This window comes from Candidatus Enterococcus willemsii, from assembly GCF_009933335.1.
GTDB classification, from domain to species: domain Bacteria; phylum Bacillota; class Bacilli; order Lactobacillales; family Enterococcaceae; genus Enterococcus_F; species Enterococcus_F willemsii.
The window spans coordinates 57,672-115,342 of the sequence record NZ_MAEL01000035.1 but is presented as its reverse complement, the minus strand read 5'-3'; the positions used below and the strand labels follow the sequence as shown (position 1 = coordinate 115,342).

General features: G+C 38.7%; 58 protein-coding genes and 1 other annotated feature (2 of these 59 cut by a window edge). Of the genes, 11 read left to right on the top strand and 47 right to left on the bottom strand.

The genetic code is table 11. From position 1 onward, the window contains the following. The 9 genes from glmU to treP all read right to left on the bottom strand — a co-directional run. A protein-coding gene (gene glmU, locus BAU17_RS06205; RefSeq protein WP_161901963.1) for a bifunctional UDP-N-acetylglucosamine diphosphorylase/glucosamine-1-phosphate N-acetyltransferase GlmU crosses the window boundary here: on the bottom strand, window positions 1-1,262 show its 5' portion. 112 nt of this gene lie to the left of the window's left edge; only the first 1,262 of its 1,374 coding nucleotides appear in the window; the start codon lies at window positions 1,260-1,262; the stop codon falls past the left edge of the window. A 144-nt stretch (window positions 1,263-1,406) separates the two neighbouring features. Beyond that, a complete protein-coding gene (gene ndk, locus BAU17_RS06200; protein WP_161901962.1) occupies window positions 1,407-1,808 on the bottom strand; it encodes a nucleoside-diphosphate kinase in 402 nt (133 codons plus the stop codon). A 167-nt stretch (window positions 1,809-1,975) separates the two neighbouring features. Then, window positions 1,976-2,797, bottom strand: coding sequence for a pur operon repressor (purR, locus tag BAU17_RS06195; RefSeq protein WP_161901961.1), 822 nt, complete (start codon window positions 2,795-2,797; stop codon window positions 1,976-1,978). A 152-nt stretch (window positions 2,798-2,949) separates the two neighbouring features. Beyond that, window positions 2,950-3,780 (bottom strand): metal ABC transporter permease, encoded by an 831-nt coding sequence (locus BAU17_RS06190; protein WP_161901960.1) that lies wholly within the window; start codon window positions 3,778-3,780, stop codon window positions 2,950-2,952. Next, window positions 3,753-4,433, bottom strand: coding sequence for a metal ABC transporter ATP-binding protein (locus BAU17_RS06185; protein ID WP_161901959.1), 681 nt, complete (start codon window positions 4,431-4,433; stop codon window positions 3,753-3,755). The genes BAU17_RS06190 and BAU17_RS06185 overlap by 28 nt, the downstream gene beginning before the upstream one ends. A 12-nt stretch (window positions 4,434-4,445) precedes the next feature. Next, a complete protein-coding gene (locus tag BAU17_RS06180; RefSeq protein WP_161901958.1) occupies window positions 4,446-5,378 on the bottom strand; it encodes a metal ABC transporter substrate-binding protein in 933 nt (310 codons plus the stop codon). Window positions 5,379-5,525: 147 nt separating this feature from the next. Continuing rightward, on the bottom strand, window positions 5,526-6,377 hold the full coding sequence (ispE, locus tag BAU17_RS06175; RefSeq protein ID WP_161901957.1) for a 4-(cytidine 5'-diphospho)-2-C-methyl-D-erythritol kinase: 852 nt from the start codon (window positions 6,375-6,377) through the stop codon (window positions 5,526-5,528). A gap of 170 nt (window positions 6,378-6,547) precedes the next feature. After that, on the bottom strand, window positions 6,548-7,351 hold the full coding sequence (locus BAU17_RS06170) for a Cof-type HAD-IIB family hydrolase (RefSeq protein ID WP_161901956.1): 804 nt from the start codon (window positions 7,349-7,351) through the stop codon (window positions 6,548-6,550). A gap of 118 nt (window positions 7,352-7,469) precedes the next feature. Continuing rightward, a complete protein-coding gene (gene treP, locus BAU17_RS06165) occupies window positions 7,470-9,497 on the bottom strand; it encodes a PTS system trehalose-specific EIIBC component (protein ID WP_161901955.1) in 2,028 nt (675 codons plus the stop codon). A gap of 266 nt (window positions 9,498-9,763) precedes the next feature. On the opposite strand from treP, the gene BAU17_RS06160 reads away from it, so the two are divergent. From BAU17_RS06160 to treR, 3 genes are read left to right on the top strand one after another with little or no spacing between them, the layout of a single operon-like run. Beyond that, on the top strand, window positions 9,764-12,382 hold the full coding sequence (locus BAU17_RS06160; protein ID WP_161901954.1) for a glycoside hydrolase family 65 protein: 2,619 nt from the start codon (window positions 9,764-9,766) through the stop codon (window positions 12,380-12,382). A gap of 15 nt (window positions 12,383-12,397) precedes the next feature. Then, the gene (gene pgmB, locus BAU17_RS06155) at window positions 12,398-13,048 is read left to right on the top strand and encodes a beta-phosphoglucomutase (RefSeq protein ID WP_161901953.1); all 651 of its coding nucleotides are present in this window, start codon (window positions 12,398-12,400) and stop codon (window positions 13,046-13,048) included. Window positions 13,049-13,101: 53 nt separating this feature from the next. Beyond that, complete coding sequence (treR, locus tag BAU17_RS06150) at window positions 13,102-13,818, top strand: trehalose operon repressor (RefSeq protein ID WP_161901952.1); 717 nt, start codon at window positions 13,102-13,104, stop codon at window positions 13,816-13,818. A gap of 43 nt (window positions 13,819-13,861) precedes the next feature. Here treR and BAU17_RS06145 read toward each other — a convergent pair whose 3' ends face one another. The 9 genes from BAU17_RS06145 to yfmF all read right to left on the bottom strand — a co-directional run bounded on the left by BAU17_RS06145 (window position 13,862) and on the right by yfmF (window position 24,137). Further along, window positions 13,862-14,203 carry a P-II family nitrogen regulator gene (locus BAU17_RS06145; RefSeq protein ID WP_161901951.1) on the bottom strand — a complete coding sequence of 114 codons (342 nt, stop codon included), beginning with the start codon at window positions 14,201-14,203 and terminating at the stop codon, window positions 13,862-13,864. A gap of 17 nt (window positions 14,204-14,220) precedes the next feature. Beyond that, window positions 14,221-15,438, bottom strand: a complete 1,218-nt coding sequence (locus tag BAU17_RS06140) for an ammonium transporter (RefSeq protein ID WP_161901950.1) — start codon at window positions 15,436-15,438, stop codon at window positions 14,221-14,223. A 184-nt stretch (window positions 15,439-15,622) separates the two neighbouring features. Then, entirely contained in the window at window positions 15,623-17,179 is a 1,557-nt protein-coding gene (rny, locus tag BAU17_RS06135) for a ribonuclease Y (protein ID WP_161901949.1), read from the bottom strand. A gap of 276 nt (window positions 17,180-17,455) precedes the next feature. Further along, window positions 17,456-18,499 carry a recombinase RecA gene (gene recA / locus BAU17_RS06130; RefSeq protein ID WP_161901948.1) on the bottom strand — a complete coding sequence of 348 codons (1,044 nt, stop codon included), beginning with the start codon at window positions 18,497-18,499 and terminating at the stop codon, window positions 17,456-17,458. Window positions 18,500-18,608: 109 nt separating this feature from the next. Beyond that, complete coding sequence (locus BAU17_RS06125; RefSeq protein ID WP_161901947.1) at window positions 18,609-19,850, bottom strand: competence/damage-inducible protein A; 1,242 nt, start codon at window positions 19,848-19,850, stop codon at window positions 18,609-18,611. A gap of 135 nt (window positions 19,851-19,985) precedes the next feature. Next, window positions 19,986-20,564 carry a CDP-diacylglycerol--glycerol-3-phosphate 3-phosphatidyltransferase gene (pgsA, locus tag BAU17_RS06120; RefSeq protein WP_161901946.1) on the bottom strand — a complete coding sequence of 193 codons (579 nt, stop codon included), beginning with the start codon at window positions 20,562-20,564 and terminating at the stop codon, window positions 19,986-19,988. Window positions 20,565-20,607: 43 nt separating this feature from the next. Further along, window positions 20,608-21,477, bottom strand: coding sequence for a helix-turn-helix domain-containing protein (locus BAU17_RS06115; protein ID WP_161901945.1), 870 nt, complete (start codon window positions 21,475-21,477; stop codon window positions 20,608-20,610). A gap of 103 nt (window positions 21,478-21,580) precedes the next feature. Continuing rightward, the gene (gene yfmH, locus BAU17_RS06110; RefSeq protein ID WP_161901944.1) at window positions 21,581-22,876 is read right to left on the bottom strand and encodes an EF-P 5-aminopentanol modification-associated protein YfmH; all 1,296 of its coding nucleotides are present in this window, start codon (window positions 22,874-22,876) and stop codon (window positions 21,581-21,583) included. A 1-nt stretch (window position 22,877) separates the two neighbouring features. Next, a complete protein-coding gene (yfmF, locus tag BAU17_RS06105; RefSeq protein WP_161901943.1) occupies window positions 22,878-24,137 on the bottom strand; it encodes an EF-P 5-aminopentanol modification-associated protein YfmF in 1,260 nt (419 codons plus the stop codon). Window positions 24,138-24,287: 150 nt separating this feature from the next. Between yfmF and mscL the strand changes: the two genes are divergently transcribed. Then, window positions 24,288-24,737, top strand: coding sequence for a large conductance mechanosensitive channel protein MscL (gene mscL / locus BAU17_RS06100; protein WP_202622287.1), 450 nt, complete (start codon window positions 24,288-24,290; stop codon window positions 24,735-24,737). A gap of 26 nt (window positions 24,738-24,763) precedes the next feature. On the opposite strand, the gene BAU17_RS06095 is transcribed toward mscL, so the two are convergent. The 13 genes from BAU17_RS06095 to BAU17_RS06035 form a co-directional block, all read right to left on the bottom strand. After that, entirely contained in the window at window positions 24,764-25,207 is a 444-nt protein-coding gene (locus BAU17_RS06095; RefSeq protein ID WP_161901941.1) for a GNAT family N-acetyltransferase, read from the bottom strand. A gap of 55 nt (window positions 25,208-25,262) precedes the next feature. Then, window positions 25,263-25,508, bottom strand: a complete 246-nt coding sequence (locus tag BAU17_RS06090) for a Veg family protein (RefSeq protein ID WP_161901940.1) — start codon at window positions 25,506-25,508, stop codon at window positions 25,263-25,265. A 181-nt stretch (window positions 25,509-25,689) separates the two neighbouring features. Continuing rightward, complete coding sequence (locus BAU17_RS06085) at window positions 25,690-26,235, bottom strand: sigma-70 family RNA polymerase sigma factor (RefSeq protein ID WP_161901939.1); 546 nt, start codon at window positions 26,233-26,235, stop codon at window positions 25,690-25,692. Window positions 26,236-26,388: 153 nt separating this feature from the next. Further along, window positions 26,389-26,919, bottom strand: coding sequence for an NYN domain-containing protein (locus BAU17_RS06080; RefSeq protein WP_161901938.1), 531 nt, complete (start codon window positions 26,917-26,919; stop codon window positions 26,389-26,391). Further along, window positions 26,916-27,767: a 23S rRNA (guanosine(2251)-2'-O)-methyltransferase RlmB gene (gene rlmB / locus BAU17_RS06075; protein ID WP_161901937.1), complete on the bottom strand. Its 852-nt coding sequence runs from the start codon at window positions 27,765-27,767 to the stop codon at window positions 26,916-26,918. Before rlmB ends, BAU17_RS06080 begins: the two co-directional genes overlap by 4 nt. Window positions 27,768-27,841: 74 nt before the next feature. Further along, window positions 27,842-28,237 (bottom strand): Mini-ribonuclease 3, encoded by a 396-nt coding sequence (locus BAU17_RS06070; protein ID WP_161901936.1) that lies wholly within the window; start codon window positions 28,235-28,237, stop codon window positions 27,842-27,844. Next, the gene (gene cysS / locus BAU17_RS06065) at window positions 28,234-29,643 is read right to left on the bottom strand and encodes a cysteine--tRNA ligase (protein ID WP_161901935.1); all 1,410 of its coding nucleotides are present in this window, start codon (window positions 29,641-29,643) and stop codon (window positions 28,234-28,236) included. The genes BAU17_RS06070 and cysS overlap by 4 nt, the downstream gene beginning before the upstream one ends. Beyond that, window positions 29,627-30,169, bottom strand: coding sequence for a serine O-acetyltransferase EpsC (gene epsC / locus BAU17_RS06060; RefSeq protein ID WP_161901934.1), 543 nt, complete (start codon window positions 30,167-30,169; stop codon window positions 29,627-29,629). Before epsC ends, cysS begins: the two co-directional genes overlap by 17 nt. A 267-nt stretch (window positions 30,170-30,436) precedes the next feature. Continuing rightward, window positions 30,437-30,637 (bottom strand) — a binding site (T-box leader). After that, the gene (gltX, locus tag BAU17_RS06055) at window positions 30,637-32,094 is read right to left on the bottom strand and encodes a glutamate--tRNA ligase (RefSeq protein WP_237579087.1); all 1,458 of its coding nucleotides are present in this window, start codon (window positions 32,092-32,094) and stop codon (window positions 30,637-30,639) included. (Overlaps the previous feature by 1 nt.) Window positions 32,095-32,247: 153 nt before the next feature. Next, a complete protein-coding gene (locus BAU17_RS06050) occupies window positions 32,248-32,550 on the bottom strand; it encodes a hypothetical protein (RefSeq protein WP_161901932.1) in 303 nt (100 codons plus the stop codon). Between the two features lie 142 nt (window positions 32,551-32,692). Then, window positions 32,693-33,811, bottom strand: a complete 1,119-nt coding sequence (locus BAU17_RS06045) for a PIN/TRAM domain-containing protein (protein WP_161901931.1) — start codon at window positions 33,809-33,811, stop codon at window positions 32,693-32,695. Between the two features lie 80 nt (window positions 33,812-33,891). After that, window positions 33,892-35,262 carry a DNA repair protein RadA gene (radA, locus tag BAU17_RS06040; RefSeq protein ID WP_161901930.1) on the bottom strand — a complete coding sequence of 457 codons (1,371 nt, stop codon included), beginning with the start codon at window positions 35,260-35,262 and terminating at the stop codon, window positions 33,892-33,894. A gap of 19 nt (window positions 35,263-35,281) precedes the next feature. After that, window positions 35,282-35,785 carry a dCTP deaminase/dUTPase family protein gene (locus BAU17_RS06035; RefSeq protein WP_161901929.1) on the bottom strand — a complete coding sequence of 168 codons (504 nt, stop codon included), beginning with the start codon at window positions 35,783-35,785 and terminating at the stop codon, window positions 35,282-35,284. Window positions 35,786-35,985: 200 nt separating this feature from the next. Here BAU17_RS06035 and BAU17_RS06030 point away from each other — a divergent pair, with 200 nt between their 5' ends. Beyond that, entirely contained in the window at window positions 35,986-37,035 is a 1,050-nt protein-coding gene (locus tag BAU17_RS06030; RefSeq protein ID WP_161901928.1) for an endonuclease/exonuclease/phosphatase family protein, read from the top strand. 55 nt (window positions 37,036-37,090) lie between these two features. Here BAU17_RS06030 and BAU17_RS06025 read toward each other — a convergent pair whose 3' ends face one another. Genes BAU17_RS06025 through BAU17_RS05985 form a run of 9 tightly spaced genes read right to left on the bottom strand, consistent with a single transcriptional unit; the run spans window position 37,091 to window position 43,802 of the window. Next, window positions 37,091-38,386, bottom strand: coding sequence for an LLM class flavin-dependent oxidoreductase (locus BAU17_RS06025; protein WP_161901927.1), 1,296 nt, complete (start codon window positions 38,384-38,386; stop codon window positions 37,091-37,093). After that, window positions 38,379-38,666: a glutaredoxin family protein gene (locus BAU17_RS06020; protein ID WP_161901926.1), complete on the bottom strand. Its 288-nt coding sequence runs from the start codon at window positions 38,664-38,666 to the stop codon at window positions 38,379-38,381. Before BAU17_RS06020 ends, BAU17_RS06025 begins: the two co-directional genes overlap by 8 nt. 4 nt (window positions 38,667-38,670) lie before the next feature. Further along, window positions 38,671-39,657, bottom strand: a complete 987-nt coding sequence (locus BAU17_RS06015; RefSeq protein ID WP_161901925.1) for an MsnO8 family LLM class oxidoreductase — start codon at window positions 39,655-39,657, stop codon at window positions 38,671-38,673. A gap of 18 nt (window positions 39,658-39,675) precedes the next feature. Beyond that, the gene (locus tag BAU17_RS06010) at window positions 39,676-40,416 is read right to left on the bottom strand and encodes an amino acid ABC transporter ATP-binding protein (RefSeq protein WP_161901924.1); all 741 of its coding nucleotides are present in this window, start codon (window positions 40,414-40,416) and stop codon (window positions 39,676-39,678) included. Further along, window positions 40,413-41,126 (bottom strand): ABC transporter permease subunit, encoded by a 714-nt coding sequence (locus BAU17_RS06005; protein ID WP_161901923.1) that lies wholly within the window; start codon window positions 41,124-41,126, stop codon window positions 40,413-40,415. Before BAU17_RS06005 ends, BAU17_RS06010 begins: the two co-directional genes overlap by 4 nt. A 16-nt stretch (window positions 41,127-41,142) precedes the next feature. Continuing rightward, window positions 41,143-41,958 carry a transporter substrate-binding domain-containing protein gene (locus BAU17_RS06000; RefSeq protein WP_420022103.1) on the bottom strand — a complete coding sequence of 272 codons (816 nt, stop codon included), beginning with the start codon at window positions 41,956-41,958 and terminating at the stop codon, window positions 41,143-41,145. Beyond that, window positions 41,955-42,707 (bottom strand): amino acid ABC transporter permease, encoded by a 753-nt coding sequence (locus BAU17_RS05995; protein ID WP_161901921.1) that lies wholly within the window; start codon window positions 42,705-42,707, stop codon window positions 41,955-41,957. Before BAU17_RS05995 ends, BAU17_RS06000 begins: the two co-directional genes overlap by 4 nt. 13 nt (window positions 42,708-42,720) lie before the next feature. Next, a complete protein-coding gene (locus BAU17_RS05990; protein ID WP_161901920.1) occupies window positions 42,721-43,257 on the bottom strand; it encodes a GNAT family N-acetyltransferase in 537 nt (178 codons plus the stop codon). Continuing rightward, window positions 43,239-43,802 carry an NAD(P)H-dependent oxidoreductase gene (locus BAU17_RS05985; RefSeq protein WP_161901919.1) on the bottom strand — a complete coding sequence of 188 codons (564 nt, stop codon included), beginning with the start codon at window positions 43,800-43,802 and terminating at the stop codon, window positions 43,239-43,241. The genes BAU17_RS05990 and BAU17_RS05985 overlap by 19 nt, the downstream gene beginning before the upstream one ends. 312 nt (window positions 43,803-44,114) lie before the next feature. Here BAU17_RS05985 and BAU17_RS05980 point away from each other — a divergent pair, with 312 nt between their 5' ends. The 5 genes from BAU17_RS05980 to BAU17_RS05960 all read left to right on the top strand — a co-directional run bounded on the left by BAU17_RS05980 (window position 44,115) and on the right by BAU17_RS05960 (window position 48,075). Continuing rightward, window positions 44,115-45,044, top strand: coding sequence for a LysR family transcriptional regulator (locus tag BAU17_RS05980; protein WP_161901918.1), 930 nt, complete (start codon window positions 44,115-44,117; stop codon window positions 45,042-45,044). Window positions 45,045-45,172: 128 nt separating this feature from the next. Then, the gene (proB, locus tag BAU17_RS05975; RefSeq protein WP_161901917.1) at window positions 45,173-45,979 is read left to right on the top strand and encodes a glutamate 5-kinase; all 807 of its coding nucleotides are present in this window, start codon (window positions 45,173-45,175) and stop codon (window positions 45,977-45,979) included. Further along, a complete protein-coding gene (locus BAU17_RS05970; protein WP_161901916.1) occupies window positions 45,976-47,220 on the top strand; it encodes a glutamate-5-semialdehyde dehydrogenase in 1,245 nt (414 codons plus the stop codon). The genes proB and BAU17_RS05970 overlap by 4 nt, the downstream gene beginning before the upstream one ends. A gap of 78 nt (window positions 47,221-47,298) precedes the next feature. Beyond that, window positions 47,299-47,496 (top strand): hypothetical protein, encoded by a 198-nt coding sequence (locus BAU17_RS05965; protein WP_161901915.1) that lies wholly within the window; start codon window positions 47,299-47,301, stop codon window positions 47,494-47,496. 72 nt (window positions 47,497-47,568) lie between these two features. Beyond that, window positions 47,569-48,075 carry an FUSC family protein gene (locus tag BAU17_RS05960; protein WP_161901914.1) on the top strand — a complete coding sequence of 169 codons (507 nt, stop codon included), beginning with the start codon at window positions 47,569-47,571 and terminating at the stop codon, window positions 48,073-48,075. 270 nt (window positions 48,076-48,345) lie between these two features. Here BAU17_RS05960 and BAU17_RS05955 read toward each other — a convergent pair whose 3' ends face one another. Next, complete coding sequence (locus tag BAU17_RS05955) at window positions 48,346-49,164, bottom strand: ZIP family metal transporter (protein ID WP_161901913.1); 819 nt, start codon at window positions 49,162-49,164, stop codon at window positions 48,346-48,348. 175 nt (window positions 49,165-49,339) lie between these two features. On the opposite strand from BAU17_RS05955, the gene BAU17_RS05950 reads away from it, so the two are divergent. Next, a complete protein-coding gene (locus BAU17_RS05950) occupies window positions 49,340-50,962 on the top strand; it encodes an ABC-F family ATP-binding cassette domain-containing protein (RefSeq protein ID WP_161901912.1) in 1,623 nt (540 codons plus the stop codon). An 87-nt stretch (window positions 50,963-51,049) separates the two neighbouring features. Here BAU17_RS05950 and BAU17_RS05945 read toward each other — a convergent pair whose 3' ends face one another. From BAU17_RS05945 to BAU17_RS05920, 6 genes are all read right to left on the bottom strand, one after another. After that, window positions 51,050-51,697 carry a VTT domain-containing protein gene (locus BAU17_RS05945; protein WP_161901911.1) on the bottom strand — a complete coding sequence of 216 codons (648 nt, stop codon included), beginning with the start codon at window positions 51,695-51,697 and terminating at the stop codon, window positions 51,050-51,052. A gap of 122 nt (window positions 51,698-51,819) precedes the next feature. Next, window positions 51,820-52,686 carry a DegV family protein gene (locus tag BAU17_RS05940; protein WP_161901910.1) on the bottom strand — a complete coding sequence of 289 codons (867 nt, stop codon included), beginning with the start codon at window positions 52,684-52,686 and terminating at the stop codon, window positions 51,820-51,822. A gap of 121 nt (window positions 52,687-52,807) precedes the next feature. Continuing rightward, window positions 52,808-53,524 carry an MIP/aquaporin family protein gene (locus BAU17_RS05935; RefSeq protein WP_161901909.1) on the bottom strand — a complete coding sequence of 239 codons (717 nt, stop codon included), beginning with the start codon at window positions 53,522-53,524 and terminating at the stop codon, window positions 52,808-52,810. Beyond that, the gene (glpO, locus tag BAU17_RS05930; protein ID WP_161901908.1) at window positions 53,521-55,344 is read right to left on the bottom strand and encodes a type 1 glycerol-3-phosphate oxidase; all 1,824 of its coding nucleotides are present in this window, start codon (window positions 55,342-55,344) and stop codon (window positions 53,521-53,523) included. Before glpO ends, BAU17_RS05935 begins: the two co-directional genes overlap by 4 nt. Window positions 55,345-55,362: 18 nt before the next feature. Further along, the gene (glpK, locus tag BAU17_RS05925) at window positions 55,363-56,871 is read right to left on the bottom strand and encodes a glycerol kinase GlpK (protein ID WP_161901907.1); all 1,509 of its coding nucleotides are present in this window, start codon (window positions 56,869-56,871) and stop codon (window positions 55,363-55,365) included. A 133-nt stretch (window positions 56,872-57,004) separates the two neighbouring features. Then, on the bottom strand, window positions 57,005-57,671 hold the 3' end of the coding sequence (locus tag BAU17_RS05920) for an AcpB/EbpR/MafR family transcriptional regulator (protein WP_161901906.1). It continues 764 nt past the right edge of the window; 667 of the gene's 1,431 nt are visible here — the last part of the coding sequence; its start codon lies beyond the right edge, outside the window; it ends in the stop codon at window positions 57,005-57,007.

Sequence of the window (57,671 nt, the reverse complement as noted above, 5' to 3'; positions counted from 1 at the left end):
ACGCAACTATTGGCTTCAATTTCTACAGGTGCAATGATATTAACAGATGAACCGATGAAACTATGATCCCCTACAACCGTGCGATGTTTCTTTTTGCCATCATAATTGACAAAAACGACCCCACAACCAACATTAATGTCTTTTCCTAATGTCGCATCACCGACATAACTTAAATGACCGACTTTGGTTCCTTCGCCCACTACAGCATTTTTGACTTCAACAAAATTCCCAACATGGGCATTTTCATGAATTTCTGCTTTTGGACGCAAATGCGCATATGGTCCTACATCTGCCCCTGAACGCACGACACTTTCTTCTACAACCGATGTTTTAATCGTCACGTTGTCTTCAATCGTGCTATCAACGATTTGTGATTGGGCTGTAATCACACAGTTTTCCCCAATGACTGTTTTTCCTTTTAAATAAACACCTGGTTCGATAACCGTTTCGGCACCAATTATGACTCCTGCATCAATGTAAGTAGCAGCTGGGTCAATGAAAGATACACCGTTTAGCATGTGTTGATGATTAATACGTTCACGCATCAAACGGTTGGCTTCTGCCAATGCGACACGATCATTCACACCTAACGATTCATTGAAATCTTCTGTTTGATAAGCGGCGACATTTTTGCCGTCTGCTTTTAAAATTTCAATGATATCTGTTAAATAATACTCTCCTTGCGCATTATCGGTGTTTAGGTTTTCTAAAGCATCAAATAATAATTCATTATCAAAGCAATACGTCCCTGTATTGATTTCCTTGACTTGCGCTTCTTCTGGCGTTGCATCTTTTTGTTCAACAATTCGATCAACAATTCCGACATGGTCACGTAAAATTCGTCCGTAGCCTGTTGGATTTTCAGCATGGGCTGTTAGAATCGTTGCAGAAGCCCCTTTTCCTTGATGATACTCGAATAAATTATCTAATGTTTCAGAAGTTAATAACGGTGTATCGCCACTAATAACCAGCGTCGTCCCTTTTTTTCCCTTTAAAAATTCAGCCGCTTGCATGACCGCATGACCCGTTCCTAATTGTTCGGCTTGCAAGGCGTATTGGCTACGTTCACCTAATTGTGATTGAACTTTATCTGCACCGTGACCGACAATCGTCACGATTTCTGTTGGATTCGTTTCTTCTACTCGATTAATAATATGTTCTACCATGGGTTTCCCACAGACAGGATGCAACACTTTATATAATTTTGATTTCATACGTGTTCCTTTACCTGCGGCTAAAATAATTGCGTAACGTGCATTCACGCGCTTCACTCCATTCGATTTTTTGCTTTTTTAAGTGTAGCCCAATTTCTTGGGTTTTTCAACTATATCGCAAATTTTATAGGTAGACCAATTAATAATCCGTCGCTAAAAACTGGCAGGCTCCCCATTCTTTCCCTCTCTTTTTCAACCAAAAAAACGTTCAATTTCGATAGTAGCTGACTCTAAACTATCCGAGGCATGCACAACATTTCGTTGTTTACTCGTGCCAAAATCGGCACGAATTGTTCCTGGAGCTGCTTCTAACGGGTCAGTTGCACCAACTAGCTGACGAACTCTTGCTACGGCCCTTTCACCAGATAAAATCAGCAAAACAACCGGACATTCCATCATAAAGGCACATAAACCGGGGAAAAATGGTTGCTTGCTCACATGTTGATAGTGTTCTGTTAACACTTCTTTCGTAAGCGTCTTCATTTTCATCTTCTCTAATGTTAAATTCGCTTGCTCAAAGCGTTGTATAACCTTCCCAATTAATTGACGCTGTATGCCATCTGGTTTAATAATTACGAATGTTTTTTCCGTCATCATGGTCACTCCTCACTTTTTGTATGATGCCAGTGTACCTTATTCCAGTCGACTATACCACTAAAATGCTGATTGGTTAGATGGAAAACAACAAAAGCCCACTCTTTTATATCGAGGAGGCTTTTGTTATATGGTTATTCTACAATGCCAACAAATTTTATATCAGACTATTCTTCATCAAAATAATTTCCTGGTACCACAGAAATTGTTTTGGTTTGTGTATTAACATCTTCGACAAATAATAATGAGCTATAGTCGGTCACTGCACGTTCGCCACGGAATTTTGCTTCAGCAAAAACAGTTACCCCCACAAGTTCTGCTTCGAATTCTTCAATTAACCCTTGCATACCGTTAATTGTGCCGCCGCCTTTCATAAAGTCATCAACGACTAATACACGAGAACCGCGTTTTAAACTGCGTTTTGATAATTCCATTTTTTCGATTCGTTCGGAGGAACCTGATGCATAATTGACACTGACTGTCGGTCCTTCAGTAATTTTAGAGTCTCGACGTACAATAACAAACGGAGCGTTTAAGTAATAGGAAACGGCTTGAGCAATTGGCACACCTTTTGTTGCCACAGTCATCACCGCATCGATTTTTTGACCTAAATACTTCGAAGCGATGATTCGTCCAACTTGGCGAAGCAAATCAGGTTCCCCTAGTAAGTCAGTTAAATACACGTACCCACCTGGAAGTAAACGACTTTGTTCAGACAAACGATCAGAGAGTGCTAAAATATATTCTTTGGCTTCCTCTTTTGAAATTGTTGGCACAAAAATAACTCCGCCAGCTGCTCCGGGAATGGTCTCTAAAATACCAGTGCCTCTTTCTTTAAATGTTTTCTTTACAATGGCTAAATCTTCACTAATCGATGATTTCGCTGATTCATAACGTTTCGCAAAAAACGTTAAGGAAATCAATTTGTGTGGATGCTCTAACAAATAATGGGTCATATCAATTAATCGCTCACTACGACGAACTTTCACGAACTCCAACTCCTTCTCTTAAATTCTTTCTCCTCATTATAAAGGTTTTTACTGTCTTTTTCGAGTATTTTCTTCTTTTTTATTAAAATTGTTCGTAATTTATTCAATTATAACAAAAAGAAAACGAAAAACTTTCGTTTCTCGTTTTCTACTTATTTCATTTGTCTCTTTCTTTGCGTGAAGGTAATCCAACGTTTTACCAAATTAACCAGTAAAAACAGGATAATAAACACTAATGTAATGGTTGCGCCAGGTGGTGTCGATAAATAATAGGAACTTGTAAGACCACTAATCATGCCTATTAGACCAACAATAACACTAATCAGTATCACCATATTGAAACTTTTCCCTAAACGCATACTAATCGCTGCAGGCAAAACCATAATCGCTGAAATTAACAAAGCACCAGCGATTGGAATCATCACCGCAATCGCTACACCAGTTACTACATTAAATAACATTGACATCCAATGAACAGGTAAACCGTCCACATGTGCTGTATCTTCGTCAAACGTCAAGACATACATCGGCTTCTTAAATAATACGAACAAGACTGCAATAACTACGAATAAAATACCTAGGAAAATGACTTGATTAGGTGTAATTGTCAAAATAGAGCCAAATAAGTACGATTGAATACTCGTCGATGAACTACCGCCACTCAGATTCATTAAAACTAAGGCCAATGCCAATCCTCCGGACATCAACATCGCAATTGAAATTTCTGAATAACTACTATACAACGAACGCAAATATTCTAAAACTACCGCGGCTAAGATAACAACAATCATCGTGGTGAACGTAGGATTTAAATTTAAGAAAAATCCTAAAGCAACACCCGCTAAAGAAACGTGAGACAAGGTATCTGCCATTAATGATTGGCGACGAATGACTAGAAAAACACCTAGCATCGGGGCAATTCCCGCGATAAAAATCGCCGATAGGAACGCACGTCTCATGAATTCATATGAAAGCAACGCCATTGTGAATCCTCCTTTCGGACTAAACGAATTTGTCGATCCGCATATGCCTTAATATCTTCATGGTCATGCGTAATCATTAACACAGCTTTCCCATGTTGATGTGCGCTATGTCGCAACAAACGGTAAAAATTATTCCGAGATTCTTCATCCATTCCTGTTGTCGGTTCATCTAAAATGAATAAATCTGGGTCAGTCGCAAAAAGCCGAGCCAAACTAATACGTTGCTTTTGTCCACCTGATAATTCTCCGATTCGTTTGTGGCGCATGTCCCACATGCCCACTGATTCCAATGCTTTTTTGACATGCTCATGGTCACGTGCGGTCAATTTTTTGAACCAGCGATTTTTCGGATAACGCCCTGAACGAACTAATTCTAATACCGTACTTGGAAAACCGACATTGAACGAAGCGATTTGTTGCGGAATGTAACCAATACTTAATCGTTTGCCTTCTGTATTTACTTTTGCTACTGATACTTCTCCTTTGGCAGGTTTCAATAAGCCTAATGTCGCTCGAATTAAGGTTGATTTTGCCGCACCATTTTCACCAGTTAAAATGACAAATTCGCCTGGATCTACATGGTAATGAACGTTATCCAAAACAGGCTCATCGTCGTAATAAAAGGTTAAATCTTTCACTTCGATATAATGCACATTGGTCCCTCCTTATTTAATACTTAATTGTAATGCCTGTAAATTTTCTTTCATCACTGAAATGTAATTTTCGCCAGCGGTTAGTTGATCTTTTGTTAAACTTTCTAACGGATTCAAGACTTCTAAAGTCACACCGGTTTCGTTTGCTAGTGTTTCAGCAACTTTAGATGACGCATTGGCTTCAAAATAAATGACCTTCACTTGATGTTCATCAACAAAATCTTTCAATTCTGCTAAACGACTTGGCGTTGGTTCAATATCCGGAGATAAACCGGCAATCGCTTGTTGCGTTAAACCATACTGATGCGCCAAATAGGCAAAGGCATCATGTTGCGTCACAAACGTTTTATTTTTCGCCCCTTCAAAAGCTGCACGATATTCTGCATCTAATGCTTGCAACTCTTTGATGTAAGCCGCTGCGTTGGCTTCAAATGTCGCTTTTTTCTCTGGAAACTTCTCACTTAAGGCATCACGAATTGTCTCCACTTCCGTAATTGCCATCACTGGATCTACCCAAACATGTGGATCATGTTCATGGTGATGTTCTGCTTCCGCTCCCTCATGCTCGTGCTCGTGGTCATGTTCTTCACCAGCAGGCATTAAATCAATCGTGGAAGCTGCTTCAATCAAAGTCGTTTTTTCTGAGCTAATACTTTGTGATAAATCAGGAATCCATGTTTCTAATTCTTTGCTGTTGTATACCAAAGCATCTGCATCAGAAATTTTAGCAACATCTTTGGCACTTGGCTCGTAATCATGTGCTTCTGTTCCAGCTGGAATGAGTAACTCAACCTGGCCTTCGTCACCGACTACTTCTTTAGTAAATTCATACATTGGATAAAAAGTCGTCATGACTTGGATGTCATTTGATTGCTCTGATTGCCCACAAGCACCTAGCAGCAAGCTACCAAATAAAACGATACTTGTTAAAAGGATTTTTTTCATTGTTTGATCCTCATTTCTTTTCATTTAAACAAATCGTAAAGTTTACGATTTGATGCCAAAAAATAATGTATCAAAGGTTTGGCTTTTCGTCAAGAAAAAGAGAATCGTATCTATCAAAAATAGATAGGATTCTCTTCCATGTTTGCTTTACTGTAGTGTACGAACAAGATACACTTCATCACAAAAGCCTTTTAACCCGTTCACAATTCGTTGTGCACGAGAATATTTTTGACACAATGCAAAAACCGTTGGTCCACTCCCACTCATCAATGCCGCATCCGCACCATATTTCAGCATTCGCTCTTTAATTTGTTGAATAATAGGGTGTTTAGGAATCGTAATGTCCTCTAAGCTATTGCCCATATGCTGCAACATCCCTTGATAATCCCGAGCCAAAATGGCTGCTGATAATTTATTCATGTCTGGATGAGATAATTTATCCATTTCGACTTGCTGAAAAATTTTCCGCGTGGATACACTAATGCGTGGCTTAACCAAAACAACCCAGCATTGGGGCATCGGAACAAGCGGTTGGACAATTTCACCTTTCCCCGCAATAAATGCAGTCGTACCATATAAACAGTACGGGACATCCGTACCAACTTGGACCCCCATCGATACAAGTTCATCCATCGACAAATTTAATTCCCACAAACGATTCATGCCTCGTAGTGCAGCAGCACAATCCGTACTTCCACCACCCAAACCAGCAGCAACAGGAATATTCTTGGTAATAGAGATTTTAATTCCTTCTTCTATTCCATAGCGCTCTTTGAGAATAGATGCAGCTTGATAGACATTGTTCCGCTTATCGATTGGCAAAAAAGCCTTATTTGTTTCTACGATAATTTCATTCGTAGGAAGCGTCTCAAATGTCAAACGATCCGCCAAATCGACACTAGACATGACCATTTCAAGCTCATGATACCCATCTTCGCGTTTACGAAGAACATCTAATCCCAAATTAATCTTTGCGGGTGCTTTCTCTATAATTTCCATAATTCCACCTACTCGAAAATAGTCGTGTTGTATTCTATCATAGCAAATTTCACCTACATAGGCACTGAGAACATACTAAATTGTGGAAGAAAATTTATATAGATACTTATTTTAAATGAAAATAAGCCTTTTAAAAAGCTTTCAACCAAAAAGGGAAAGCTTTCTTTGTCTTATCTTAAATACTCTTCCAACACTTGCAACACACCACTTTCATCATTTGACGGTGCTGTTGCTTTAGCCGCTTCTTTTACCGCAGGAGCACCATTTGCCATCGCATAGCTGTGACCTACATAACGCAACATTTCTAAATCATTGTGTCCATCCCCAAATGCCATCATTTCACTCGGATGAATCTCCCATAAATCTGCTAGTACTTGTAACGCGTTGGCTTTATCTTTCCCTGCCAAAATAATATCGACACTGCCATGCCCACTAGAAACAGCCCGTGCTTCTTCAGGAAAAGCGTCAGAGATGGCTTGCGCAATTTCTTCCGTTCTTGCTTCGGGTACACCTAACGCAAACTTCACATATCGTTCATTTTCAAAATCTAATGCCAATAAATCATCGACTTTTTCTAACGCATGGCAATAAAAGGTCACAAATTGTTGAAACGCTTCTGGTTGTGTCCGTTCAATATAGGCACTCTTAATCCCATTTAGCACCATATTCACATCAGGATGCTCTTTGCGTAAAAATTGGATAATGCGTTGCACTGTTTGCGGATCAAAATGATTTTCATGAATTAGTTCCCCTTGATCAATAATCAATACTCCATTTTCAGCAACGAAGGTAATTTCGTCACGAATCTCTGGAAAAAAGGAAGTCAGTTGCGCATATTGGTTCCCACTGGCAACGACAAACTTAATGTCTCGTTGGTTTAACTCTGCAAAAATTTGTTCAAAACGCTTTTTATCATAAGTTTTTTGACTACTTAAAAAAGTTCCATCCATATCAACTGCTACTAACTTTACCATGCCATCCATCCTTTCCATTTCACTAAAACCATAGCATAGCGCAGATTCGTAAGCAAGGACAATCTTGCCACGATATTACAAAAAAGAGCTTTCAACCATCGTTGAAAGCTCTTTTTAATTATTTCATTTCAGCTTGACCGATTACTTTACCTGCTGTGGTTTCACCTAAGCCTGTAATTTCTAAGTTTGCTACTTTTTCGGCATTGGTTAAAACAGTCAGAATATCTGTTTGTTTGCCTGCTGCAGTGACAGCATCTAAATCCATTTCGGCAATTTCCGTTTCTGGCGTTACACTGTCCCCAGCTTTGACCTTGACATTGAATGGCGCACCTTTCAATTCAACTGTATCTAATCCCATGTGAACCAGTACCTCTGCGCCACCTGGTGTTAAAATACCAATGGCATGTTTTGTATCAAACACACTTGTTACGGTGCCATAGACAGGCGAATACACATGATTATCTGTTGGACGAACTGCATAGCCATCACCCATCATTTTTTGTGAAAAAACAGGGTCAGAAACTTCAGTAATTGCTACGACTGTTCCGTTAGCGGTTGCGAATAATTCTTCTGTCGTGCTTTCTGTAGGAAGTGTGTTTGCAGAACTAATTTCTGGTGCATCAACAACTGCTCCGTCAGGTGTAACGACTTGCGCTCCCACACGATCAATTTTATTAAAAATACCTTGTTGGCGGAAGAAAATGGTTAAGACAAATGGTACCACAATCGCAATAATCATCGCTATTGTAAAGGCAAACCAACCACCACCAATATTTCCGTTGATAGCTAAGATTCCTGGTAGACCACCGACACCGATAGCATTGGCACGAACTCCCATAATGTTACTAAACATGCCAGCAATTCCAGAACCAATCATTGCTGCCACAAATGGATAAACGTATTTCAAGTTAATCCCAAACATTGCGGGTTCGGTAACACCTAACCAAGAAGAAATACCTGATGGCAATGAAATTTCTTTTTCTTTTGTATCTTTACGGTGCAAGAATAAGACAGCAAAGACGGCTGCACCTTGCGCAATATTTGATAAAGCAATCATTGGCCATAAGTTGGTTGTCCCGAAGTCAGCAATCAGCTGTGAGTCGATTGCTAGTGTTGTATGGTGCAACCCTGTAATAACTAATGGTGCATAAACCGCACCAAAAATTGCACTAAACAACCATGAAATTGGTGACTCTAAACCAGCATTTACAATATAAGAAATACCTGTTCCGATTTTCCAACCAATTGGTCCTAAAATCGTATGTGCAAAGAAAATCGCTGGCAATAGCGAGAATAATGGAACAAAAATCATTGATACTGCTTCTGGAATTCTTGGTCTAAAGAATTTCTCTAGGTAAACTAAGGTAAAGGCTGCTAACATTGCAGGTATAACTTGTGCTTGATATCCAATCATATTCACTTGTGCGAAACCAAAATCCCAAAATGGAATGTCGGCTGCTGCTGTACCATTTACAGCATAGGCATTTAACAATTGAGGAGATACCAAAGTAATCCCTAGGACAATCCCTAGAATTTGAGTTGTTCCCATTTTACGTGTGATACTCCAAGTAATACCAACTGGTAAGAAGTGGAAAATTGCTTCCCCTGGTAACCATAAGAAATGATTCACTCCTGACCAAAATTGAGATACATCGACAATTGTTTGATAAATTGGTGTGCCATCAGCATTGGTCATCGCCACGCCATCGACAATTTTTTGTCCTAATGCCTCAATTTGTACGCCTTCTAATAAATTACGGAATCCTAAAATTAAACCACCGACAATAATAGCTGGTAATAATGGTGTAAAAATTTCGGCTAAGACTGCAATGACACGTTGTAGCATATTTTGGTTTTGTTTAGCCAATGCTTTTCCTTGTTCTTTTGAAACGCCTTCAATTCCTGAAACCGCTGTAAAATCATTGTAGAACGTTGAAACATCGTTGCCAATAATGACTTGAAACTGTCCTGCATTGGTAAACATTCCTTTAACAGATGAAATATCTTCAATTGATTTTTCATCAGCTTTCGATGGATCATTTAGCACAAAACGCATACGTGTCGCACAGTGTGTGACTGCGGCAATATTTTCTTTACCCCCAACCAACTCCAACAGTTTCTCTGCATCAGCTTGATACTTTCCCATAATACATCCTCCTAACATTAATTGTATATACATGTTTATTAACATGCTTATAATAACCTCTATTACCTCAGATTGCAAGCGTTTTATCTTTTTTATTTTAAAAAAGAATATAAATGTTGATATATCAGCATTCATTCTGATAAATTTCAGCTTATTTTCTATTTTTTTCTTTTCTTTTAAAAAAAAATACATTTACTATTTGTAATAGCTTTCATTTTCCGTTATACTTTACTCACATGTATAGACAAGAAAGAGGAGGAAAACAAATGACGAAGGTGCATTTACAATTGCAACCACAATGGCAAGCAACTTGGGCAGACGGGACACAAACTGTTTTTGAAGGAGAGCTAACGGACCGACTTGCGCAATTAGTAGCAGAAATTCCACAACATGAGGTAACTGGGGGAACAGTCGAAACAGAATCTGTTGTTAATTTAGATGGACGAACGATTGAATTATCACAATATTTAACAGAAACATTAAATATCCCTTTTGTAGTAGGCGATTTTGAAACACAAGCAGCAACAATCCCTTGGGAAGTTGTTTACCATGGATATACGCCAGGAAAAGATGAATACTCTGTAGAATCCTTATTAACAGTCGGAAATGGCTTTATGGGTTTGCGAGGCACAACGCCTGAAATGGAAATTGCTGAAGAAAACTACCCTGCACTTTATCTAGCTAGTCTTTACAATAGCGTGGCTTCACAAGTTGCGGATCGTACGATTTATAATGAAGATTTTGTCAATGCACCGAATTTACAAAAAATGTATTTAGTAGTTGACGGTGAACGTGTAGATATTGCGAATAATACCGTTCTTTCGATGAAACGCCGACTAGATTTAAAAACAGGTTTATTTGAAGCGTGGATTGTCTTGCGCTTAACAACTGGCAAAGAATTGGCCATTCATACGAAAAAAATAGCAAGTATGGCAAATGTTCATCAATTCAATATTTCCTATACATTCACACCACTTAATTTCTCTGGTGAAGTATTATTTGTCTCAGAAGCAGATGGCGATGTATACAACTATAATGTCGCCCGTTACCGTAGTTTGACCCATCATCATTTAGATGTAGTTGATAAACAAGTTGCTGAAACAAACATGGCGCTAACAGCAGTTACAACGACTTCTAAGATTACCGTTGTTCAACAAGCCAAATTACACGGTGAAAAAGAATTATTGTCTCATTTAACTACAGAACAATCAGCCAACATTCTTCGTCAACAAGTACCTGTTCAAGCAACCGAGCAAACAGCGTATACATTCGAAAAAACAGTCCACGTGCACCAATATCGTCAGGAAGAAAGTGTTCCTCCGATTGACTTTACACAAGAATTCCCAACGTTTGAGGAAAGCTATCAAGCTTCTGCACAAGCATGGGCTGATTTATGGGAGACAGCTGGCATTGAAATTACTGGCGATTTAATGTCTCAAAAAATGCTAAACTTGCATACCTTCCATTTACTTGCTTCGGCTTCACCAAATGGAAACCAAAACTTGGATGCTAGCGTGACTGCACGTGGCTTACATGGAGAAGCTTATCGTGGACATATTTTCTGGGATGAATTATTTATTTTACCGTTCTACACTATTCATTTTCCAGAAACTGCCAAAGAATTGCTGATGTATCGCTACCGTCGCTTGGATATGGCGAAAAAAGATGCCCAAAAAGCCGGTTATCAAGGCGCTATGTTTCCTTGGCAATCTGGTCTAGATGGTACAGAACAATCACAAGAATTACACTTAAATCCAATCAGCGGTGAATGGAAAGAAGATCACAGTCGCTTGCAACGTCATGTTTCCTTAGCGATTGCCTACAATGTTTGGCAATATTGGCACAATACTCAAGATACGGAATTTATGGCACAATACGGCTTAGAAATGTTGTTAGAAATTGCGCATTTCTGGCAAAGTGCCGCAACCTTTGATACGATGACCAATCGTTACTTCATTGATAAAGTGATGGGCCCAGATGAATTCCATGAAAATTATCCAAACTCTAAACAAGGTGGTCTAAAAAATAACGCCTATACAAATATGATGGTCGTTTGGTTATTTGAAGAGATCGCTCACTTACACCAAGAATTCCCTGCATCTCTTTTCCAAGAGATACAAGAAAAAACGGGTGTAGACAACCAAACACTAGAAAGTATGGCAGCCATCAAGCATCAATTAGGACTTGAAATCAATGAAGACGGTATTATTGCACAATTTGAAGGTTACTTTGACTTAGATGATTTGGATTGGGCACATTATCAAGAAAAATATGGCAATATTTATCGTATGGACCGCATTTTGAATGCCGAAGGAAAATCAGCCGATACGTATAAAGTTGCAAAACAAGCCGATAGTTTAATGATCTTCTACAATTTCTCTAAAGAACAAGTCCGTTTGATTTTAGAAGATTTAGATTATACGTTACCGGAAGATTATGTGGAACGTAACTTACATTATTATTTAGAACGTACGTCACACGGTTCAACGTTATCTCGTGTTGTTCATGCCCAATTAGCAGCTATGGTTGATGATCAAGAATTAGCTTGGAAACTCTACCAAGAAGCGTTGTATTCAGATTATCGTGACATCCAAGGCGGAACAACGGCCGAAGGAATTCACGCGGGTGTGATGGCAGCAACGCTATATATTCCATTGACTACCTTTGCCGGCTTAGATATTCGTACGCAGCGTGTGAGCTTTGCACCAAATCTACCTGCAGCTTGGGAGACTATCGACTTCCACTTAACGATTCGTCAAGTGAATTTCCAAGTCGCTGTGACTAAAGAAACACTAACATTAAACGTTGACCAAGATACTGAAGTAGATGTAAATGGTCAGACAATTAAATTGGTTGCTAATCAACCAACTACTATTAATTACTAAGGAGTGTACAACAACATGAAAAAAGGATTTGTTTTTGATTTAGATGGTGTTATTACAGATACTGCAAAATTCCATTATTTAGCATGGAAAGACTTAGCTGATGAATTAGGTATCAGTATTGACTTAAAATTCAATGAACAATTAAAAGGTATCAGCCGAATGGATTCATTGGAGCGGATTTTAGCTTATGGCAACCAAGCGGATAAATATACCGAAGCCGAAAAAGAAGAACTTGCGACGAAAAAAAATACCCACTATGTTGAACTCTTACAAGATTTAACACCGGATGATTTATTACCTGGTGTGAAGGCCTTTTTAGATGAAGCCAATGAAAAAAATATTCCATGTGCCATTGCTTCTGCTTCTAAAAATGCGCCGTTCATTCTAGAAAAATTAGCCGTCCGAGAGGCATTTGCAGCAATTGTTGATCCAGCTACCTTAACAAAAGGGAAACCTGACCCTGAAATTTTCATTCGTGCAGCAGAAGCAATCAATATCACGCCTGCTGAAGCGGTTGGTTTTGAAGATGCCCAAGCAGGCTTAGATGGTATCAAAGCAGCAGGTATGTATGCCGTTGGTGTTTATTCTGGTGAAGAACTCCATGGTGCAGATGTGATTGTTCATGAATTAACTGATTTATCAATTGACGAGCTTTTACAAAAATAGTTGGTTGCTTTCGACCTTGCCTGTCGTTATAATGACTGAGAGGAGGTTGCGCCATGAATAAATTCAAAGAGATTTTTTTAGATTTGGAACAGAAGATACTAGCGAAAGAATATCCGCCACATACTCTGTTGCCGAGTGAAAATCAATTAATTAAAATCTACAACGTCTCTCGCGAAACTGTTCGTAAAGCGTTGAACCTGTTACGAGATGCTGGATATATTCAAAAGAAACAAGGGAAAGGTTCGATTGTATTAGATTTGAACCGCTTTGACTTTCCAATTTCGGGATTGACGAGTTTCAAGGAATTACAAACTGCCCAACAAATTCCAAGTGAAACAAGCGTCGTTGAGATTCGCAAAATTGCAGTGTCCCCGTCACTTCATGATATTACAGAATGGCCGGTTGCTGCCGAAGCGTGGCGTTTAATTCGGCAACGTCGTATTGATGGTCAAGTCGTCATTCTAGACAAAGATTATTTAATTGCCGACATCGTCCCAGAATTACCGAAAAACAAAGCACAACAATCGATTTATGATTATTTTGAGAATGATTTAGGTTTAGATATTTCTTATGCACAAAAAGAAATTACGGTTGACCCTGTAAACAAAGAATTACGTGACTTAATGGACTTACATCCAGAAGACCAACATGTCGTAACCGTTCGTAGTTTGGTCTACTTGGAAGATACCCGTTGTTTTGAATATACTGAATCTATCCATCGCTTAGACAAGTTCCGCTTTGTCGATTTTGCGAGACGACGTAAAAATTAAAAAAAGCTCACACGTTGGAAATATCGTGTGAGCTTTTTTCTCTTTAAATCGCATCCAAACCACGTTCACCCGTACGAATACGAATCACATCAGCTACATCATAAATAAAAATTTTGCCATCGCCAACTTCTCCTGTGTAGCAAGTGTCCATAATTTTTTTGGCAATCACTTCGACCTGTTCATCAGTCACGACTAAACACAAGGCAACTTTTGGTAACAAGGTTGGAATAATTTTTTGACCACGAACAAATTCTGCTACTCCTTTTTGATTCCCATGCCCTAATACTTGCATGACCGTCATACCACTAATATGAAACGTGTCATCTAATACGGCTTTGACTTCCTCTAACTTTTCTTGACGGATAATTGCTTCTATTTTTTTCATAAAGTTTCCTCCTTTGACTATGAATCTAACCCCATAAAGGTTGGATAAGCTGTTTCATCATGTTCTGCTTGGTCCATACCTAACGCCTCTTCTTTATCCGTCACACGAATTGGCATCAAACGACTAATGACAAAAATAATCGCAAAACTAACAACCGCTACAAAGATAATCGTAAAAACAATACTCTCTAATTGAGCCATAAATAAACCTATTTCTCCATAAAGTAGTCCCGTCTTGCCACCGACAGCTGGATCAGCGAAAATTCCTGTTAAAATTCCTCCAACAATCCCACCAACACCATGACAACCAAATGCATCCAAGGCATCATCCAAACCAAGACGATGTTTGACTTTTGCAATAAAGTAATAACAAATAGGACTACCAATCGCACCAATGACTAGCGAAGACCATAGAGAGACAAAGCCAGCCCCCGGTGTGATACAAACCAAACCAACAATTGCACCGGTACATGCGCCAACAATTGTTGGTTTACCGATGACTAATTTTTCAACGAGCATCCATGAGAGCATGCCACTGGCAGCTGCTGTATTAGTCGTTAATAACGCATGAATTGCCAAGCCATCTGCCGCTAAAGCCGAACCTGCATTAAAACCAAACCAACCAAACCATAATAAACCTGCACCTAAAACAATAAATGGAATATTATGCGGACGATATTCTGTCTGGTGAAATTCGCGACGCTTGCCAACCATCAATGCTAAAACCACGCCTGAAATCCCTGAACTAATATGCACGACATTCCCGCCAGCAAAGTCAATCGAACCAATTTCTTCTAAAAATCCACCGCCCCATACCATATGAGCCATTGGAAAATAAACCAACACTAACCAAAAGGTTAAAAATAAAAAAATAGCTGAAAAACGCATCCGACCGGCTACTGATCCAGTGATAATTGCCGTTGAAATCAGTGCAAACATCATTTGAAATGCTGCAAACAACGCTTCTGGAATCGTCTCACCTTCTGTTAACGAGACATTTTGGAAAAAGAGATGATCAAAATTACCGATAAACAATCCCTCTCCTCCAAATGAAAGTGAATAACCAATCATAATCCATAACACCGAAGCCAATCCCATCGTACAAATAACCATCATCATTGTATTCAAAATGTTTTTACGACGTTCTAATCCCCCGTAAAAAAATGCGAGTGCTGGTGTCATTAAACTCACCATACCACTACAAATTAATATAAACGCAATATTCCCTGTATTCATATAATCAACTCCTTTGTTTGATGTTAGAAATCATACCATCAAACAAACCATCAATCTAGTGTTTTCATGAATAAAATGAAAAAATTCTGAAAATTCTAACTATCCATGTTAGAATATTTAACATAATGAAGTACAAAAGAACAATTAAAAACCACTTTCCATAAAAAAGGAAAGTGGTTCAATCTTATTTTGCGTAATCAGTTGCACGTGTTTCACGTATCACGATCACTTTGATATTTCCTGGATAATCCAGTTCATCTTCAATTTTCTTGCGAATGTCACGTACTAAACGTACAGCATCCAAATCTGAAATTTCATCTGGTTTAACCATGACACGTACTTCACGTCCTGCTTGGACTGCAAAACTGTAATCTACACCTTGGAAACTATTTGAAATATTTTCTAAGTTTTCCAAACGGCGGATATAGTTTTCTAACGATTCGCTACGAGCACCCGGACGAGCCGCTGATAAGGCATCGGCAGCTGCCACCAAAACAGAAATAATTGAAGTTGCTTCTGTGTCCCCATGGTGGGAGGCAATCGCGTTAATCACAGTTGGATTCTCTTTGTATTTTGCTGCTAATTCAGCACCAATTTGAACATGTGAACCTTCAATTTCATGATCCAAGGCTTTTCCGATATCATGTAAGAAACCGGCACGTTTCGCTAATTGGACGTCTTCACCAATTTCTGCAGCAAGTACACCTGTTAATTTCGCAACTTCAATCGAATGATTTAACACATTTTGACCGTAACTTGTTCTGAAACGCAAACGTCCCATAATCTTAATTAAATCAGGATGTAAGGTATGTGCGCCCACTTCAAAGGCTGCTTGTTCACCGTATTCACGGATGCGTTCATCCATTTCTTTACGAGATTTTTCAACCATTTCTTCAATACGTGCTGGATGAATTCGTCCATCTTGAATTAATTTTTCTAAAGTCATACGAGCAATTTCACGACGAATTGGATCGAAGCCTGACAATACTACTGCCTCTGGTGTATCATCAATAATTAAGTCAATTCCGGTTAATGTTTCCAACGTACGGATATTTCTTCCTTCACGGCCAATGATACGACCTTTCATTTCATCGTTCGGTAGAGTAACAACAGAGACTGTTGTCTCGGATACTTGATCCGCTGCACAACGTTGAATCGCTAATGAAAGTAAGTTTTTCGCTTTGCGATCAGCTTCTTCTTTCGCTCGTTGTTCTGACTCTCTTACCATAACTGTTAGTTCATGATTTAATTCTTCTTCTGTTGACTTCATGATGATATCTTTTGCTTCATCTCTTGATAACGCAGCTATACGTTCCAACTCACTTTGTTGTTCGTCAATCAGTTTATCAACTTCTTTTTCTCGCTCGTCTATTAATTGTTGTTTTTCATTCACTTTATTTTCTTTCATTGCTAATGAATGTTCACGTTTTTCCAAAGAATCGTCTTTTCGATCAAGCAATTGTTCTCTTTGTAGTAAGCGATTTTCTTGTGTTTTTAATTCAAGCTTGCTTTCTTTCAACTCACTTTCAATTTCTGACCGATACTTCTGATTTTCTTCCTTAGCTTCTAACAACGCTTCTTTTCGTAGAGTTTCTGACTCTTTTTTAGCATTAGATATAATGCTTTCTGCACTTAGTTTCGCGCCATTAATTTCTTTTTCATGACGAGATTTTGTGACGAAGATACCTACGAAAAGACCGACAATTAATCCGATGATAGCGAGGAGAATGTTAAGTCCCATTGATGAATCACCTCCATACTATCTTTCTTATTTTCAATTTGTAGTTTTTTGATAAACATACATTTACATAAATTATCAATATGCCTACTCTGCATATGTGTGTATAGCACACAATTTTATTCTAATGTTTGTAAGGAGTAGTGTCAACTTAAAAAAAGGAATAAGTGGACGAATTCGCATACGCTACCATTCTTTTTTTAATCGCTTTTTGCTCTTTGAAACACGGTCAAAACAAAAGAGCACCTACAAAAACTTGTAAGTACTCTCCGTCCTGTTTTATTCTTCTAAAGGTAACTCTTCTTGGGTTTCCTCTTCGACAAGGGTCTCACCAGTTCCAATACCATATGCATCACGTACACGTGCAGATACTTCAGCAACCATTTCAGGATGATCTTTCATATAATTTTTGACATTTTCGCGTCCTTGGCCAATTCTCTCACCTTTATATGAATACCATGCACCACTTTTATCAATAATATCTTGATCGGCAGCCATATCAAGTAATTCACCAACTTGTGAAATACCTTCGCCATACATAATATCAACTTCTGCGACTTTAAAAGGTGGTGCCACTTTGTTTTTTACAATTTTAATTTTTGTACGGTTTCCGATAACATCTGTACCTGATTTTAATTGCTCTGCACGACGAACTTCTAAACGAACTGTCGCATAGAATTTTAGTGCACGTCCACCAGGGGTTGTTTCTGGGTTTCCGAACATGACGCCAACTTTTTCACGAATTTGGTTAATAAATAACGCAATTGTTTTTGTCTTATTGATTGTTCCAGAAAGTTTACGCAAAGCTTGAGACATTAAACGAGCTTGCAAACCAACGTGGGACGCACCCATCTCGCCATCAATTTCAGCACGAGGTACCAAAGCTGCCACCGAGTCAATAACAACAATATCAACGGCACCACTTGAGACTAATGCATCAGCAATTTCTAACCCTTGCTCTCCTGTATCTGGTTGTGAAAGTAATAATTCATCGATATTGACACCTAATTTTTCTGCATATTGAGGATCCAACGCGTGCTCAGCATCGATAAATGCCGCTGTTCCACCTTGTTTTTGAACCTCTGCAACAGCATGTAAGGCAACAGTTGTCTTACCTGAACTTTCAGGACCGTATACTTCTACAATACGTCCTCTTGGAAAGCCACCTACACCTAATGCCACGTCTAACGCTAATGAGCCACTTGGAACAGTTGAGATACGTTGATCTGCTTTTTCTCCTAGTTTCATTACAGCGCCTTTACCGAAACTCTTTTCAATCTTCTTTAATGCAGCATCTAAAGCTACTTTACGATCATCTGCCACTCGGATGTCCTCCTTATATTTAAACCATGCAACTACATGTTTTACTTCGTATCACTATCATAGCTGTTCTCTTCAAAAAAAGCAAGAAAAAGCGAACAAACATTCGCTTTTATTTTAACAATTCTTTACGAATTAAATCAAAAGCTGCCATCACAGCACTCTTGCGAATATAGTTACGATCTCTTGGAAAATGATAACAATGACTAATCACATTATCTTTTGTCGCTAACGCAATCCAAGTTGTACCTACTGGCTGTCCTTCTAATTCTTTCGGACCTGCCACACCACTAAGTGCAATCGCTAAGTCTGTGTCAACCATTGCTCTTGCTTGTGTCGCCATTGCTTCTACGCATTCAGCACTGACTGTTCCATATTTTTCTAAAAGTTCAGGATCAATTTGTAAGAAGTTAGCTTTCGTCGTAGCAGAGTACGTAACAAATCCACCTAAGAAAACGTCGGTGACTCCTGCCGTGTCACATAATGTCGCTTGAAAACCACCTCCTGTTAAACTCTCCGCAGCAGTTAATGTTTTTTGTTTTTCTCTTAACAACTCTACTACAACTTGTGGTAATGTATTCTCTTCACCATAGCCATAAAAATAGGCACCTACACGTTCTTGAATACGTGATTCCAATAAATCAAGCTGACGAATTCCTTGTGCTTCATCATTCGTCTTAACAGTTAGACGTAACGTCACTTCATTGGGCTTTGCATATGGAGCAACAGTTGGATTTGTTTGCTGAGCGATGATATCTTCTAAATCCGTGACTAACTGGGATTCACCAATCCCGTAAAAACGCATGACACGCGAAATTAATTGCTCATTTGTCTGCACGTATTTTTTTAAAATAGGCATTGCTTGATGATAAAACATCGGCTTTAATTCACTTGGCGGTCCTGGTAACAATAAATAATGCTTCCCTTGAGCAGAAGTGTAAAAAATCCCTACAGCTAAACCAGCAGTATTTTGTAACGCTCTTCCATCTTTAAATACGAGTGTTTGTAACAAATTATTCTCTGTCATTGGTCGCTGACGGGTTTCAAAGTAATTCATTAATTGCTGATAACCCACTTCATCTTGCACTAGCTCTTGGCCAACATGAGCCGCAGTCACTTGCTTTGTTAAGTCATCTTTTGTCGGCCCCAAACCACCACATAAGACAATTAAGTCACTACGTTTGTCTGCATATTCAAGTAGTTCTTCTAAACGTGTTGGATTGTCTCCCACAACGCTTTGGTAATATACATCAATTCCTAAGCCAGCTAATTCTTCTGATAAAAAGGTTGCGTTCGTATTAACAACTTGCCCTAGTAATAATTCAGTTCCTACTGCAATAATTTCTGCTTTCATTTGTCACACTCCTACTTTAAGATACGTTATTTCTCATCATTTATTTTACACCAATTGCTAATTTTTTTTGATTTTGCTGTTTTGACTAAAAAAAGAGCAAATAACCGACAAATCAGTTACTTACTCTCAACATTTTTACATAGAATCTTTAAAAACTGCGGTATTTTTAGCAAAGTAATCGACACCAGAATAAATCGTTGCTACTAAACAGATATACAATAAGATTTGATCAACAGGAACACCGATTAAATTAAATGGTATATTGTTGATGAATAGTAAAATAATCGCAACCATTTGGGTAGCTGTTTTAATTTTTCCTGGCCAAGCCGCTGCCATCACTTCGCCACCTTCGACTAATAATAGACGTAGACCAGTAACAGCTAATTCACGACAAACAATAATTGCTACAATCCAGCCTGGTGCTTTGTCTAGCTCGACTAATAAAATAAATGCTGTCATAACTAACATTTTATCTGCTAATGGATCTGCAAATTTACCGAAATTTGTGACTAAACCTTGGTCACGAGCAATTTTACCATCTAGCCAGTCCGTGATGCTTGCAACTGCAAAAATAATTGCTGCCACTAAATGTGTAATTGGCAAAGTCGTTTCACCGACCACCCAGTTCCCCCAGTCAAATGGTAGAACCAATACTAAAATAAAAATTGGTATCATAAAAATTCGTAATACAGTTAATTTATTTGGTAAATTCAATTTTTTTCCCCTTCTCTATGACTTTTATACTACCTCAGCAAAATCACTCTTGATAAGAAATCGTCAACTGAAGGTCTTTTTGTAATAATTCAAATTGTGGATCATCAAAAGGAACTTTCTCGCCATTTGCTGTAATATCCACATTGCCGCTTGCACCTAACGTAATCGTTGCATTTGTCGCACCTTCTGGCAGAGTGAATGCTTGTTCTTCATCGGCTAATAACGTGTATTGATATACATACTCACCATTCACCAAGATACCAATCCAGCAACGCTCATTTTTTCCTTTGAATACTAATTCCAATGGATCTTTTGCTTCCGTGACTTCAATCGTTGCTTGGTTTTGCTTTGAATCGACTAATTCCATATCCATTTTAGGAACTTGTGATGAACTAGTTGTTTCTACTGGTTCACTGCTGGAAGTCGCTTCCTTCGTTGTTGTCGTTGAAGTCTGTTCAACGACAACTGAAGGTTTCTCATTACCAATCATCGGGGTAGCTTGACGGTCTTGCCACATCATGTATCCTACAATAATCACAATCGTTAATGCCACCATACCTAGTAGAATCATTGGCAAATAATCTAACAAGGTTTTTGGTTGTTTTTCAGTGACACGTACGCGAGAACCATGTACAACTTCTGGTGCGACACGTTTCGGTGCGGGTTTCTCCAAATCGGCTTCTCCATCAAAAACAGCGACTAAGTAATCACCATCAACACCTACGACTGATGCATACTCACGTAAAAACGCTCGAACATAATACTCACCTGGTAGCAAGTCAAACTTGCCTTGCTCAATCGCCTCCAGATAACGTTTCTGAATCTTGGTTTTTTTCTGTAATTCATCAATACTGATATTTTTATTTAATCGGGCTTGCCGTAGTTTATCTCCAATAATTAATTCATTGCCCACTCGTTCATCTTCTCCAGTCTTTAGAATCGATATAACCTAGAATACCATAAATAAAATCAGATGAGGATAGCTATCTCCTCACTCTCAAACAAATTTTAAACTCTTATTTTGTGATTGGCTCTAAATAGAAACGACTGAAGGCATTTTTGTTAATAAATGTACGTCCTGCTTGTAACACATCTTCTAATTGAATTGATTGAATCACGGTTGGTACATCAAATAATGTCATATCTCCGAATAAATCTTGGGTAAATTGATTAGCGATAAATTCCAATGAGTTCAATGATTGGAAATATTTCCCAAGCATTTTTTTCTTCAATAGCGTTAAGTTGTCATCATTCACTTCTGGGTCTGTTTGGAAGTTCAATATAATCTCTTCCACAGCCTCTGAAAATACATCTGGTGTATCCGAATCTCCTGAAAAATCAGCGAAATGGAACCCACGGTCTAATGAAAATTCAAAACCAAAGGTGTCATCAATCGTTCCTTCATTATACAATCGCAAATAATTTTTACTTGTATTTCCCAATAACAATTGGAACAACAAATTTAAAGACGTACGGAAGCGCAATAATTCATACGCATCCTTTGGTAGATTCTCTGTGAATCCTTTGATACCAAGTACAACTTTTGTTCGATTAACAGGCATTTCCAAACGGCTAAATGGCACAATATCTGCTACCGTTTCTTCTGGGAAATGACGTTCAATCGTCCGAATATCTGGGAAAGTCTTGGCAGCTTGATTGTCACGAATCATTGACATCATCTCTTCTGGATTGACATTTCCAACGACAAATAATGTCATGTTACTTGGATGATAAAATGTATTGTAGCAATGATATAAATCATCTGCAGTAATATCCGCAATACTGTCAACGGTACCTGCAATATCGATATGCAGCGGATGTTTGGGATATAGATTATTTAAAATGCCAAAAAATTGACGCCAATTAGGATCATCTTCATACATTTGAATTTCTTGTCCAATGATCCCTTTTTCTTTTTCTACTGTTTCTTCTGTAAAATATGCGTCTTGAACAAAATTAATTAGTGTTTCCAAGTTTTCTTTAATATTATCGGTTGCTGAAAATAGATAGCTTGTTTTTGTAAAACTCGTAAAGGCGTTCGCTGATGCGCCTTGCTTACCAAATAATTGGAACACATCGCCATCTTCTTTTTCAAATAATTTATGCTCTAAAAAGTGCGCAATACCATCCGGAACACGTGTTAATGACTCGCCTTGATAACCAAATTCATTGTCAATTGAACCGTAATTGGTGCTAAATAAGCCATATGTTTTATGAAATCCTGCTTTTGGTAAGATAAAGACTCTTAAGCCATTTGGAAGGACTTCTTTATACAATGTTTCATTCAATTGTTCGTAAACTTTTTTCTCCATGCTATTCCTCTCCATCTAAGACAAATACTGCTTGTAATTGAATTTCATTGGCAACCGCTTGAATCTCTTCTTTGGTAACAGCCATTAAGGCTTGTAAAAAGGCTTCGTCACTCATTTTTGTTTCAGGTAACCATTGATTCAAGTAAGCTGTCTCAATCAGTGATTGTGGACTATCTAATGACAAAAGAAACTGATTGCGTAACATCGCTTTGGTTTGTGCAATATCCATGTCAGTAAAGTCACCTTGGCGCATACTTTCTAATTGTTCTTCAATCAAAGTAAACACACGCGCTCTGTTCTTGCCATCAATCCCCGTTTGGACAGACAGGAAACCACGGAAAGTATCCACACGACTAGATGCATAATAAGCCAAGCTAGCTTTCTCACGGACGTTCATAAATAATTTTGAATGCGGAAATCCACCAAATAAACCGTTAAAAACCATTAAAGCAAATCGACGTGCATCATTGTAGTACACAGGTGTCTGATAGCCCAAATTTAATTTGGCTTGCGTTACTGATTCACGCAAAACTTCTTCCTTCATTTCTTCTGATAAGGGTTGATGATAAAAAATATCTGGATGTTGACGTTCAGTGTCTGGGAATGCCCAGTCAGAAAAAGCAGTATGTACCTCTTCTTCGGTTAAATCACCCACCACAAAAATATCAATTTGGTCATTTGCTAGCATATCTTGATACGTCGTAACCAAATCTGCCGCAGTTACATCTGTTAATTGCGCAATTTCACCAAAACTTGGGACTTTCTGATTCACGTCATTACCAAAATAAAGTTCTTGCAAACGTAAAGCTGCCAATGTTTGTTTGTCTTCTTCTAAACTTTTCATATAAGCTAATAAATTGCTTTTTTCTAAACGGAAAGTTTCTTCATCAAATTGTCCGTTCTTAATATTGGGATAAAATAAAATTTCTTTTAGAAAATCAATTCCCTCGGTAAACACTCGGTCATTACCTATGTACTTCCCATTGACAAGGGACATAGATACATTTACTTGATGTAAATTACCTTTTTTACCTACATGTAAACCAAAGCTTGCGCCATAAAGTTCAGCTAATTGTGAGCTTAAATCTGTCTGGCTTGGATAATGCAAACTATTTGTTTCAAGTAGACTAGTTAATAATGTGCGCTTTGCAGCATTTTTTTCACTGTGTTTCGCTGAAAAACGTATGAATATACGAATTGTCTTATATTTTTCCGTCGGTATTACGGTTAATTGTATCCCTGCTTTTAATTGCATCGTCATCTAGTTGATATCTCCTTTACAGTTGTTCTGACTAATTATAACACAGTCAATGAATTGCAGAAAATTTACCGAATTAAAGAGTTATTATTTCAAAAAAAGCGGTTCTTTCGTTATACTAAAATCATTCTTGGAGGTGAGAACATGAAAAAAATGGTTGCGGAATTTAAAGAGTTTATTATGCATGGCAGTGTCATTGATTTAGCTGTCGGGGTTGTTATTGGTAGTGCCTTTACAGCAATCGTAACAAAAGTTGTTGAAGGTTTGATTACACCATTAGTTGCTTTAGTTGTTAGCCTATTTACCAATGGAAAAAATTTGGAAGATTCATTAAGTGTATTGACAGTCAAAGTAAACGGCGTTGCATTTGACTTCGGTAGTGTCGTTAGTGCTATTATTACATTTATCATTACTGGTTTTGTTTTATTCCTAGTTGTCAAAGGTATTAACAAAGCACAGTCATTTAGAAAAACTGAAGAAGTCGAAGAAGAAGAGGAAATCACTGCTGAAGATTACCTTGCTGAGATTCGCGATTTATTACGTTTACAATCAGGTTTACCAATTGAAACAGAATCTGTTGAAGACACAGAGGAATCAAAGTAATAACGAGCTAAAAGACCAACTTATGATTAAGATAAGTTGGTCTTTTTTTCCATATCGATATGCGGAATATCATCTTCCAGATAGGTTTCTGATACAGGCTCAAAGCCAAATTGTGCATAAAATGCTTGGAGATGGGCTTGCGCGCCAATCACAATTGGTTGTTTAGGTAGATGACGATGAATCCACGTCAACACTTCCTCTACTAACAGGTTTCCCAGTCCTTGTTTGCGGTACTCTTTGACAACTAATACACGACCAAAATGAATCGTTGCTTCTTGATAGATTCGAGCATATGCGACGAAATGCCCCTCTTCATCTTCTAACCATAAATGCCATGCTTCTAAGTCGGTTCTATCCACCTCTTGATACGGACATTCTTGCTCGACTACAAATACTGCTACACGTGCTGTTAGTAATCGATGGTATTCGGTTGTTGTTAATTCTGAAAAATGCTTGCAAATGACCTTCATTCTCTTCACCTACTAAAAAAGAGCCTCGCTATACGCTAAGCCCCTTTGCTTTCTATTAGACTGCTTCAGATAAAAACTCAATTTCAACGGTTTTCGTTAAAATATCTGAGTAACTATATGAAACTCGTTCAAAAGAATTTTCTTCTGGATCAAGATCTACCACAAAAACTGATGGATACGTTTCTGTCAAAATTCCACGACGCTCTGTTTGACGTTTTCTCCCAGTTTGTGCAACTAGCATGATTTCACTACCAATACGGTTTTCTAAGTCTTTTTTAATTGTTGCTAAAGTTGTTGGCATCACGTTCACCTCAGAAATATTATACCACAATTTTCTGAAAACTTCAACTATACCATAAAATTAATTGAAATTCAATATTCGAATACTGACAAAATACGTATGCAAAAACAGGAAATTTATCCTGTTTTTTCTAGATTTCTCTGTATATTTCGTTATTAAATAACAAGTACATTCGGTTATTTTACTTTTTTTGTATTTGTTGGGTGATTTTTCTACGAGAACGAGCATAGGCACTTTGCATTTTTTGCTCTGAACAATGCACCGGTTTTTTTCTTCCAAGTACATACCAAACAAGAGCTTCTTTTTCTAAATCAGATAATAACTGATAGCATTCTTCGATATTTTCATTAATCAACAGATGATCTAAAGGGGTCTCCTCACTAAGTGGTTCATGATAATATTCACTGCCATCAGGTGCTTTTTGTTCTAACGAAACTGTACCATGATTGCTTTTCCGTTTATAGGCACATTCTTTGCGCACAAAACTACGAATGCGATTTTCAAATGAACGCTTAAAAAAAGCACCTAATGTAATGCCAAATCCTTCTTCAAACGATTGAAGGCAAGTATGAAAAGTAATAAATCCTTCTTGTAACCAGTCCTGTTCATCAAAATCACGTAAAAAATATTTATTGCGAATACTATAAACCAGCGGACGATATCGATAAAATAACTGTTCCAAAGCATCTTCATTTCCCTGTTTTGCTGCTCGTAACAATTCTTGCATGACCTAAAACCCCTTCCATCACTATGATAAAAAAAGCGTATCATTTTTTTGAAAAGAATTCTCTCATTGATTGTCTCAAGTTTTGCTTAGAGATGAACAACACAAAAAAATAATCCAATGAGTCGATAATCAAATCGGTTCATTGGATTATTTTTAATTCTTTTTCTGACTTAATTCACGCAATTTTTGCTCTAATGCACTGAGTTGAGTGGCATTCCATGGTGAGTTACGACGATAATGGGTAAATTGAATATCTTGTTGGTGCTGATGAATGGTTTTTTCGGTTTTCTGTAAGGTTTTATACAACTCTCTGGCCGATGTTCGAAGAGCACCTTGTGAAAAAATAACCCATTGTTCAGCTAAATCACTGGTAGCTACAGTTACTTGAGTTAAACGATCATTCAGTTCACCTGCAACTCGTTCAATATACGTATCCGCCGTTTCACCTTCTTCAGTAAACACGACTTCTAATTGATATTTTTTGTAATTCTGAGTAATACCAGGTACTAATTGTGCATCAAAAACCACAATGATACGAATCCCTTCGTACTTTGCATAATTGGATAAACGTTGCAGTAAGGTTTCACGTGCATCTTCCATCCGTTCTTGATTTTTTAATACGACTAATTCAGGCCAAGCGCCAATCATATTATAGCCATCAACAATTAATAATTGTTTTTTCATAGATTGCCTCGTTGACGGAAGGCTTCATACATCAACAAACCTGCTGCAACTGAAGCATTTAAGCTTTGCACATGTCCGGTCATTGGAATCGTCAGCATTTCGTCGACATCTTTTTTAAGACCTTCACTCATGCCACGGCCTTCATTTCCAATGATTAGGGCAATGGCGCCTTCTGCATTCCATTTTGTATAAGAAGTACCATTCATATCAGTACCGAAAATCCAAAAGCCTTTTGACTTTAATTCAGTAATTGCTTGATGGAGATTTGTCACTCTGGCAACTGGCACGTGTTCCACTGCACCGGTCGAAGTTTTGACTACAACTGGTGTAATCCCCACGGCACGATGTTTCGGAATGATAATACCATCTACCCCACTTGCATCAGCTGTTCGTAAAATCGAACCAAAGTTATGTGGATCCTCTAAGTTATCCAAAATTAAATAGAATGGATTTTCTTTACTTTGATCCATTAATTCAGGTAGCGATAAATATTCATACGGTGTAATTGCTAAAATTAAGCCTTGGTGTACGCCTTGATTACTCATCTGATCTAATTTTTGTTTTGGCACCCATTTTACTGGCACTGCTTGTTCACGTGCAAGTTCTTTTAATTCGTCGATTTTTTCGCCTCTTGCATCTTCAGAAGCAAATAACTTATTACCACGTCCTTGCTTCAAAGCTTCCATGACTGCGTGATGTCCAAAGACAAAATTTTCAGCTACTTCTTCGTCCGTATGCACAGTTGGTTTGTCTTCTTGTTGGATACGCTTTGCTCCATTTTTTGACTCTTTACGAGTTCTGGGGCGTTCGTTTCGTTTTTCTTTGTCATTTCTATAGCGTTTTGCCATTCTTTTTCACCTTGCTTTTCCTATAAAAAGTCCACCTCAGTCTGACTGAGGCGGCATTATTTCTTTGTTTCAGCTTATTTTGAAACCTCTGCAACTTTTTGAATGCACCATTCGAACAGTTCTTCCAAACGTTCTTTTTGTTCAGTCAAATGTAAATAACCCATTAAAGCTTCAAATCCTGTTGACATGCGATACGTTGTAATATCAGCATTTTTGGCACTCGTATGGCTTTTGCTATTTCGTCCGCGACGGTAAAAATCTTGCTCTTCTTCGGTCAAAATAGCCTCATCTAGCATCGCTTGAATGAGCATCGCCTGTGCTTTCGCTGACACATAATGAGTTGCCATGCGATGCAATTGATTCGGACGTGTTTGCCCTTGCGCGACTAAATAGTCACGGACATATACTTCATAAATCGCATCACCAACATACGCCAATGCTAAACCATTCAATTGCTTGTAATCTCTCATGCTTCTTTTCTCCATCTCGTTCCTTGCGGTGTATCTTCTAAAACGATACCTTCCGCTTTTAATAAATCACGAATTTCATCACTGCGTGCAAAATTTTTGTCTTTTCGTGCTTGGTTACGCTCTGCAATTAATTCGTCAATCTCAGCATCTAACAATTCTTCTTTAAATGCAATCCCAAAGACTTCTAACAATTGATTAAATGTGCTACGGGCTTTCTCCAAGACTACGACAGACACTTCTTTTTGTTCGCTGTAAAGATTCAACCATTTAGCAAACTCATAAACGACCGTAATGCCATTAGCTGTATTGAAATCATCATCCATTTCTTCTGTAAAACGTTCGACTAAGTGTTGAATTTTCGCCAATTCTTCTGCATCACTTGGCAACGAATGAACGGCATCCGCTAATCGGAAGCCAGCATTTTCATACGCATTGCGTAAACGCTGCAAGTTGGTACCTGCTTCTGTTAATGTTTTTTCGCTATAACGAATTGGACGGCGATAATGCGTTGTTGCCATAAAGAAGCGTAGAACTTGTGGGTCAATTTGTTGAACCATTTCGTGAACTGTCACAAAATTACCTAGTGATTTACTCATTTTGTCATCCGCTTCACCAATCGTTACAAACCCGTTGTGCATCCAATAATTCGCAAACGTTTTGCCAGTTTTCGCTTCACTTTGGGCAATCTCATTTTCATGATGCGGAAATTCTAAATCTTGTCCACCTCCATGAATATCAATCGTTTCACCTAGTAATTTTGTTGCCATGACCGAGCATTCGATATGCCAGCCGGGACGACCACTTCCCCATGGTGCTTCCCAAGAAATTTCATCGGCTTTCGCTGATTTCCATAACGCAAAATCTAATGGATCTTCTTTCATCTGTTGTTCTACACCAGTTCGTTGACTCGCGCCAACTTCTAATTCATCAATCGATTGGTCACTTAATTGACCATATGTTGAAAATTTACGCGTACGATAATAAACATCGCCTTCTGATATATAGGCGTACTCTTTATCGATTAAAACTTGAATGAACGCAATAATATCATCAATATGGTCCATCACACGAGGATGCGTGCAAGCTGGTTTCACATTTAACGCTTGCGTATCTTCCTTGAAAGCTTGAATAAAACGATCCGCTACTTCTGGTGCAGTTAATTCTAATTCTTTTGCTGCCCGAATGATTTTATCATCCACATCGGTAAAATTCGACACATAATTGACCTCATATCCACGGAATTCAAGATAACGGCGAACCGTATCAAAGGCAACTGTGCTACGACCATTTCCAATATGAATATAATTATAGACAGTTGGTCCGCAGACGTACATACGAACTTTCCCTTCTTCTATGGGATGAAATTCTTCTTTTTGTCTGGTTAACGTATTATAAATTTTGATCATCGTTAATCTTTTCTCCTTTCAAACGTACCACTTTTGCTGGTACGCCCACTGCTGTTGCATCTGCTGGGATATCATGTAAAACAACTGCTCCTGCACCGACTTTTGCTCGTTCACCAATGGTTACTGGTCCTAAAATTTGAACATGAGCTGAAATCAGCGCTCCTTTTTTGACAGTTGGATGGCGTTTGGTTTTGTGTTTGCCGGTACCACCGAGCGTCACACCATGTAATAAAATCACATCATCTTCAACTTCTGCTGTTTCACCAATCACTAATCCCATGCCGTGATCGATAAACACGCCTTGACCAATTTTGGCGCCTGGATGAATTTCAATCCCTGTTAAAAAACGCCAAAACTGGGCATTTATCTTTGCCAACAAATACCATTTATGCTGATACAAAAAATGCGATACACGATGCCAAAACAATGCGTGTAACCCTGGATAGGTCAACAAAATTTCAGCTGTTGATTTTGCTGCAGGATCATTTTTTTTCGTCGCTTCAATGGCTCGCTTCAACCAACTCATGCTCTTCACCTTCTTCTTTTAGATTTTTTACTCCTAATTTTTCTCTTGCTGTTGGTAAGTTATCTCATTGAATCTCTAGTTCTATGTTTGGTGGTTCGTAGTGTTGTGCTATTAGGGAAACTCTTCCCTCTCGGGTCGGCGAATCATCGTGATTCGGGACGAAGGACACTACGCTCCCTCTGGTCGCCTAGTACTCTCTCAGCTTCCTTCGGTCGCTGAATCGTAGTGATTCACAGCAAAAAGCGTCTTTCGAATAGGTTGCCCTATTCAAAAGACGCTGGTTGGCGTGGTTCCACTTTTCTTTGCAGAGTGTTGGCTCTGCCTTTTTTGCGTAACGGGCAATGTTCGTCTTTGATTTTCGTCAAAGCCACTCCCAGATGCATTTCCAAGTCCTTTTTGATTGCTTGCACCACCCGCAATCTCTCTTTAAAAAAGGAGGTTTGTACTTCGTCTGTTCGTTGTGTTTATTATAAAACTTGATTTAAATGTGCTAAGGCTTTTTCTTTGCCTAGTAATTCAACGGTATCTGGTAATTCTGGTCCATGTGTTTGTCCTGAAACGGCAACACGAATTGGCATGAATAGGTTTTTCCCTTTAATGCCTGTTTCTTTTTGAACTGTTTTAATGGCTGCTTTCACTGTTGGTGCATCAACTACATCCATTGCTTCTAATTGCGCTTTGAAGGCTGCTAGGACAGTCGGTACTGTTTCTCCTGCTAAGACTTCTTTGGCGGCATCATCAAGCACTGGGTGTTCTGTGAAGAACAAGTTCGATACTTCCACGATTTCAGCAGCATAGCTCATTTGTGGTTGGTATAAACTTACCACTTTTTTCAACCATTCTAAGCGTTCAGGTGTTGGCGTTTCTTCCATACGACCATCAGCGATTAAATATGGTAAACACATATCTGTTAAGACGTCTAAGTCTAATTGTTTCATGTAGTGGTTGTTAATCCACTCTAATTTTTTACCGTCAAAAGCTGCGGGTGACTTGCTTAAACGATTCGCATCAAACATATTGATGATTTCTTCTGGAGAGAACAATTCGTCTTCGCCAACTGGTGACCAACCCAATAAAGCGATAAAGTTGAACATTGCTTCTGGTAAGTAACCAAGTTCACGGTATTGTTCGATAAATTGTAGAATTGATTCATCGCGTTTACTTAATTTTTTGCCTGTTTCTGAGTTAATAATTAACGTCATGTGACCAAATTTTGGCACATCCCAACCAAACGCTTCATAAATCATCATTTGTTTTGGTGTATTAGCAATATGGTCATCTCCACGTAATACATGTGTGATTTTCATTTCATGGTCATCAACCGCTACGGCAAAGTTATAAGTTGGCATGCCATCACGTTTTTGAATGACAAAATCGCCACCGACATTATCTGATTCAAAGGTAATTTCACCTTTGACCATATCGTCAAATTTGTACTCTACATTACGTGGTACGCGGAAGCGAATCACTGGTGTAACACCTTCTGCTTCTTTGGCTTGTTGTTCTGACGCTGTTAAATGCGCACATTTACCACTGTAACGAGGAATTTCACCACGCTCGCGTTGTGCTTCACGTTCTGCTTCTAATTCTTCTTCTGTACAATAGCATTTATACGCACGGTTGCTTGCTAATAATTGATCGATTAATGGTTGGTAAATTTCTTTACGCTCTGATTGACGGTAAGGACCATAGTTCCCTGGATTTGCTGGCGACTCATCCCAGTCCATGCCTAACCATTTTAAGTTTTCTAATTGGCTTTTTTCGCCATCTTCAATGTTTCGTTTTTGATCGGTATCTTCAATACGAATAATAAATTCGCCGTCATGGTGACGCGCGTATAAATAGTTAAATAATGCTGTTCGTGCATTCCCGATGTGTAAATGCCCAGTTGGACTTGGTGCGTAACGTACACGTACTTTTGTCATTGTCATCTTCCTCTTCTTTTGAATGCAATTTTAAGGATACAAATTGATCCATTTAGTAATTGCTGTATAGCTAGAATTGTACATTTAATACGCCAATTAGTAAAGTCAATGATAAGCGGAATCTGATTTTTATGAAAAAAATAGCGTTACAGCTTAAACTTCCCCGTGATAGGAGGCGTAATAAAACAAAAGGAACTGGCGAACATTGTATGTCTCTAGTGCTACTTGTGTATCTTGAAATAAAGGTGCTGGCGATACTTTGTACAACTGAACGTGATTTTGTTCATCTGCTCCACTGGACACAATGTTAGACTGCACAGCTTCTTTAAAATGACCTGACGTAAATAGTTTTGTACGAACCGCTAATTCAGGTGTGAGATGTGTGCATGCAACAAGTAAAAACAAAATCAAATAGACAAACCAAATTTTACGGTTCAACGGACTGATACTTTTCATTTTTCCCCTCCATGGGTACAGAAATATATATTTTTATTATATAACGAAAACGTTCACAAGGCTATGTTAACTGTATGACTTGACTCCTACTGAACAAAAAAAGCAACTACCCTTCAATAAATTAGGCAGTTGCTTTTTTATTTTACTTCTCTGTATTATCAATTCCACGTCCAGAATGCGCGGGTTTGGCGAAAATCATGCGTCCGGCAGCAGTTTGTAATGCGCTGGTTACGATAACTTTAATGCGTTCGTTCATATAATGTTGACCATCTTCTACGACGACCATCGTTCCATCATCCAGATAAGCAACCCCTTGTTGGCGTTCTGTTCCAGCTTTGACTAACAGAACTTCCATTGCTTCACCAGGAATAACGACTGGTTTCACAGCATTGGCTAAAGCGTTAATATTTAGGACAGGCACATTTTGGAATTCGGCAACTTTATTGAGGTTGTAATCATTTGTCACGACCACACCATCCAATAATTTTGCCAGTTTCAATAATTTACTGTCCACTTCTGAAATTTCTTCAAAGTCACCGTCATACATTTCAACCGTGATTCCATCTTCTTTTTGTAAGGCATTTAAAATATCTAATCCTCGGCGACCACGCACGCGCTTCAAGCTATCCCCTGAATCAGCAATATATTGCAATTCATATAAGACAAAATTCGGAATTAGAAGCACTCCTTCTAAAAATCCAGTTTGCGCAATATCGTAGATTCGTCCATCAATAATGACGCTTGTATCTAAGATTTTATATTTGCGGAAGGTGTCGTCTGCTTTACGTTCAAGTAATTGTTGCTCTGCATTGGTGTCTGCTTTCTTATTTCTCGGTCCGAAGACTTTTTTCCATTCTTCGATACGCGTGGTTCCTATTTGTAACCCTAAATAACCGAGAAAAATCATAATCAAAATTGGCGCTACACTATTTACAAAAGGAATATTCCAGTTGTAGAAAGGAATGGAAACAATCACCCCAATCATCAAACCAATAATGGTTCCAATTGCACCAAATAATAAGTAAGTTAAACTAAACTCACTTAATTTTTTCTCTACTTTTTGAATCCCAGCTGAAATGTACTTCGCAACCAATAAAGAAAATAAAAAGAAAATAATTGCACCGATAATACTATTGGTTACGGTATTATTTAGCCAGTCATTTTGTTGTTGACCGATGGCATTCCAAGCAAGTGGTAATAAAGAAACTCCTAAACTTGCGCCCGCAATGACCATCAAGACCGTAATGACTCGTTTTTGCATAATCCATCCTCCACTTCTATATTCAGTATGAGCTTATTTTCTCATACTGAATACGTTTAATCTATGGTATTTCTTATTTCTTAACGAAAAACTCGTTTTAGTGCTTCGTTCAAGGTAGCCACACCAACAACTTCAATCCCTTTTGGCGGCTCCCAATTCACTAAATTATTTTTTGGTAAATAAACTTTTTTGAAGCCTAATTTCTGCACTTCTTTGACACGTTGTTCAATCGAATTGACCCGGCGAATTTCACCAGTTAGTCCAATTTCGCCGATAAAACATTCCGTTGCATCGGTCCCTTTTTCACGGTAACTTGAAGCAATACTGATGGCGATAGCTAAATCGATAGCTGGTTCATTTAACTTCACGCCGCCTGCAGCTTTCAAATAAGCATCTTGGTTTTGTAAAAGTAACCCGGCGCGTTTTTCTAAAACTGCCATAATTAAGGACACACGATTAAAATCTAGGCCTGTTGTGGTACGTTTAGCATTCCCAAACATGGTCGGAGTGACTAATGCCTGAATCTCTACCAGAATCGGACGACTACCTTCCATAGCTACCACAATCGCTGAACCAGTCGCACCAGCCAAGCGTTCTTCTAAAAAGACTTGGGAAGGATTGGCGACTTCTTGCAGTCCACCTTCACGCATTTCAAAAATACCAATTTCATTCGTTGAACCAAAGCGATTTTTGACTGCTCGTAAAATACGAAAACTTTGATGTTGTTCTCCTTCAAAATACAACACGGTATCTACCATGTGTTCCAACATTCGTGGTCCTGCAATTGATCCTTCTTTGGTCACATGACCAACAATAAAAATCGCAATGCCATTGGTCTTCGCAATTTTTAACAGCTCTGCCGTTGTTTCGCGTACTTGACTGACACTGCCGGCAACGCTACTAATATCAGGTTGCGTCATTGTTTGAATCGAATCAATAATCACATAATCTGGTTCTAAAGACTCAATTGCACGCGTAATATCGTGCATGTCAGTTTCTGCATACAAATAAAATTCATTATCTGTCACAGCTAAGCGTTCTGCGCGCATTTTAATTTGTTCAGCGCTTTCTTCTCCTGAGACATAAAGTACTTTCCCACCTGTTGCGGCTAACTGCTGTGAGACTTGTAACAGCAAAGTTGACTTCCCGATACCAGGGTCACCACCTAGCAACACCATGGAACCAGGAACAACGCCACCACCTAATACCCGATTGAGTTCCTCTAATTCAGTTTTCACGCGTGGTTCTTTTTTCGGAACAACATCGATTAACTTGGTTGGCTGCATTTTTTGCCCGGTCAGCGTGGTTCGTGTCCGACGATCAGAAGTATCTTGAATCTTTTCTTCAACCATTGAATTCCAGCTGTTACATTGCGGACACTTACCAATATATTTGGGAGAGATGTATCCGCAGTGTTGACATTCAAATTGAGTTTTTGCTTTTTTTGCCATGGATCATCTTCCTTTTGTTTTAATTATCTGATGAACCGAATCCACCAGTCCGTTCACCCGTTGTTGCATCTTGATCGGCTTTTAAAAACGGCAAGAAAATACCTTGTCCAATTCGTTCGCCTTTTTTAATCGTTACATCACGTAGGCCAAAATTAGTAAATTGGAACATAATGTGTCCTTCATTGTCCTCATTGTTATAATAATCGCTGTCAATCACACCCACGCCGTTACTCAATACTAAGAAACGTTTGAGGGGATTGCTAGAGCGATTGGCTAATTGTAAAAACTCGTCTTCACCCATATATGCTTTAATGCCAGTCGGTACTAAAACTGGTTTAATTTTCTTTTCGATTGTTTGTTCTTTACCAATAGCACGTGATAAAAATTGCTTCCAAATGCTTGGGATCACGACATCTGCTGCTGCTTCAAAATCGTAGCCTGCTGCGTGATGCGTTGCGCGTACTGGCAATTGAATTTCCTTATTTTCAAAACTTGTGACACGTTCAAATCCTCGTTTTTTCATAATAACCTCCAAATAAATACTACGCCTATTTTAACATAAGTTCGCAAAAAAATTGGTGGTTCCCGAATTTTCTACTAGTTTTGTCACGAAAAAAACATATTCTTATAGAGTTGCACTTTTTCTTAAGCATTTCACACGCTACTTGCGATTCATTCGCGGTACAATATTCTTAATGAAAAATTAATGAAAAGAGTTGTCCTATGAAAAAATTGCTCAAAATCTTAACCATCCCTTTGCTCCTCGTGCTGCTAGCTATCGTATCCTTCGTTAGCTATTTAACAGTCAACGAATATCGACCGCTACCAATTGAGTCCATTCCGGCTGCGCCAAGTGCCCAAAAAGTGGATGCAACCAAACCATTGTCACTGGCTACCTATAATATCGGCTATGGTGGCTTAGATGAAACGACGGATTTCTTCATGGATGGTGGCAAAAATGTCCAACCCGAATCCAAACAACGCGTTGAGCAAAACATGGCAGAAATAACTCATACGATGAAAGAAGCAGATGCTGATGTCTATTTACTCCAAGAAGTTGACCGTCGAGCGAAGCGTTCATACGAGATAAATCAAGAAGCTTATTTCCAGAAACAATTACAAATGAACAGTTTATTTGCCTATAATTTCAAAGTTGCCTATGTTCCGATTCCCCTACCACCGATTGGACGTGTGGAAAGTGGTTTGACCACGCTCACCAACTTGTCCGTTACCCATGCGCAACGTGTGGATTTACCCAATCCATTTAAATGGCCGGTACGCATAGCTAACTTGAATCGCGCCTTGCTTGAAACACGCTTACCAATTGCAAATAGCGACAAAGAACTCGTGATTTTTAATTTGCATTTAGAAGCTTACGATAATGGGAAAGGAAAAATTGCACAAAGTAAAAAATTAGCGGACGTTTTGGCAGAAGAATACGCCAAAGGCAACTACGTCATTGCTGGTGGGGATTTCAATCAAGCATTTGAAGGCAGTCACATTTTCCCAACCAATGAACAAGACGGTTGGGCGCCTGGAACGATTTCTGAAAAAGAATTGCCTGCACACTTTTCATTTGCTTTTGACGACACCTATCCAACGGTTCGAGTCTTGAATGCCCCTTATACTGGTGACTATCACACATCACAAGTTCATGTGATTGACGGTTTTATTGTGTCAGATAACCTTACTGTAGAAGAGATTCATGTGTTAGATAAAGATTTTAAAGCTAGCGACCATCAATTAGTGAAAATAAACTTACGCTTTTTATAACTTCACGACAAAAATGAACAACCAAGGCGAACTGTTGCCTAGGTTGTTCATTTTTTTACTCTGTAATTGGGACACCTACTTGTTCACGTAAAGTCGTTCCCGGATATTCGGTACGATAAATGCCACGTGCTTGCAAAATCGGGATAACTTCATCTACGAAACGCTCAAATGAATGGGGAATATCCGCAGAGATAATGAAGCCATCGATTGCTTCCGCTTCAAACCAACGTTGAATTTCATCGGCTACATCTTCTGCAGTGCCAATAAACTGCGGACGGGGCACAGCTTGTTCAAGTGCTACTTGGCGCAAGGTTTGATTCTTTTCTTTTGCTCGTTGTTTGATGTAATCTGTCGTACTACGAAACGCATTCTTCCCAATCTCTCCTAATTCTGGAAACGGCGCATCTAAGTCATAACGACTAAAATCATAATCATCAAAATAACGTGCTAAATAACGAACCGCGTGTTCAATTGGTGTTAATTTTGCATAAGCTTGATACTGCGCTTCCGCATCTTCCAAGGAGTCACCGACTAATGGACTGATACCTGGATAAACTTTGATGTTATCGGGATTTTTTCCTTGTTCCTTGGCACGTTTTTTGATGTCATCATAAAACTCTTTGGCTTTTTCCAATGAACTAGCATGGGTAAAAATAGCTTCAGCATTCGCTGCCGCAAATGCTCGACCATCCTCTGACGAACCTGCTTGAAAAATTAATGGTTCACCTTGTTTCGAACGACCAATATTTAAGGGACCCGCGACTTGAAAGTATTCCCCTTCATAATTTAATTGATGGAATTTGTCTGGATTAAAATACGTACCCGTCTCTTTATCACGAATAAACGCATCGGCTTCCCATGATTGCCACAAGCCACGCACTACATCCAAATGTTCTTGCGCAATCTTATAACGTTCATGATGCGGTGGCAACGCACGATTGTTGTAATTTTTTGCCACACCCGCTTGCGGTGACGTCACTAAATTCCAGCCTGCACGCCCGTTACTTAAATGATCTAATGACATTAATTGCCTTGCCAGCGTAAACGGATCTGTATAAGTCGAAGAAAAGGTCCCAACTAATCCGATGTTTTCTGTTACAGCTGCTAGCGTCGAAAGTAACGTCATTGGTTCAAAACGATTTAAAAAATGTGGGATTGATTTTTCGGATATGTACAATCCATCGGCAATAAAGACAAAATCAAATAGTCCTTTTTCGGCTAGCTGTGCTCGTGCTTTATAAAAATCAAGGTTTGTACTCGCTGTTGCATCAATGTCTGGATGACGCCAACCATCTGTTGTACTACCCACCCCATGAATCATACCGCCAAAATGAATTGTTTTTTTACTCATGCACACCACTCCCAACTGTATGTAATCCTTCAATCACATGTTCCAAACCAAGTTCAGTAATTCCTTGATAGACATTGCTATCACTTGGTGCAATTTCAACGACAGGTACGTAGCGCACCCCGTATTTTGCAAATAAAATATCACGAAAATTGTCTTGCTGCGTCACATCTATGACTTGATAGGCGACCTTATTTTCTTGAAAATATGTTTTAATTTCTTGGCAGTAATGGCAACCATCCTTTGCCCATAAAATAACTTTTGCTTCATTTATCTGTGTCATCTGCTTACTCTCCTTTAAACTCATGCGCCAAAGCATGAATCATGTCATTTTTCTTCTCATAAGGAACACCTGGCGTGTGAATTACAAAATGCTCCGTATCGAAACGATGAGCAAAGTCAAGCAGTGCAGCTTTGACTTCTTGCGCATTCCCTACAAAAGCCCCCACTTGTTGCTCGATTATTTGTGCTTGTTCATATTGATTGGCATATTCTTCCGCTGTTTGCTGGTCATTAAAGTTCAATCGCTTGCCATTTGCTAAGAGAACCGTGTACGAGGCTTGTTCATGCAAGTAGCGGTTCGCTTCCAGCGGATCATCGGTAATATAAACGATGACCGCAATTTTGAAGGCTTCTGATGAACGATAGGCTGCTCGGGTTTGCGCCAGAACATCTTCTTTCGCATTCACAAAATAAGGATAAATCAAACCTGTCTGCTCGGTCGTTGCCAACTTGGCACTTTCTTGACTACCACCTAATAAATCAACTGCAAAATCCTCCGTAAATTGTGGTTCTAGTGTATATTCAGGTGCAGCGTACGGATGATTGCTTGCAAAATCGTTGCGAATAAAATGAAGCAATTCAATAAATTTTTCATCAAAACTTTGTACATTCTGAACATAATCACGTTGCAATAATTGCACCGCTTCATCCTTGCCCCCTTGTGCTTTACCTACCCCTAACACGACTCGGTGTGGCGCTAAATGTTGCAAAACACTAAATGCCTCTGCGACTTTAAACGGCACATAGTGTTGCAACATCACACCCGCTGCACCAACTTTGATGTGTTTGGTACTCGCTAATAGATAACTAATTAAAATTTCTGGCGCTGCCCCGGCTAGTTCTTTAATCAAATGATGTTCCGCTACATAAAAGGTATCGTAACCGAGTGTTTCAGCTGTTTGTGCTAGTGCAACTGTCTTCGCCAACGTGGAAGTGGCAGTTTCTCCTTCATAAACAATGCTCTGATCCAACAAACTTAATTTTATTCCCATTTATGCTCCTCCATTTCACTAGTGATAGACTGCGGTTCGTGCTAAGAAATTTTTGGTTCGTGCTTCTTTTGTATGATCAAAAACTTCTTGTGGTGTCCCTTGCTCCACAATCTTGCCATCTTCCATAAAAATGACTCGGTCCGCAATTTCATAAGCAAATTGCATTTCATGAGTGACAATCACCAAGGTACTCCCTGCTTCAGCCACTTGCTTAATCACATCCAATGTTTCCCCCACAAGTTCTGGGTCTAATGCTGAGGTTGGCTCATCAAACAAAATCACTTCTGGATTCAACGCCAATGCCCGAGCAATTCCTACACGCTGTTGTTGCCCACCGGATAATTCATTCGGATAATGATGTTCTTTCCCTTTTAAACCAACTTGTGCCAAAAGCGCCTTGCCTTTTTCTGTAGCGACCTTCTTAGGCACCTTACGAGCAATCACCAAACCTTCAATCACATTTTCCAATGCTGTTCGATTAAAAAATAAGGCATACTGCTGAAAAACCATCGCCGTTTTTTTACGAATCGCCAATACTTGTTTTTTCGTTGCCTGCTTAAAGTCAGCGACAGTCTCACCAATTTGCAATACTCCTGAATCCGCCCGTTCCAAAAAGTTTAAACAACGTAAAAAAGTCGTTTTGCCTGAACCACTTGGACCAATAATGACCACGACTTCTCCTTGCTTAATCGTTAGGTCAATGCCTTTGAGAATATCATTCTCACCAAAGCGTTTATGAATACCTTGAACTTGAATCATACGAGACTCCCCCTAACAAATTTTCTGGCATAATATCGTTCAATTAAACCTGACAATTGCTCAATGATAATTGATAGTCCCCAATAAATCATCGCTGCTGCAATATAAGCCTCTAAAAAGGAATAACTTGTCGTTGCAGTAATCAATGCCCCGTTCAAGACATCAACAACCGAAACCATTGAGACTAATGCAGATGCTTTAATCAACACAATCAGTTGATTGCACAGCATAGGTAGCGTGATTGGCAATAGCTGTGGTAAAACCACACGATAAATCGTCTGAAATTGGGTCAATCCAATTGATGTCGCTGCATCCCACTGGTCTTTCGGAATACTCACCAATGCGCCACGAAATATTTCAGATAAACTAATACTGGCGTATAAACTCAAGACCGACATCGCAATGTATTCACGATTAATATCTTTAAATTGAATCGCCCAGCCTTTCGCTTGTGCCAATTGATCAAATACATCAGAAAAAACAAGGTACGCAACCATCAAACTCAAAATAATCGGAATGCCTTTGCCCACCGTAATCATACCCGCTAAAAATTTGGCAACAATTGGTACACGATAAAAACGAAGGAATGCAATCATCAAACCAAGGAGCATTCCAATCAACAGCGGAATCACAGCTAATCGTAATGTAACTGGTATATAAGGTATCGCAGCTTTCAAAGCCGTTACTATTGCTTCTCCATCTATTTTCATCTATTACTCCTTTCGATTATTTCGTATAATCAGCACCTAATATCTCTTCGGACAATTTTTCCAGTTTCCCTTCGTCAATCAACTCTTGCAACGCGCCATCCACTGCTTTTTGCAACTCTTCATCGCCTTTTTCATAAACAAAAAATGTTTTATCATTCGTGATTGTTTCATCCGAAGCTTGCAAAGTAACGTTAAATTGTTCATTGTACTTATTCGTATCATATTGCGTTAAGACAGCCGCATCTGCCGTGCCATTTTGTAATCCTTTTACCAAGATTTCACCTGCGGCATCTGTGTAGACCAACTCGATTTGATCCTCATTCTCCTGATTGTACGCTTCCAAAATGGCTGCCACCTCGGTACCTGGTACAACGAAAACTTTTTTACCTGCTAATTCATCTAAAGTTTGATAGGCTTCTCCTTGACTGGCATCATTTACAATATGATGTGAATAGTTGTTGTAACCCACTTCACCAAACAGATATTTCGCCCCACGTTCTTCGTTATAGGCGTATTGATGTGCTGCCAAACGAACTTTTCCAGCTGAAAGGGAGGTCAAAATATTTTTAAATTCCATCGATTCAAACTGAAAATGGTATTGCGGTAACTTCTCATCCACCGCTTTTAATACTTCAACATCGTAACCTTGAAGCTCATTATTCTCATCTAAATAAACAAAGGGCTGATACACATTTCCGGTACCAACAATCACTGTTTCTGCATCTTCATTATTTCCAGCTGTAGCTGATTCTGCTTCTCTCCCACATCCACTGAACACCAACGTGCTAAGTATTCCTAGTGATACAAGCCATTTTTTATGTTTTCCCATCATGTACTCCTCCTTATCGAATACCCTTCGACTGTTTTTTTCACTGGTTTAACGAACTTAAATTGGAAAGGACGTTGTTTTTTCGACTGAAATTGATAGCGACGCCCTAACCAAGCAAAGAATTGTTCAAAGACAATACTTAAAAAAATAAAAATTAACGCGGCAATAAAATACCCTTCTAATGAATGATAGGTTAATGCAGCCAACGCCCGTACCTTGCCAATCACATCGATTACGCCTAATGAAAAAGCAAGCGAGGTATCTTGTAATAAATTGACAATCATCGTTCCTGTTGCCGGTAAAGCAATTCTTACTGCTTGTGGCAAGATAATTCGCCAATATGTTTGAGTTTTGCTCAACCCTATCGATGCCGCCGCTTCTTTTTGTGAGGCGGGTACACTTAAAATAGCCGAGCGGAAAATCTCAGAAAAAAAGGCCGCTGTATTTAATCCATAAGTAATGTACACGTACTCGATATTTTGTAATTCACCAAAACTTGGAAAAAGAAGTGGTAAACCATAAAAAACGAGAAATAATTGGACTAAAATCGGTGTTCCTCGAATAAACGAGACAAACACACGACTGATTTGTGAGAGTATCGGTATTTTTTCCATCCGAATAAAAGCAATGCCTAAACCTAAAAGCATACCGATAAACGAAGCAACCAGCACAATCAATAGCGTGATTGGTAACGCAGAGACTATTTTTGGAAAAAAAGAGACCACATATTCCCAATTAAAAAAATCTGACATCGCAAGCCCCTCCTTAATGTGCTTCAGCAACACGTAAAATCTTTTCATCAAACCGTTCAGGAATCAGCACTTTATACAGCGCCACACCTAAATCATTCTCATCTCTTTGTGTAAATAAAGTTTGGTAGCCATTTCGTAAGTACATATCCAATAACCATGGATGTTTTTCACCCGATGTACCAATGACATAAGCCGGTGCTTTAAATTGTTTGATTAAAAATTCTTCTTCCACTTGTTTTAAAAATTTCTTGCCAATGCCTTGCCCTTTCCACGCATGAGCCGTCGCAAACCACCATAGGAATGGGTAATGAGAAATCGGTGTGTCAGTTTCCCACGGCAGACGAATTGTAATCGTCGCTAGCAGTTGACCTTCACGTTCTAAAACAATCGCAACACCTGTTTCAATATTTTCAATGACACTTTCTAACGTTGCATTCGTTGACGGCCAATCAATCCCATAATCCTTCACTTCTTGAAAGGATTCCTGAATCAATACCAATAAAGCTGGCGCATCTTCTCTTGTCGCAATCCTTAAACGATCTTTTCCCATCGTCGCACCCCCTGTTGTTTTAATTCAATACGTTGAATCACTTGATCTAGTTGTTGATTGATTCGTTGTCGAACAGTCTCGTTGACAGTAAAGCCGCGTTCTTCTTTCGTGACCTGGTCTTGTAGTACATAAGTTGACTGCAATAATTCTTCGGTTCCTAACTCTTTTAACACGGGCTCTAATGCGTACTGCAACGCCAATAAATGATGTTGCGACCCGCCTAATCCCAAGGCATAAACAACTTTGTTTGCAAGGGCTTTTTGGGGTAAGACATCCAGATACGTTTTGAGAATACCTGAATAGCTCCCTTTAAAAATCGGTGTAAAAATAAATACCCCCTCACTAGCTGCCAGTTGCTCATTATATTTTTGAAGAGTCTTATCCATGACATCTGCTGTCAGTAATGCTTGGTGCGGCAACATATGCACTTGGATTACCTGCGTCTGTATTTTATAGTCGAACAAAACTTTTTGGGTGTATTCAACTAAACCATTCAACCTCGAACTCGTTGAATTTGCACCAACAATAAGCGTCACTTTTGTCATGTTTATCCCTCTTTCCTCTTTTTCTGTGAAATTTGTTTCTAAACTATAAGTGATAAAAAACGCTCTTTCCAATAAAAAAAAGTAAATTGAGCTATCAAAAAAATTGATATGTCCATTTACTTATAACTAAAAAAAGCCTATTAAATTAAGGTTTATCAAAAAATCATTCGTCTTTTCATACGAAATACGTCGTTCTTTCCGCTTGATAATTAACGTGATATAAAAAAACTATATCCCTCAAACAAGAAGATTGTTGATGGCACAAACTATTAGTATAGTAAACATACTCATTGAACAGAAAGAAGGAATTTCATGGACATACGAGAGATTCAAACATTTGCCGTCATTGCTAAAACAGGGAGTTTTCAAAAAGCTGCCGAAATTTTACAATATTCGCAACCTACAATTTCTATGCGCATCAAACAATTAGAAGCCGAACTCAAAATTTCCTTGTTTGAACGTGGCAAAACACTGCAACTCACGCCAGCAGGTCAATTATTTTATGAAAAGTCACAAACCTTACTGGCAAATTATGCGGAATTAGATCTTTTCGCAGAACAACTACATAACGAAGTGCCTGCCCGTTCATTAACTATTGGTGTTTCCGATCCAACAGCTAGCTTGATTATGCCGCAAGTCATTCAATCGTTTCATCAAGCCTATCCTACGGTCTCTGTTCACATTCAGGTGGCTGATGCCAATACATGTAGCCAAGCACTCAAAGATGGGACGATTGCGTTTGCTATTTGCGGTGCCCCTCATTTAATTTTAGATCATTATTACGAACCGATTTTTTATGATGAGTTAAATTTACTTGTTTCGGAACAACATCCATTAGCCAATCGACAAGTGGTCACATTGGCAGATTTACGCAATGAAGTCTTTTTATTTACACCTGAAAATTGCCCGGTGCGGATTCAAATTGAACAACACCTGCGCCAAAGTATTGGTAATCAATACCGAAAAATGGAAGTGACCACAAGTTTATCTCATAAATATTATGTACGAGAAAATGCAGGAATTTCATTATTTACAGCGACAGCTCATTCCGAACAGTTTAGTGGAACAAAGGTTGTCGCGGTCAAAGACTTACCGATTCACCCACCGATTGGTTTACTTACACCTTCTAATCAAATTGAGTACGATTCACTGACATTAACAATGATTCGCTCGATTGTAGATACTTTTGATACACTGGGCAAAAAGGTTCAATATCCGAAAATTGTCCAAAATAGGATGTAATTCGCTTCCTATTTTCACTTTCTCACTAATCTTTCATCATTTTTTCGTAATTTTGAAATAATTCACATGACGAATGAATGATTTGCTAGTACAATGGAAACACTAAGATGGAGATACAGAGGTGGAATATGCGAAATCAACTAAACGAAGCAAAACGAATTGTCATTAAAATTGGAACAAGTTCCCTCATCTATCCCAATGGAAATATTAATTTAGCGGGCATCGATGAACTAGCATTTACCTTAACGGATTTAAAAAACCAAGGCAAAGAAGTTATTTTAGTTTCTTCTGGTGCCATTGGGATTGGGATGAACAAATTAAACTTTACGCAACGTCCATCTTCGATTCCTGAACAACAGGCAGTCGCGGCTGTCGGACAAGCTGAATTGATGTCGATTTATGGTCAACGTTTCATGGTATACGGACAACAGACAGCACAAGTCTTATTGACACGAGATGTCATCGAATTTCCAGAAAGTCGCCAAAATGTAGTGAATACTTTAGAACAATTGCTACGAATGGGTATCATTCCAATCATTAATGAGAATGATACCGTCGCAGTTGACGAGTTGGACCATACAACTAAATTTGGTGACAACGACCAATTGTCCGCCATCGTTTTACAATTAACCCAAGCAAATTTACTCATTATGTTATCGGATATTAACGGTTTTTATTCGGATAATCCAAGCACTAATAAAGAAGCGACACTTTATTCACATATCACAGAATTAACGCCAGATTTATTCAATCGTGCAGGTGGCAAGGGTAGTCAATTTGGAACTGGTGGTATGCACAGCAAATTAAAAGCAGCACAACGTGTACTAGATCAACAGAGCGCCATGGTATTAGCTAATGGCAAGCAACCGAAAGTAATTTTTGATATTTTAGCTGGTGAAGACATTGGAACACTCTTTAAGGAGGACAAAAAATGACAGATTTACAACAATTAGGACAACAAGCCAAAGCAAGCGCGTACCAATTAGGTTTATTAGATACCTTAACGAAAAATCAATTGTTAGAAAAAATGGCAACCGCTTTGGAAGCAAATACACCGGTCATTCTAGAAGCAAACGCTCAGGATTTGGCAAAATCCGACGATTACGGCATCAAAGAAACCATGAAAGATCGCCTGCGCTTGACTGAAGCACGCATCAAAGAAATGGCCGATGGTATTCGTCAAGTCGTCCAGTTACCTGATCCAATTGGTGAAGTTGAAAAAATGTGGAAAAATGCGGATGGTTTGATGATTGGTCGCCAACGTGTACCTTTAGGAGTTATCGGAATTATTTACGAATCACGACCAAATGTTACCACAGATGCTGCAAGTTTATGTTTTAAAACCGGGAATGCCGTTATTTTACGTGGAGGCAAAGAAGCCTTCTATTCCAATCAAGTGTTAGTCAAAATTCTTCAAGATACCTTGCAAGAAAACGGTCATTCGCCACATGCCATTCAATTCATTGATGATACTTCTCATGCAGTGGCAAATGAAATGATGCGTTTAACGGAATATTTAGATGTCTTAATTCCTCGTGGTGGTGCCGGTTTAATCAAACGCGTCAAAGAGACTGCAACTGTACCAGTCATTGAAACTGGTACTGGTAACAACCATGTCTATGTTGACAAAGATGCTCAGTTGCAAATGGCGATTGATATTACTATGAATGCCAAAGCACAACGCCCGTCTGTCTGCAATTCCATTGAAACAGTTCTGGTTCATCAAGATGTCGCTGAATTTTTCTTACCAAAATTAGCAGAAGAATGTGCAGATACTGTCGAATTACGTGGCGACGAACGTGCGCTGACGTATTTAACAAATGCACAACTAGCGACCGAAGAAGATTGGGCGACCGAATTTTTAGATTATATTTTAGCGGTCAAAGTGGTCGATTCTGTAGAAGAAGCTATCACCCACATCAATCAATACAATACGCAACATTCCGAAGCAATCGTCACCGATAATTATTTTACTTCACAAAAATTCTTAAAAGAAGTCGATGCTGCGGCAGTTTATGTCAATGCCTCAACACGTTTTACCGATGGTTTTGTCTTTGGGTTTGGCGCTGAAATCGGAATTTCTACCCAAAAATTACATGCACGTGGACCAATGGGCTTGCCAGAACTGACATCAACGAAATATATTGTTTACGGTGACGGGCAAATCCGTACGTAAAGTTCCAACTTAAGACGGATGTCTCCTCTTGTTTCCTTTGCTATAGTAAAAACAAGAAGAACTTAGGAGGTTCGCAAAATGAATGACAATACACTTGTGAATATTGTAAAACTTGTTGTTGGGTTAATTATTGCTGGTCTAGTAATTAAAATCGTCTTGGCTTTATTAGGTGGATTATTTTATGTCGCTTTTCGCTTTGGTATCCCATTAATTATTGCGATTTTAGTCGTTCGCTGGTTAAGTGAGCGTTCAACCAACCGTCGTCGAAATTATTAGAAAAGTTGAATCTTTGCGATTCAACTTTTTTTCGTTATACTTAGCTTATCAATTAGAAACGAGGCCCCCCTATTGAGAATTGGTTTAAGAACAATCAAAACTGGGTTAAGCGTCTTTATTTGTATTCTAATTAGCATACTACTACAACGGGATACCTATGTTGTCATGGCATTGACTGCTATTTTTACATTACGAGAAGACATGGTCAATACATTGAAATTTGGTAAGCATCGAGTAGTTGGTAACACATTCGGTGCGCTTTTTTCCATCATTGCCATCTTTCTTTTTCATTTAGTTGGCGACGGAAAATCCGTGCAGTTACTTGTGATGCCTCTGTTAATTATTGGAATGATTTCTTTGTTATCCCATTTTGGCTATCAAGAAGGAACAGTTGGTGCTTGTGCCACTCTACTGACTATCTTATTCATGGTACCTGAAACCGAATCTTATCAGTACGCCTTTGCAAGAGTTGTCGATAGTTTCATCGGTATGGTGGTAGCCATTGGTGTCAATCAACTACTTCCAAATAAAAAAATGATGCAAGCCTTGGAAAAGCAATTAGAAAATGAAGAAGTTTAACAAAAGTTTCACGTGAAACACGCAAAACAACGAGCTAGACTTATGTTTGGTTCGTTGTTTTTCTTATTTTTCTGTTAATACAGACTTTAGGTTAGAAATATTCAAGTAATATTAAAAATAACACAAATTAATTTAGACAATATAAGTTAGTAAGTAGCTATGTCTCGTGTATTTATAGCATCTTTCAAATGATTACTACTGGTTATAATGAGATAAATAAGAAATAAAAAAGTAGCTCGTCTGAACTACTTTTTTATTGCTTATTTTTTTCTACCCCAACGCCACATCTAAAATCATCATAATCACAAAGCCCAACATCGTACCAAAGACACCGAAATGGCGACGCGTTGGTGATGACAAGTGTGCTTCTGGAATCAATTCTTCAACCACAACATAAATCATTGCACCTGCTGCAAAAGCTAAGGCATAAGGTAAAATCACTTCCATCTTAGACACTAGCAAAGCTCCTAAAACACCGGCGATTGGCTCAACAATCCCTGAAGCTTGTCCATGGAAGAACGCTTTTGGACGACTAAGCCCTTCTTGTTGTAAAGGAATCGATACGGCAGCTCCTTCAGGAAAGTTTTGAATCCCAATTCCGATAGCTACCGACAACGCTGCTAAAACAGCTGCTCGTGGATCCTCTGCATTAGCGGCTGCCCCAAAAGCAACACCCACCGCTAATCCCTCAGGAATATTGTGTAACGTAATCGAAAAGACCAATAAAATTGTCCGCTTAAAATGGCTCGGAATCCCTTCGACTTCATTTTTTTGACCAAAATGCATATGTGGTAAAATTTTATCTGCAGCATATAAAAATAATCCACCTAAGGCAAAGCCAATACTCACGACCAACCAGGGAATATCACCATTTTCAGTCGCTCGTTCAATCGCAGGATCTAGCAACGACCAAAAACTCGCGGCAATCATGACGCCAGAAGCAAAACCGAGCATCGTGCTTAATACATTGCGATTAATGCTTTTAAAGAAAAACACCAAAGCTGCACCTAAAGCAGTCATAAAATACGTAAATCCTGTGCCAACTAATGCTTGCTGCCACGGCTGCAAACCAACTAACCAATCTAGCATTCTTTTTCCTCCATTATTTATGTATCTGCCTACATTTTAAGGCGTACCGAAAGAAATATCAAGGAATGGAGCAGGAAAAAGTGAAATTCAGCGCAATACCTTGAAACTTTTGACTATCACCGATATAATGCTAGGAGACCTTGGTCTAGAATACATGTAAAAGTGAGGAAAAAAATTGATTACAGTAAGTGATGTTAGTTTGCATTTTTCAGATCGCAAACTTTTTGATGATGTGAATATTAAGTTTACACCCGGAAATTGCTATGGTTTGATCGGTGCGAATGGTGCTGGTAAATCAACTTTTTTAAAAATATTATCCGGAGAAATCCAACCTTCAACAGGTAATGTAGCATTAGGACCTGATGAACGTATGGCAGTCTTGAAGCAAAATCATTTTGATTTTGAAGAATATACTGTACTTGAGACAGTTATCATGGGACACAAACGTCTTTATGATGTTATGAAAGAAAAAGATGCCATTTATATGAAAGAAGATTTTAGTGATGAAGACGGCATTCGAGCAGCCGAATTAGAAGGCGAATTTGCCGAATTAAATGGTTGGGAAGCTGAACCAGAGGCCGCTGTTTTATTACAAGGATTGAACATTCCAGAAGAATTACACCAAGTACAAATGAGCGAATTGACTGCTGGACAAAAAGTCAAAGTCTTGTTAGCGCAAGCTTTATTTGGTCAGCCTGATGTTTTACTATTAGATGAGCCGACTAACGGATTAGATATTCAATCGATTGCTTGGTTAGAAGAATTTCTAATCAACTTTGAAAATACTGTTATCGTCGTTTCCCATGACCGTCACTTCTTAAATAAAGTATGTACGCACATGGCCGATTTAGATTTCGGTAAAATTAAATTATATGTCGGTAACTACGATTTCTGGTTGGAATCAAGCCAATTAGCGGCAAAATTACAAGCACAATCAAATGCTAAAAAAGAAGAACAAATCAAAGAGTTGCAAGACTTTATCGCGCGTTTCTCTGCAAATGCCTCAAAATCAAAACAAGCAACTTCTCGTAAAAAAATGTTAGATAAAATTACTCTAGATGACATTCAACCATCTTCACGCCGCTACCCATTCGTTGGTTTCAAGCCAGAACGCGAAATCGGAAACGACTTGCTACAAGTTGAAAACGTAAGCGTCACAATTGATGGTAAGAAAGTTTTAGATAATATTTCATTTACCTTAAATAAAGAAGATAAAGTGGCCTTTATCGCAAATAATGACATTACAACAACTACTTTATTCAAAGTTATCATGGGCGAAATCACCCCAGATACAGGAACCGTTCGTTGGGGTGTCACAACAAGTCAATCGTACTTGCCAAAAGATCCAAGTGCAGAATTCAATAATGACTTAACGATTTTAGACTGGTTACGTCAATACGCAAGCAAAGAAGAAGATGACAATACTTTCTTACGTAGCTTCTTAGGTCGAATGTTATTCTCTGGTGACGAAGTCTTGAAAAAAGTCAACGTCCTTTCGGGAGGCGAAAAAGTTCGTTGTATGCTTTCAAAAAACATGCTTTCAAAAGCCAATGTTTTAGTGCTAGATGATCCAACGAATCATTTAGACTTGGAATCAATTTCTGCATTGAATGAAGGCTTAATGTCATTTACTGGCGCATTACTATTTGCATCACATGACCACCAATTCATTCAAACATTAGCAAATCGTATTATCGTGGTTTCAGCGAATGGTGTTGTTGATCGTGCGGAAACAACCTACGATGAATTCTTAGAAAATGCTGATTTACAAAAACGTGTCGCTGCATTATACGAATAACATAAAAACTCGAAGTTCTCTATTTATCTGAGGACTTCGAGTTTTTTTGAATAAATATTCATTTTTGTTTTTGTATAAATATACACATCATTCAGAAACTTTTTTCGATTGTTGCCAACCTTTAACCACAGAAAGTAACATCGGCAACAAGGACACCATAATAATTGCCAGCATAATCATTGAGAAATGCGCATTGATAAAAGGAATGTTTCCTAAGAAATAACCTGCCAATGTCGCTACTAACACCCAACTAATCCCACTGATCACATTTAGAAACATAAACGTTTTACGATGCATCTTGGTAGAACCCGCAATAAATGGGACAAACGTCCGAATAAACGGTAAGAAACGCCCGATAAAAATCGTATACTTCCCTTTCTCATTAAAGAAATTTTCGGCCTTCTGTACTTCTTCCGCTTTAATCCACTTCGATAACGGACCATCATACAAGGCATGCGTCCCAATTTTACGTCCTAAGAAATAATTCACCGTATTTCCTAGAATCGAAGCAACCATACATGTCAATAGAATCAATGGCAGACTCAAACTACTACTAATCGCTGACAATGCCCCGCCAGCAAATAATAATGAATCTCCCGGTAAAAATGGAAAAATAACTAATCCCGTTTCAATGAACAAAATCAAAAAAAGCAACGGATAAATTCCCGCCCCATACTGCTCAACAAAAAAGAGCAAGTGTTCATCTACGTGAAGAATAAAATCGACAATAAACATTTTGACATCTCCAATATATTTTGTTTTTTTCCAGTGTAGCAAGGTTCGTGTCTTCTGTCTATCTTCTCTGGATTTATTAACAAATATTAAAAAAGAAGCTTTGCTTGAATGCAAAGCTTCTTCTATCTTTCTTTCGTCCCCATCGAAAACAACGCGATACAACCATAACCTGTATGACTTGCAATGGTTGGTCCTAAAGGAAATTGTGTGATTGGTGTGTCAGGATACAACTCTTGTAATTGTGTCGCAACTTTAGCAACCGTCGCATCATCACCTGTATGTGCGATATATAAATGATTCAAAATAGATAGGTCGATATCATTTTGTGTTTCTTGAATAATTTTTTGAATGGCTTTGTTACGGCCACGGACTTTATCGACATTTTGCAAGCGTCCTTCTGCATCGACATGAATAATCGGTTTCACGTTTAACAAGCCACCCATCACAGCCGCCGCTTTTGAAATCCGTCCACCCCGTTCTAAATGCTTCAAGTCATCTACTGTTACCCATGAGCGTAAATGGCTTTGATACGTTTCTAACCAAGCGACAATTTCGTCCAACGATTTGCCCGCTTGTTGCATTGCTGCAGCGTGCATCACGAGCATACCAACACCTAAACTTGCCGCTTTTGTATCAACACAATGAATCATTGCTTCTGGATATTCTTCTTTTAATAAATCAACTGCTTGCAAGGAACTATTGTAAGAACCACTTAACCCTGAAGAGAAACCAATATATAATAAAGGAATGCCTTTTTCCGCATATGGACGAAAATGTTCCATAAAACGTCCCACGTTAATTTGTGAGGTTGTTGGTTGTTTGTTTTGCTTCAGTTGTTCTAAAAACCAAGAATAATCAAACGTTTGACCAAGATCATCTACATACTCTTTGCCATCTAAATCCAACATCATTGGAATATACGCAACTTTTTCTTGATCTAAGACAGTTGCTGGTAAATCACAACAAGCATCTGTAATTAGTTGAAACATTTTTTTGCCCCCTACTACTTTTTTATCATTATAGCAAATAACAGATAGAAACGTTGACTCAACCACTTACTCAACAGAAACAAAAAAAGATTGACCATCTAATAGTCAATCTTTTAGGAATTTAAATTGGTAATACATTGAATAATAACGCCGCTAACACACCACCAACGATCGGTCCAACAATCGGTACCCAACTGTATGCCCAATCAGATGTCCCTTTGTTTTTGATTGGTAATAATTGGTGTGCAATACGAGGCCCTAAATCACGAGCTGGATTAATCGCATAGCCTGTTGGTCCACCTAATGACAAACCAATTGCTAGAATCAAAATACCTACGACCATTGGATTCGTGCCGTCAGCAAAAGTTGTTTGACCAAAAGCTAATAGTGCAAAAACTAATACAAATGTCCCAATAATTTCAGTAATTGCGTTGACTGCTGGCTTGCGAATTGCTGGCCCGGTCGCAAATGTTCCTAAAATTGCACCTTGGTCTTTGGTTTCTTCCCAATGTGGTAAATATGCTAACCAGACAAGTGTTGCACCGACGATTGCCCCTAATACTTGTGCAAGAATAAACGGCGCTACTAGGTTCCAGCTAAACGAACCTGCAATTGCCATTCCGATAGTCACTGCTGGGTTTAAGTGGGCTGGTCCCATAAAACTTGAAGCATAGACAGCAATTGTTACCGCTGTTGCCCATCCCATGGCAATCACAATCCAACCAGATGCTTGGGCTTTACTTTTCTCTAAATTAACTGCTGCACAAACGCCACTACCTAACAAAATCAACATTGCGGTTCCTAAAAATTCACTAAAAATCTGCGTCATATCACTCATTGTCCTAGCTCCTTTAATTTTTTCAAGTCAGATTCAGCAACGACTGCTTCTAAATCAGCTGTATGCTTCGCTGTTTCTTCTTCTGTCCAGTTAAAAAAGGCTTTCATTTTATTGATAACTGGCATTTTTATCGCGTCTAATTCATCACGAATAAACAAAATGAAATTCGTTCGGCGCATGAAATAATCAGTTGGTGTTAAAACAGATTCTTCATGAAGCGCGTAATTTAATGAATAGCTGTCTCGTGCAGATAACCCTTCGATTGGCTCTTCGTACGTTAAAACAGTTGGTAAATTTGATCCATACAAATGCGCAAGATACAACGCATCTTTTTCATTCAAACCTTTTGCTTCCGCTAATTTTGCTAACTCGGCTAATTCTTCATCCACGCGTTGCGGATTGATTTTTCCACCTGAAACAGGATATACTGTTGAATCGATTAAAACATACGTTTTTTGAAAATCTTTTGCCAGAATTTCTTGAATTTTAGCCAATGCTCCCTCAGCCATTAAACGATAATCGGTAATTTTTCCACCTGCTAGCGTTAACAACCCATCTTGTGAAACTTCCAGACTACTCCCTCTGGAAACTTGTGAAGGATTTATACTATTATCAATGGACGATTCCACTTCTTGAATAGCTTGTTCGACTTTATCGCGTGTACTTGGATTATCCAAATAATGTTCAACTGCATGAACGACTCTTTGGAAACTTTCTTCGGTCATGGTACCATTGTTGCCACCATTATAGTCCGAGCCGCCATTTCCTGAAATCAACGGACGTAACCCTGCCCAACTTGATTCAATATCTTCTAACTTAATGTGAGCTTCTGGGAAACGATGATTGACAATGTCTAATAAATAATCAACGTCGCTTTGCTCGACTTGCGGATGATTCAAATCTCCATGATAATCAGTATCTGTTGTACCAAAATAAGTCTTCTCTTCACGAGGAACAACGAAGACCATCCGTCCATCATTTTTACCCGTATCAAAATACGTTGGTTGTGGGACACTCAACTTGCTACGATTAACGACTAAATGCACACCTTTTGTCGGACGCATCTGTTCAGGTAAGTCATTTTTACTATCAAGATTACGTACTTTATCTGACCAAGGACCTGTTGTATTAATAATGACATGTGCATGAATGGTAAATGTTTCACCAGTTACCAAGTCTTCAACAGTGGCACCAATTGCACGACCAGTTTCATCATGTAAAATGTCGGTCACTTTTGCACGTGAAATCATCATCCCACCGTCAGCTTGTGCTTGTTTGATATTTTCAATCACTAAGCGGGCATCGTTATTCCGAAAATCTAAGTACACGCCACCTCCTTGTAAGTTATCAGCACTCAATTGTGGTTCTCTTGCTAGGACTTCTTCTTTGGTCAACAAGTAATTAGCATAACGTGTGCCTGTGACACCTGCTAATTGATCGTACAAGTCCATCGCTACTTTTACAGAGAAAAGGTTAAAGGTTGCACCTGGTTCATCGTAAATCGGCATTAACATAGGGTCGGGTTTGGGAATATGTGGCGCAATTTTTTGCACATTGGCTCGTTCCTTCACGGTATCTGCGACAACTTCCACATCAAAAGTTTTTAGATAACGAATACCGCCATGAACAAGCTTGGTTGAACGTGAAGACGTTCCTTCCGCAAAATCCTGCATTTCGACTAATGCTATTTTCATACCGGCAGCAGCGGCTTGAACAGCCACTCCTGCACCAGTAATCCCTCCACCTATCACAAGAAGATCTAACGTTTGGTCTTTTGCTTGTTGAATATTTGTTTGTCTTGTTTTAAATGAAAAGGTCATATTCTTTCCTACTTTCTTTTATATACGTGGTTTGAATGCTTGAGTTGCTTTCACCGCCGCTTGCCAGTTTTCATAAAGTTTTTCACGTTCATCTTCCGACATTTGCGGTGTCAATGTTTCGCCTTCTTCTAACATTGCTTTCAATTCATCCAAGTCTTTCCAGAAACCAACAGCTAAACCTGCTAGATAAGCTGCTCCTAGTGCCGTTGTTTCTAAATTAGCTGCAATTTGAACGGGTGTATTTAAAATATCTGCTTGGAATTGCATTAACAAACGATTTTTCGCTGCTCCACCATCAACTTTTAGTAGTGGAATATCAATTCCTGAATCTTTTTTCATAGTATCTAGAACATCACGAGATTGGTAAGCAATTGATTGTAAGGTTGCTTTGACGAAATCTTCTCTAGTTGTGCCACGTGTGAGACCGAAGACCGCCCCACGTGCATTTGAATCCCAATGAGGAGCGCCTAAGCCGGTAAATGCCGGTACAACATAAACTTCATTGTCGCCACTTGCACGACCTGCAATTTCCTCTGATTCTGGCGATGTTTCAATCATACGTAAGCCATCACGTAACCATTGAATGGCTGACCCTGCAACGAAAATACTTCCTTCCAATGCATAATAAATTTTGCCATTAATCCCATAACCAATGGTGGTTAATAAATTATTTTTAGACAATTGTGGTTTTTCGCCTGTGTTCATGACAATAAACGAACCTGTTCCGTAGGTATTTTTAACCATCCCTGGTTCAAACGCCATTTGACCAAATAAAGCCGCTTGTTGGTCGCCTGCCATTCCGGAAATAGGTACTTCGCTACCATAGAAATGATAAGGTTTGGTATAACCATAAATTTCTGAATTACTTTTCACTTCTGGCAACATTGCTTCAGGAATATTTAACAAGGCTAAAATATCTTTGTCCCAAGCTAAATCATGGATGTTATACAACATTGTTCGACTGGCATTTGAATAATCAGTTACGTGGGTCGCACCGTCTGTCAATTTCCAAACTAACCAAGAATCAATCGTTCCAAAGACCAATTCGCCTTTTTCTGCACGTTCTTGGGCACCTTCCACATGGTCTAAAATCCAACGCACTTTCGTAGCAGAGAAATAGGCATCGACTACTAATCCGGTTTTCGAATGGATCATTTCTTTATGACCATCTGTCACTAATTGATCCGCAATTTCAGCTGATTGACGAGATTGCCAAACAATTGCATTATAGATTGGACGTCCTGTTTCTCGTTCCCAAACAACTGTTGTTTCACGTTGGTTAGTAATCCCAATACCTGCGACTGTTTCTGGATGAATGCCCGATTCAATGAAAGCACCTGCAATCACTGACTGAACAGAATTCCAAATTTCATTGGCATTATGTTCTACCCAACCTGAATGTGGAAAATATTGCGTAAATTCTTTTTGAGAAGAACCAACATTGTTGCCTTTTTTATCAAATAAAATCGCTCTTGAACTCGTGGTCCCTTGATCAATCGCCATGATGTATTTTTTTTCTTTTGTCATATTTATTGTCTCTCCTTTTTGTTAGCGTTTTCTTTACATTCATATCTTACAATTTTTCGGCGTATTTATTTTGTCAGCTTTTTTTCGTTTTTTGGAATTTTTGACAAAACTCAATAAATAAAGCCTTTTCACCTTATAATTGGCGAATAATTTTTTTAATTTCTTGTATGTCATAGCTCGCACCTAATTCAGACAAACGATAATAATTCCCTGTAGCATGGGGTTTGTTCGTGATGATTAAATCATACGTTTGGTGAGCATGATAGGCTTCAACGACCACACCATTTAAGTTTTTCAAATGCAAAATATACATAATTGTTGCAGCTTCCTTAAAGAGTGGATCCATCTCTAAGTCAATTCCTACGCGAATTTCACGATTCATCTCAACATCCAAAATAGCCAGCAAACTTAAATATTTCACTTCAGTCATCGCCAGTAGACTATTTTCTTGCTGAGGAGTCATTGCTAATGTATCTAATGCCAATGTCATTAATTTATTTGTAAATGCTCGAATGTCGCGACTCGATAAGGTTTGTTCTAAACGCCAAATATTCTTACGGTCGTACACTTCCACATCGCCTTGGAAAAAGTACAAGCGCAAATGGACTTGCGAAAGATGATAATAGCAATTTATCTCACGGTCAGGACGAATTTTAGCACGTGGATACAAGCGTAAAATATTTTCCAAAATCACCGTATCTGCCCGACTAGCAGGTGTAAATTGCGAACGCTGTAACCAATACTGATAAAAATCAGCTTCCGTCAAAATCGACATACTAATCAGAAAAATAAAATGCAGC

Excerpts from the sequence above, each read along its gene's own strand:
- ndk (WP_161901962.1), bottom strand. The coding sequence starts at position 1,808 with ATGACGGAAAAAACATTCGTAATTATTAAACCAGATGGCATACAGCGT.
- BAU17_RS06190 (WP_161901960.1), bottom strand. The coding sequence starts at position 3,780 with ATGGCGTTGCTTTCATATGAATTCATGAGACGTGCGTTCCTATCGGCG.
- BAU17_RS06180 (WP_161901958.1), bottom strand. The coding sequence starts at position 5,378 with ATGAAAAAAATCCTTTTAACAAGTATCGTTTTATTTGGTAGCTTGCTG.
- ispE (WP_161901957.1), bottom strand. The coding sequence starts at position 6,377 with ATGGAAATTATAGAGAAAGCACCCGCAAAGATTAATTTGGGATTAGAT.
- BAU17_RS06170 (WP_161901956.1), bottom strand. The coding sequence starts at position 7,351 with ATGGTAAAGTTAGTAGCAGTTGATATGGATGGAACTTTTTTAAGTAGT.
- treP (WP_161901955.1), bottom strand. The coding sequence starts at position 9,497 with ATGGGAAAGTATCAAGCTGATGCAGAGAAACTGTTGGAGTTGGTTGGG.
- BAU17_RS06160 (WP_161901954.1), top strand. The coding sequence starts at position 9,764 with ATGACGAAGGTGCATTTACAATTGCAACCACAATGGCAAGCAACTTGG.
- pgmB (WP_161901953.1), top strand. The coding sequence starts at position 12,398 with ATGAAAAAAGGATTTGTTTTTGATTTAGATGGTGTTATTACAGATACT.
- treR (WP_161901952.1), top strand. The coding sequence starts at position 13,102 with ATGAATAAATTCAAAGAGATTTTTTTAGATTTGGAACAGAAGATACTA.
- BAU17_RS06145 (WP_161901951.1), bottom strand. The coding sequence starts at position 14,203 with ATGAAAAAAATAGAAGCAATTATCCGTCAAGAAAAGTTAGAGGAAGTC.
- BAU17_RS06140 (WP_161901950.1), bottom strand. The coding sequence starts at position 15,438 with ATGAATACAGGGAATATTGCGTTTATATTAATTTGTAGTGGTATGGTG.
- rny (WP_161901949.1), bottom strand. The coding sequence starts at position 17,179 with ATGGGACTTAACATTCTCCTCGCTATCATCGGATTAATTGTCGGTCTT.
- BAU17_RS06125 (WP_161901947.1), bottom strand. The coding sequence starts at position 19,850 with ATGAAAGCAGAAATTATTGCAGTAGGAACTGAATTATTACTAGGGCAA.
- yfmH (WP_161901944.1), bottom strand. The coding sequence starts at position 22,876 with ATGGAGAAAAAAGTTTACGAACAATTGAATGAAACATTGTATAAAGAA.
- yfmF (WP_161901943.1), bottom strand. The coding sequence starts at position 24,137 with ATGACGATGCAATTAAAAGCAGGGATACAATTAACCGTAATACCGACG.
- mscL (WP_202622287.1), top strand. The coding sequence starts at position 24,288 with ATGGTTGCGGAATTTAAAGAGTTTATTATGCATGGCAGTGTCATTGAT.
- BAU17_RS06095 (WP_161901941.1), bottom strand. The coding sequence starts at position 25,207 with ATGAAGGTCATTTGCAAGCATTTTTCAGAATTAACAACAACCGAATAC.
- BAU17_RS06090 (WP_161901940.1), bottom strand. The coding sequence starts at position 25,508 with ATGCCAACAACTTTAGCAACAATTAAAAAAGACTTAGAAAACCGTATT.
- BAU17_RS06085 (WP_161901939.1), bottom strand. The coding sequence starts at position 26,235 with ATGCAAGAATTGTTACGAGCAGCAAAACAGGGAAATGAAGATGCTTTG.
- BAU17_RS06080 (WP_161901938.1), bottom strand. The coding sequence starts at position 26,919 with ATGAAAAAACAATTATTAATTGTTGATGGCTATAATATGATTGGCGCT.
- rlmB (WP_161901937.1), bottom strand. The coding sequence starts at position 27,767 with ATGGCAAAACGCTATAGAAATGACAAAGAAAAACGAAACGAACGCCCC.
- BAU17_RS06070 (WP_161901936.1), bottom strand. The coding sequence starts at position 28,237 with ATGAGAGATTACAAGCAATTGAATGGTTTAGCATTGGCGTATGTTGGT.
- cysS (WP_161901935.1), bottom strand. The coding sequence starts at position 29,643 with ATGATCAAAATTTATAATACGTTAACCAGACAAAAAGAAGAATTTCAT.
- epsC (WP_161901934.1), bottom strand. The coding sequence starts at position 30,169 with ATGAGTTGGTTGAAGCGAGCCATTGAAGCGACGAAAAAAAATGATCCT.
- gltX (WP_237579087.1), bottom strand. The coding sequence starts at position 32,094 with ATGACAAAAGTACGTGTACGTTACGCACCAAGTCCAACTGGGCATTTA.
- BAU17_RS06050 (WP_161901932.1), bottom strand. The coding sequence starts at position 32,550 with ATGAAAAGTATCAGTCCGTTGAACCGTAAAATTTGGTTTGTCTATTTG.
- BAU17_RS06045 (WP_161901931.1), bottom strand. The coding sequence starts at position 33,811 with ATGCAAAAACGAGTCATTACGGTCTTGATGGTCATTGCGGGCGCAAGT.
- radA (WP_161901930.1), bottom strand. The coding sequence starts at position 35,262 with ATGGCAAAAAAAGCAAAAACTCAATTTGAATGTCAACACTGCGGATAC.
- BAU17_RS06035 (WP_161901929.1), bottom strand. The coding sequence starts at position 35,785 with ATGAAAAAACGAGGATTTGAACGTGTCACAAGTTTTGAAAATAAGGAA.
- BAU17_RS06030 (WP_161901928.1), top strand. The coding sequence starts at position 35,986 with ATGAAAAAATTGCTCAAAATCTTAACCATCCCTTTGCTCCTCGTGCTG.
- BAU17_RS06025 (WP_161901927.1), bottom strand. The coding sequence starts at position 38,386 with ATGAGTAAAAAAACAATTCATTTTGGCGGTATGATTCATGGGGTGGGT.
- BAU17_RS06020 (WP_161901926.1), bottom strand. The coding sequence starts at position 38,666 with ATGACACAGATAAATGAAGCAAAAGTTATTTTATGGGCAAAGGATGGT.
- BAU17_RS06015 (WP_161901925.1), bottom strand. The coding sequence starts at position 39,657 with ATGGGAATAAAATTAAGTTTGTTGGATCAGAGCATTGTTTATGAAGGA.
- BAU17_RS06010 (WP_161901924.1), bottom strand. The coding sequence starts at position 40,416 with ATGATTCAAGTTCAAGGTATTCATAAACGCTTTGGTGAGAATGATATT.
- BAU17_RS06005 (WP_161901923.1), bottom strand. The coding sequence starts at position 41,126 with ATGAAAATAGATGGAGAAGCAATAGTAACGGCTTTGAAAGCTGCGATA.
- BAU17_RS06000 (WP_420022103.1), bottom strand. The coding sequence starts at position 41,958 with ATGATGGGAAAACATAAAAAATGGCTTGTATCACTAGGAATACTTAGC.
- BAU17_RS05995 (WP_161901921.1), bottom strand. The coding sequence starts at position 42,707 with ATGTCAGATTTTTTTAATTGGGAATATGTGGTCTCTTTTTTTCCAAAA.
- BAU17_RS05990 (WP_161901920.1), bottom strand. The coding sequence starts at position 43,257 with ATGGGAAAAGATCGTTTAAGGATTGCGACAAGAGAAGATGCGCCAGCT.
- BAU17_RS05985 (WP_161901919.1), bottom strand. The coding sequence starts at position 43,802 with ATGACAAAAGTGACGCTTATTGTTGGTGCAAATTCAACGAGTTCGAGG.
- BAU17_RS05980 (WP_161901918.1), top strand. The coding sequence starts at position 44,115 with ATGGACATACGAGAGATTCAAACATTTGCCGTCATTGCTAAAACAGGG.
- proB (WP_161901917.1), top strand. The coding sequence starts at position 45,173 with ATGCGAAATCAACTAAACGAAGCAAAACGAATTGTCATTAAAATTGGA.
- BAU17_RS05970 (WP_161901916.1), top strand. The coding sequence starts at position 45,976 with ATGACAGATTTACAACAATTAGGACAACAAGCCAAAGCAAGCGCGTAC.
- BAU17_RS05965 (WP_161901915.1), top strand. The coding sequence starts at position 47,299 with ATGAATGACAATACACTTGTGAATATTGTAAAACTTGTTGTTGGGTTA.
- BAU17_RS05955 (WP_161901913.1), bottom strand. The coding sequence starts at position 49,164 with ATGCTAGATTGGTTAGTTGGTTTGCAGCCGTGGCAGCAAGCATTAGTT.
- BAU17_RS05945 (WP_161901911.1), bottom strand. The coding sequence starts at position 51,697 with ATGTTTATTGTCGATTTTATTCTTCACGTAGATGAACACTTGCTCTTT.
- BAU17_RS05940 (WP_161901910.1), bottom strand. The coding sequence starts at position 52,686 with ATGTTTCAACTAATTACAGATGCTTGTTGTGATTTACCAGCAACTGTC.
- BAU17_RS05935 (WP_161901909.1), bottom strand. The coding sequence starts at position 53,524 with ATGAGTGATATGACGCAGATTTTTAGTGAATTTTTAGGAACCGCAATG.
- glpO (WP_161901908.1), bottom strand. The coding sequence starts at position 55,344 with ATGACCTTTTCATTTAAAACAAGACAAACAAATATTCAACAAGCAAAA.
- glpK (WP_161901907.1), bottom strand. The coding sequence starts at position 56,871 with ATGACAAAAGAAAAAAAATACATCATGGCGATTGATCAAGGGACCACG.